Source organism: Neobacillus pocheonensis (assembly GCF_050477905.1).
GTDB lineage: Bacteria > Bacillota > Bacilli > Bacillales > Cytobacillaceae > Neobacillus > Neobacillus pocheonensis_A.
The window spans coordinates 1-45,477 of sequence record NZ_JBCNAD010000048.1; the positions used below are offsets into that span (position 1 = coordinate 1).

Sequence of the window (45,477 nt, forward strand, 5' to 3'; positions counted from 1 at the left end):
ATCAATAATCACAGGAGACCCTACACCTTCTGCTAGCAACTGCGCTTGGCAGGAACGTTCCATTGTTATAAACCACCAGGCCGCTTCATCCACAGATTTCCCTACGGTAAGTAACCCATGATTTCTAAGAATACAAGCCTTTCGGTCTCCGAGCGCTTTTCCGATCCTACGGCCTTCTTCAATGTCCAACACAACTCCGGTAAAATCATCAAATAATGAATGGTCATTATAGAAGGCACAGGCGTCTTGAGTTATTGGATCAAGGAGTCGGCCGAGAGATGACCATGATTTACCATAAACCGAATGAGCATGGGCAGCAGCAATGACATCAGGGCGTGCGGCATGAACTTGTGAATGGATGGCAAAGGCAGCGCGATTAACGGGATAATTGCCTTCAACGACCACACCATCATGGTTACAAAGAATTAAGTCGGAGGCTTTAATTTGGCTAAAGTGCATCCCAAACGGATTTACCCAAAAATGATCCTTCCGCTCAGGATCCCGCGCGGTAATATGGCCGGCGACTCCTTCATCAAAACCAAATTTAGAAAATAAGCGGAACGAGGCCGCTAACTTTTGTTTTAAATGCATCCTTTCCTCTTCAAATGAAGCGAAAACTGGCTGCTTATAGCTCAAAACCATTTTTGCAGACATATCATCACCCTTTTTTATCGATAGTAATAAACCCAGCATTAAGAAGAAATCCTTTTAATGCCGGGCTCTAATTTCAATTTTCAATTTCTGATTATCAAGTTAGTATTGGTGATACACTACTTCACCCTTTAATACATCGTTGCCTTGTTGATTCACCGCTTGGACGGTAAAACGGAGATTATCATCCTGTTTTTCCTTTAAGGTCGCCTTGAGGGTAACCACATCATTCAAAAATACCATGCCTTTAAAACGGATAGAATAATCTTTGATGAAGCCTTCTTCATAGTATTCCGTAAACAGCTTTGCCAGATTTCCCATCGTCCACATGCCATGAGCAATAATTCCAGGCAGTCCAGCCTTTTTTGCCTCATCGTCGATTGTATGAATCGGGTTAAAATCCCCAGAAGCACCCGAATATTTTATCAGGTCCATCCTTGATACAGGCTCTAACTGAATTTCTTTAACCGATTCGCCAATGTTTAATTCAGTAAGTGTACTCATCGGGTCAACACCTTCCTCACCGCTTCAGAAATGACAACCGTTGAGGTTGAACTGAAAATCGTATTCCCTGCTGCATCATCGCCATAGCTTTCGAGAACAAGGAAGCCCATTTCACCAAAGTTTCCTTTTTTCTCAAAGTAATTTTTTACTTTTGAATAGCAGTAAATTTCTTCCCCTACAAATAATGGACGGACGTAATGAAACGTTTGTTCACCATGAATTAAACCTTTATTTGGTAGGTTCAATCCATCAATCACACCGTAATCAAAAACCCTTGGAAAGGTTGGCGGGGCAATATTCTTTCCATATCTAGACTTTGCGCCAATTTCCTCATCAAAATAAATCGGATGAAGGTCGCCAATAGATTCCGCAAATTTCTTTACAGCTCCTCTTTCAACCACATTTTTTACCTTGTTCGATTGTTTGCCAATTTGATCTTTAAACAATTCATCCTCACCTCACCTAATTAACATTTTGGTCCGCCGGCTACATAGATGACTTGCCCACTTACGAACGATGATTTTTCATCTGCAAAGAAGGCAACAGCATTTGCGATATCTTCAGGCTTGCCGCTTCTACCCACTGGAATATTAGCAACACTTGCTTGAATTAATTGTTCAAAAGAAATACCGATTCTTGCAGCAGTTTCCTTTGTCATATCAGTTTCGATAAATCCAGGAGCCACAGAGTTGGCAGTGATTCCATATCTCCCCAACTCAATGGCCAGCGTTTTGGTGAAGCCCTGAAGTCCAGCTTTTGCTGCTGCATAATTGGCCTGCCCGCGATTTCCAAGTGCTGAGGTAGAGGAGATATTAATAATACGTCCATATTTTTGCTCTACCATATATTTTTGAGCAGCGCGCGCAGCATTGAATGAACCTTTCAAATGAACATCCATTACTGTTTGCCAATCAGTATCTGTCATTTTGAACAACAAATTATCACGAATAACACCAGCATTATTAACAAGGATATCAATAGATCCGAAGGTGTCATATACTTCTTTGGCAGCCGCTTCCACCTGCTCTGCTTCTACAACGTTGGCAACCTTGGTATAAACTTCATAGCCTTTTTCTCGTAATTCATTGGCTGTTTCGCTTAATGCCTCTTCATTTAAATCGATGATGGCAACCTTTGCTCCTTCACTGGCAAATAGCTCAACAATGCCTTTCCCAATTCCACGGCTTCCTCCTGTTACAAATGCAACTCTTCCTGTAAATCTTCCAGCCATTTTATTTCCTCCCAATAAAATTAATTTCTAATTAGATAACGCTTTCAAAAAGCTTTTAAACGTATTGACCTACTTTTGCATGACCTTTAAGTAAATTACGGGCTATAATCATCCGCTGAATTTCATCTGTCCCATCGTAGATTCTCCAAAGTCTTGCTTCACGGTACCAGCGTTCAATCGGCAATTCTTTTGTATAACCCATGCCGCCATGAATTTGCAGTACTCGGTCAACGACTCTGTTACCCATATTAGCACCATATAATTTAGCCATTGAAGCCAAGTGGCGATTATCTTCACCTTGATCAAGTGTAAATGCCGCATTTAAAACGAGCCAGCGGGCAGCTTCAATTTCAACCGCAGAATCCGCAATTTGCCATTGAATGGCTTGGCGTTCAGCAATTGGCTTACCAAAAGTAATCCGTTCCTTGGAATAATCAATCGCCATTTGCAATAAGCGTTCTGCAGCTCCTACAGCCCTTGCACCCACGATCCATCTTGCAAAACCAATCCATTCTAATCCAAGGTTATAGCCTTTGTGAAGTTCACCGAGAATATTTTCCTCTGGGACACGAACATTATCAAAAACCAAACCAGCTGGACCCCATTCACCCATAGTATGTATATACTCAGATTTCCAGCCCATATCACGATCAACAATAAAGCAGGTTACGCCTTCACGTCCGCGGGTCTCCTGATGTTTTTGTTTATCAGTAATGGCAATTGCCATAACGAAATCTGCTTCATTTCCACCTGTAATAAAAGTTTTTTCACCATTAAGGACCCATTCACTTCCATCTTTAATGGCCGTCATCTTGATATTTTGTGTGTCTGAGCCTGCGCCAGGTTCTGTCATCGCAAAACAAGACTTCTTTTCTCCATTGATAGTTGGAAGGAGGTATTTTTCCTTTTGCTCTTCATTCGCATAGTAAAGGATATTATCAGCAGAACCCCCGAAAGAAAACGGAACGAATGTTTTGGAAACTTCCATTAATACAATCGCCATCATCATCTGACCTAATTCGGCACCGCCATATTGCTCAGGTGTGTTAATTCCCCAGAATCCAGCCTCTTTAGCTTTTAGTTGCAGCTCTTTCAATTTCCCAGGCGGCAGACTTGGTTTGCCTTCACGTTCATTTCTAAGAACATCGTTTTCTAGTGGGATTAGTTCTTTTTCTACAAATCTTCTAATTGTTTTTTGCACCATTTTCTGTTCGTCTGTTAAACGCAAATGCATAGTTATCACTCCATCCTTATTCTTAGAATCTAGTTTTTTTTACCCTTAAAAATAATATGCAATGACAATTCAAAACATACCTACCGGTTGGTATGTTAATTTAATTTTATTGCGAAATTTCAGAAAATACAAGTTTTTATTTTTAAGAAATGTAAATTTTTCTATATTGACTATTTTTATTTACTTTTACAAATGATATATATGATATTCCAAAAAGAATATCCGTTTCAAATCCTAGGATGAGGTGATATTTGATGAGCTACAAAGATCATTTAGATTCACGCTCAGAGCGAATTTGCCACAACAACACGAGACCGAAGTTTGCCCGATCTCAGGTAAACGGAGAGACTCAATTGACGCAAAGTGCGATCATCTTAAGGAGCAATGCCAAGGCTCACCGCTGGTAAGAGTCGGGTATTCGAAACGAACCAGCGGCAGGACAACCAAAAGTTCTGCTGCTAAGAACCAAAGCCTTTTCTCAATTTAATAATTGGGAAAAGGTCTTTCTTTTTATTGATATTTTTTACTATGAACGATAACATAATCTCTAGTGAAACAAGAACTGGAGTGACAAATCATGTTGGAAAAATTAACAATCAGAGATGCAGAATTAAGCGATATGCCAATTATCGTTGATATTTACAATTCAACAATTCCTGGCAGAATGGTTACAGCCGATACGGAACCTGTGAGTGTCGAAAGCCGAATGCAATGGTTTGAAGAGCATTCTCCCTCATTCCGCCCCCTATGGGTTGTTGAAAGCAACGGCAGTATTTGCGCTTGGGTTAGTTTTCAATCGTTTTACGGCAGACCAGCCTATAATGGAACGGCTGAAATTAGTATATATATCCACCAAGACTTCAGAGGAAAAAAACTAGGAAAACATTTAATCCAAGCGGCGCTAGATGCCTGCCCTAAACTAAATATCAAAACATTGCTAGGATTTATTTTTGCTCACAATGAACCGAGTGTTAAGCTTTTTAACAGCTTCGGTTTTGAAAAATGGGCCCACCTTCCGAATATAGCTGAACTAGACGGGGTGGAACGTGATTTATTGATTCTTGGAAAAAGAATATAAAAGGAGGCTTTTCACATGAGTGTACATAAAGCTATATCAGAACATGTCAATAAACAAAACAAAAAAATAAATGATTTTCTTCTGCTAGACAATCAGAGAGAATTATACATAGAGGAAGCATTGGAATTATGCAAACAAGGCAAAGAATTCACGACCGATAAAATAAATTCTGTCACACAGCAGATAAATAACTTAGCTAAACAAGGAATTGTCCCAACTAGGAAATTCGTTACCGTCGATATGGTAAAGGAATTTGCTTCAAAATAAAGATTTCCATCATTGAAATATTCCAAAACCCTTTCATTTCTAGTACTATAGTATGTAAGAAAATTTTTCTTACATTTGAGGACATTCATTTACTTGAAGGAACTGGAGAATTTCATGAAGAAAAAACAACTAATTTTCCTCTATTGCCTTGTCAGTATTATATGGATATATGGTTCAAATTATCTAATCAATGTCTATGTACCCGTTAATTTAGTTGAATTTGTTGCCAGGTTTAAAGAAATCGTTTATATCTTTGTTACCGGAGGGTTTATTTACTTTTTAATCGTAAAAACACAGGAATTAAGTGCTTCAAAAGAAGATCAAAAACGGCTTTCCACATTAATCAATTCAATGGTTGATTTTGTTAATTTTAAAGACGGCGAAGGCAAATGGATTGAGGCCAATGATTTTGGTTTACAATTATTTCAGCTCGAAAATGTTGATTACCGTGGAAAAAAAGATTCTGAGCTAGCCGAATATACCGAATTCTATGGGGACGCACTCAGATATTGTGAAATTTCTGATGAAGAAGCCTGGAACAACAAACAGATTACAAGGATTGAAGAAGTTTTGCCCGTACCTGATGGCACGACAAGAACCTTTGATACCATTAAAGTCCCTCTTTTTCACCCTGATGGGACAAGAGAAGGCTTAGTGATAATTGGCCGGGATATTACGGAAAGAAAAAATATGGCCAGACAATTAGCCGAAAGTCAACAGCAATATCAATCATTGTTTGAGTACAGTCCAGATATCGTTTATATGATGGACCTAAATGGTACAATTACTAATCTAAACCCACAGTTTGATGGAATCACAGGCTTTAAGCGTGAAGAAATGATTGGAAACAATATTCGAACTTTATTACCGAAAAAATATAAAAGGTTCTTAAATAGATTCATTTCTACGTTAGTTAAAGAAATTAAGCCAATCATGTATGAGCTGCATATCCCTCATGCAAATGGAAATACGATTACATTACAATGCACTTCCCTTCCAATGGTTATTAATGGCACTATTACTGGAATCATTGGCTATGGCAGGGATGTCACTGCCTTAAGACAAACCGAAGAACGCCTCAGAAGAACAGAAAAACTGTCAGTTGTAGGTGAACTATCTGCAAGTGTGGCCCATGAAATACGTAATCCACTTACCTCTTTAAAAGGTTTTGTGCAGCTTTTACAAATGGAAGATGAAAAACATCAATTTTTTTATCAAATCATGTTAGATGAATTAAACCGTATTAATCACATAGTTGGTGAATTATTACTGTTAGCTAAGCCTCAGCTGCTAAAATATACAAACGCAGATCTTCATAAGCTATTAAATGATGTCATTTCACTTTTAAGTACTGAGGCGAGTTTATATAATGTTCAATTTGAATTCATTTATCCAGAAAAAGAGATCATTATTGAATGTGAGCCCAACCAACTTAAGCAATTGTTTATTAATATTATAAAAAATGCGATAGAAGCCTCCATTAATGGTGGAACCGTCTCGATTGTTCTTGAACAAATAGAATCCGAACAGGTAGTAATCGCTGTAAAAGACAATGGATGCGGCATTTCTAAAGAGCTATTAGAAAAAATTGGGGAGCCTTTCTACTCTTCTAAAGAAAAAGGAACGGGATTGGGCCTTACCGTCAGCTTTAAAATTGTTCAATCCCATAAAGGAACAATCCGGTTTGATAGCCAGAAGAATGAAGGTACTTCTGTAACAATGACATTGCCAATTAAACAGAAATACTCAAATAAATAAATCTAAGCCCGTCTAAGACGGGCTTGATTTTTTTTTCCTATTTCGAAAAAAAGCGATTATTAGTAAAATACTAGGAATGATGATTTGAAAGGGCCAGTGTAAGTATACAGTAACAACTTCCAAACCCTCTTTGATGTGTTCAGCATAATTGGAAGCAATAGTCATTGAAGAAAATAGCACGAGTACTCCTATTGGAAAGCCAAGCTTTCGTTGATTCTTAAAATTGAAAATATCTGCCGCGCCTGCCACAGCCACATAATAATACAGAGCTATTTTGAAAAATCCCCCTATTACTAGATATAGCATGAATAATACATCTAACCGCTCGATAAAATTGGCCAATTGAATTTTACCAATTGTTGTTAATAATGGAAAATTGGAACGAGTAAATAAATCTGTTCCTAATGCTGCTATATTAATGACAGCTGTTATGGTAATATTTACCCCGCTAAGGATCATTCCTCCTATACATGCTATTTTCACTTTTTTCTGGTCATTTATGAACGGGAGCAGCATCGTAAAGACAATCATTTCCCCAAATGGGAACGTAATGGTTTCTCGCAGGAAAGTTTTGATAACAGGCTTCCACCCATTATCAAGAATGGGTAATAGATTTTCCATATGGATTAATCCAGAAAAGAGAATTAGCGAGAAACCAATTATCGCCATTACATAGACAACTGCAAAATAAATTTCGCCAACTCTCGCAATTACTTCAAAACCCTTATGTATCGCATAAATAATGGTTAAGATCATCAGGGTATTAATGACAAATAAAGGTGTACTCGAATAGATGGTTGTCGATAACAGTTCCCCAAAATCCCGTAGTACCCTGGAAGCGCAGTACATAAAATATACAACATACAGAATGGCAATGACGCGTCCAATCCATTTACCGGCAATTTTTTGAATATAACTGGAAAGTGGAAGATTAGGATAATACAGAAACAACCGGTAGTAAACTAAGAAAAGAAGTATCCCCGAAGACATTCCCAGCAAAATAGATATCCAAGCATCTTGTGCTGCTCCGGCCCCCATCCCTACAAGAATGGCGCTGCCCATTTCATATAGCACCACCAAAACAAACAATTGCGATGCATTAATTTTTGCCTTTTCCATTTACTACACTTCCCTGCCCACAAAGGCTTACTTTTTCATAGTAGACCAGAACGGTTTTGTCCGAATTCCTTCCCTGCGGGTGTATGAGTCTACCTTCACTTGTACTTCAAGCTCAGCAAATCGGTCGTTCCAATTCCCTTGTATTTTCTTCCAAAGTTTTGGGTTAGCGCGATGAACTCTTTCACCAAACCCAAAAATATCGGTCTTCATTTTTTGAACAGCCTTTACAGAGGCTGATATTTGTTTTTGTATTTCTTTTTCAACCAGTTTATCAATTTTATCAATTTCTTTTGGATCCGTTAAATCAATCGCTGTATTGGCTTCGCTAATCCATCCTTCATCCTCAATGGAAATGTGAATGACCGGTTTTTCATTTTTAAACTTAACCGAAATTTTGGTTTTAGAGCGAATGGGTGCCATCGTGATGGCATCTTTTTTTCCATTCCAATCGATATTGATATCCGTGCTTTTCACTTTATTTAAGATCCAGACAATTCCTCGAGCTTTGTTATTTTCAATCCATCCCGTTAATTTTCCGTCTTTAAAAATGGCTATTCCATTAGCTTCAAGATAGGCAGCAGCTTCGGAAGTTTGGAAATTACTGGCTTTTCCACCTTCCTCGGCTTTTCCCGATATTTTATATCCATTAACGATTGGTTCTTTTCCATTACTAATAATTCCGCTTATAAAATCATCTACATTAACCATCATATTTTCACCCAACATACTTTCAGTCGATTTTAGCTCTTTCGTTATTTTATTGACTGGAAGTTTGTCCAGTACGGTAATTGTCGAAACTAATTCCTCAGCAGTTATGCCCCTTGCAATCACGAATTCGGTTGTAGTTCTAAATTCCGGGTCTCTGTCTAATGCATCAATCAACTCGAGTACATCTTCCCGAGCCACCTCTTCACTTACAACAAATAAATTAGTGTGAGCATAGTATAATCGGCGAGAAACTTTTTTGGTAGCCTTTCTGGCAGCTTCCGTAATAGTGTTTCCTGAACTCTTATAAACGGCAATCGGAAGCCCCTGACCACCACCACTCTGTCCTGATGAAACATTTCCAGGATTAACGAGCTGAAATGAAACATCAAACTTTTTGTCTTCCCCCTTATCCACACCTATCGCCATCACAAAAGCTAAATCGGTTAATTCCTTTTGATTCCAACAAGCTGTTAACAAAGGTACAAGAATAAGTATACATATACTTAGCAAAGAATACTTTTTCATCATGACTCATCCTTTGATGATTGGTCGTCACTTTGCTCAGGAGGACCCGGTTTTTGATTTTCACCTGCTCGGACGACATTTTCCTTGCTTATAAACATGGGCCTATTTTTCATTGCCCAAATTGGAAATCGAATAAACACATCCTGTTGGTTCCTAGCATTAAAAGGAGCTATTGGCATCATATAGGGAACCCCAAAAGAGCGCAATGAACATAAATGGATGGACATGAACATAAGACCCAGCATTATTCCATAAAAACCTAGAATAGTGGCAAGTCCCATCATAACGAAGCGAATCAATCTTGCAGCAATCGCCATGGTAAATACAGGTGTCGAAAAATTGGCAATCGCTGTAATGGATACGACAATGACCATTACAGGCGAAACAAAACCTGCCTGAACAGCCGCTTGCCCGATAACTAATGCACCAACAATGGAAACCGCTTGACCCACCGCACGCGGAAGTCTTAACCCTGCCTCCCTCAATATTTCAAAGGTAACCTCCATGATTAATGCTTCAAAAAATGCCGGAAAAGGGACATTTTCTCTTTGAGCTGCAATAGCTATTGCCATGGTTGTCGGAATCATTTCCTGATGAAAGGTGGTTCCAGCAATATAAGCAGCTGGTCCAACTAAGGCGATAAAAAATGCTAAAATCCTTAAGAGCCGGATACTCGTCGAAATATCAAAGCGAGCATAATAATCATCAGGTGCTTGGAAAAATTGAATAAACAAAGCCGGAACCGTAATCACAAATGGGGTTCCATCTACAACAATGGCAATTCTTCCTTCAAGCAAATGTGAAGTAATGACATCTGGTCTTTCTGAATGATGGGTGGTGGGAAAAGGGGTCCAGGTTTGGTCCTCAAATAATTGCTCAATATATCCAGAAGCTTGAACAGCATCAATATTAATGCGATTTAGTCGTTCCTTTACTTCGCCAATTATTTTTTCGTTGGCAATTCCCTTTATATACATAATTCCAATATCGGTTTGTGTAACGGTGCCGAGCTTCATTGATTCAATCCATAAATTTGGGCTTTTTATCCGGCGCCGTATTAAGGCTGTGTTAGTTCGAAGTGTTTCTGTAAACGAATCCTTCGGCCCTTGAATCGCTAACTGGGTTGATGGTTCGGTGATGGAACGCTTTTCCCAGCCTTTTGTTTCTACACTAATTGCTTTATGGTATCCATCTAAGAAAAATACGGTATTCCCAACTAAAATGGCTTCATGGACCTGATTCCAATTTGTAATCGTTTCAACATTACCAAGTCCAGCGGCGAAATCAACCATTTGCTGGAAACAGTCGGCAACTAGTTCTCTCACTTCTTCAGAAACTGTTTCCAGAAAAAAATCATTGATCATTTGATTACTGGCAAGGCCATCAATATAAACGGCGATTCCTCTGCTGCCGCAAAATTTAAATTCTCGATACGAAACATCGGTACTGTTACCATATTCTTCTTTTATTCTTGCGATATTATCTTTGTAATCCCTTAGGATAGGCAATTCATCTGGTTTTCCAGGATCCTGCATTTGCCTAAAATTATCGTTCTGTCTTTTTTTTTGCTTTTTTTTCAAAATATTAGACAAAATCGACACGTAATCTCCGCCTCACTCAAAGAAGTTTCAACTTTATTATTACCAATACTGGATAGATTCCCCAAAGTGATATATTTTATCCAAGGATAATAACTTTTCTAAAACAGACAATAAGTGTTAACACATTAATGGTACCGTACACTAACAGATTTAAATTTGAGGGTGACATTTTGAAAATATTGTTGGTAAGTTGTTTATTGGCAGGGATTTTATTAACATTAATTATTTCATTGGATTTGGCCATGGGAGTAAGTATCAAGGGCATCATTTTGAAAGCGATAAATCCTTTTAAGGTTATGGAGTCGGCGGAATACATCATTCTATCTCTATTTATTCTCTTTTTTTTCATTGATTCTATAGGAGCTTACTTAAATAAGAAAAAGCAAAACAATCCTCCTTCAAATTAAATAAAAAAGAGCTCAAATCAAAGTGAGCTCTTTTCATTATTGTTTTCATGAATATCAGTATTGGTCTTTCTCTTAAAAAATCGAACGAACGCATTATATCTTTTTTTCCATCTGTTCTGGCTTTCAAAATTTGGTCCGTATACATAACGATTCCATAAATAATAGATTAATTCCTCAATAATGAGAAATAGGCAGCAAAGTAAAGCGAAGATACTAGCCCAATACCACATTCAATGGACCCCCTTCTCGAATAGACTGTCATTCTATTCGAAAAATTCTATCTACACTTTATTTTAGCAAAATAATGGAAAAATGTGGAGAAAAAAAGTTAGTACAAGTCTTTTTGCCTATATTAAACCGTTTTTTCCGTTGTGATTATTTTTGTTTTCAAATAGGACCTGTTTCCTGCCGTGAAGAAAATAATACTACCAAGTGATAGAATGGCGATGACCCAAAACATTATTTGCCCTTGATAATGGCTAAGGAGGAATCCACCTAAAATTGGGCCAAGAAAATTACCTATTTTTCTAAACTGCCCCGCTCCAAAATATGTTCCACGCAAATGATCAGGAGCAAGTTTATCCATCATCATACTGTTGGACGGAAATATTAAGATTTCTCCTAAAGTTAATAAAACCATCGCGAAAATAGCCATTACCCACCCATTGATAATACTAAAGCCTAATAATCCTGCCGCAATAAAAATTGAACCTGCTGCCATAGCCTGCATTAAGCTGAATTTTTCCGCAAGATGACTTATCGGCATTTGCAAAAAAACAACCATCACTGCATTTATGGTCAACAATACTGAAAAAATCGCTATCCCATTTTCCACTGATCCCTCTAAGAATTGTGGCAAATTGGAATCCATTTGCACATAGCCAATGTTGATTAGAATGATGCCAAAGAGCAGGTACCTTAAAGCCTTATCGGTCTTAATAATGCCAAAGGCATCCACAACCGATACCACTTTTTTCGTTTGCTCTCCCTTTGTTATGACAAACTTTTTCAATAAGAATATAAGAATAATCCCGTAAAATAAATAGGTTGAACCCGTAATAGCGAATGATAGTTTTGCTTGTGAATTAGCCAAATAAGCACCGACAAGCGGACCTACTGAGGCTCCTATATTCATAGCCGTATACCTTAATGAATACACTTTCATCCGTATTTTCTTGTCTGTTACATCAGCCATAAGTGCTTGTGAGGTTGGTTCAAAGAAAGAAGTACATAAACCGTTAATTGCATTTAAAAGAATAAACCAGCCCTGGCTGTTTGCAACTGTAAAACCATAATAAACAATAGCTAACGTAAATAAGGCGGATAGCATGATCGGCTTCCGTCCATACCGGTCTGACAAGTGACCGCCAATAAATCCCCCCACCGTCGCCATTAATGAACTCATACCAACGGTCAATCCGATAATGATGGGTGATAGATCGATATGCCTTGCTAAATATATTGATAGGAAAGGAAGCGTCATAAAGGCAGAGCCTCGTGATAACACTGTTCCTATTAATAAGACCCAAACAATGGGATGGAATTGCAGAATATATGATCTTATTTTGTTCATATGTATTCCTCACCTATTTTTTTCGTTACTTATCTAGTAAACAATGCTAAGTGATAAAAGTAAAGAATTTTCCTATTTTTCTTTATTTGAATAAAATTAGTTAAAGGGTAACTAAAAAAAGTCAGGTCCGTTTATCTTACCGGACCTGACTTTTTTATTAATTTGGATCCTTATAATTCATGGCCCTTTCACTGTCGCCAAATCCTTTGGTGGTTGGATCCTGTACCAGCCCAAGCATTGATAAGATGACAAAGACAGCATTAACTAATGTTAAGATTGAATTTTGAATTGCATGTGAGAGCTGAAAATCTGTTACCCCTAATGAATTTAAACCCGCCAATACTAATTGGGCAATTATCATCAGCTGTGAAATAAATGCGATCACCCAATTTTTATTGCGAAAACGGACTTTCCAGTTAATCATCGTACCATCCCTTCCCCTATGTTAGATAGCCTTTCTACTAACATATGCTTGGTGTGGAAATGGTTGTCCGCTAATATCACATGAATCTTATTTTATACTTCTCTTCGCATCGCTCTTAACACGTCTACTCTTGTTGCCCTTTGGGCAGGTCGCATCCCGGATAGAATCGTTACCCCATAACAAATAACTACACAAATAATCGGTAAAACTATAGGAATCTCACTAAAGATTAGGTTGGAAGGTGTTTCTTCCCCAAACACCTGTTTGATAATTAATGGAACTGCAAAATTAACCGCATAACTGATCCCATAGGATACAATCGTTCCGATAAAAGCGCCAATTAACCCTATATAACTGCTTTCAAGCAGAAATATTCTTTTAATTGTTTTAGGATTTGCCCCAATGGCCTTCATGATCCCAATATCAGGTGCACGTTCTGTCACAGCCATTGTCATTGTATTATAGATGCCAATCGAAGCAATCAGGATGGCGATCGTTCCAATGAAAATGAGTCCAACCTTCGCGATCATAAACACCATATTTACTTCCTTAAGTTCATTCACAACAGAGTATGTAGCATACTTTTTTTCGTTTAATGTGTCCGAGATTCCTTGAACAGCTTCCATGTTTTTTGCGTATACCTTTACTTCATCATAGGCAGCTTTATTTACATCCAAGTCCTTTGGCTTTTGATTATTTGGTTCTAGCATCATTCCTTTAGGCGTTCCTGTAAACGCTTCAATTTCCTTTAACATTCCATCTGAAATAAACACACTGCTATCCTCAGCCCAATCCTTTGTGGGCTTTTTAGAGATCCCAACCACTTTTAATGGAATGGTTTTTTCGATTTGTTTTCCATCCTTAAACTGTCTAACCGTTAGTTCAAGCTTTTCACCTAACAAATTACCTGCGAATCGATATTTTTCTTTTAATTGTCCCTTGTTATCATACAAATCGTCAGGGGCATCTTTTAAAGCAAGATTAAGAGGAAAGTTATAACCTGCCACCACTTCATCTTTACTTTTTGGTAATCTCCCTTCTGAGAGTTCAAAGCCTGCCTTAAATTCAGCTGGAAAGTACGTTACAAAAGTTGGAGCCGATTCTTGATATTTTCCAAATGAATAGGTGCTTTCTTGTTGTAACATTTTTCGCCTAGTTACTGCTTTTACATCCTTAACCTTCTCAAATTGTTGAACATCTTTGTCGGTTAATGGACGAAACCAGCCCTCATCGTTTAATTCTTTTCCATGAACGTCAATTTGAGTGATGACACGGCGCTCAGTAATTTCCTTCACTACCGATTTCTGTAATCCAAAACCTACAGAGGCAAGGACAATTAAAAACGCACACCCCATTGCTGTTGCCAGGATAGTCATGAAAACTCGTGTTTTATTTTTCTTCATGTTCTGTCGTACAAAGCGGAACTGATCTCTTAGTTTCATACTACTAACGCCTCCTGAACGATGCGGCCATCCTTTATTACAATCGTCCGGTGACCTATTTCTGCAACTTTTTCATCGTGGGTGATAATTAAAAACGTGATCCCTAAATCTCGATTCAATTCCTGAATGAATTTGAGTAAGTCTTCTTCTGTTTCACTATCAAGGCTTCCAGTGGGTTCATCTGCTAGAATAATAGGCGGATTAACAATGAGTGCACGGGCAATACTTACACGCTGCTGCTGACCACCGGATAACTCCCCGGGATAATGCTCCTTGTAATCTTGGAGACCCACTTTTCGCAGCATTTCTTCCGTTTGACTTTTTCGATCTTTCTCGCTAACACCTTTTAAAATTAGTGGAAGTTCGATATTTTGAAACGCCGTCATACTTGGTATTAATTGAAAGCTTTGAAAAATGAAACCAAGATTTTTGATACGGAAATCAGCAAATTTTGTTTCATTCAAAGAGGACTCCTTTTCTCCACCTATCCAAATTTCTCCCTGTTTTGGATGAATAAACCCACTTATTTAATTAAGAAGCGTTGATTTTCCAGAACCGCTTCTTCCAACGATAGTGACAATTTCCCCTTTCTCCACTGAAAACGATATATCCCTAAGCACAGGAATAATCGTTTGTCTTCCTTTTTTTCCAATTACAAAGTCATGGCTTACATTTTTTATTTTTATCATATTCTCCTCCTGCTTCCTAAACACTTCACCCTAATAGACGAGTGATACTGCTTTTATCCCTACACCAATTCAAAAATTTTTTAGTAAAAGTTGTCATTGAAGGAGATAATAGGTTCTAAAAATGCTTTTGTTGGTCTTTTTACATAAGAAAATTTATAATAGATAAAATCAATAATCCCTAAAAAAAGGAGTTATTATGGAAAAGTTACATCCGTTTCGGGAAATGATCGTTCGTTTCTGGAAAAAGAAGCATCTTACACAAATTTTCTTATTAATCATTCTGGTTGTCGTTCTCGTGACCATTTGTTATTTTGGCTGGTTGGCGATGCGGGCAAATGTTCAATCGCTAAAAGAAGGATTAAGTGAACCGACTGTAATTTACGACAAAAACGGTAAGGTTGCAAGTAATGTTGCCACCAATCGAACTAAGGGTGTAAAAGTCGCGGAACTGCCAAAATATGTCCCAAATGCAGTGGTTGCTATTGAAGATGAACGCTTTTATGAACATGGCGGCTTTGATATTCAAGGAATCGCGCGCGCCTTTTTCAGCAACTTGTTCGCTGGAAGGATTACCGGCGGAGGCAGTACGCTTACCCAGCAGCTAACGAAAAATGCTCTGCTCTCCCCCGAACGAACCTATAAGCGAAAGGCTGAGGAACTATTTTTAGCGGTTAAAATCGAAAAGGTTTATACAAAACAAGAAATCCTACAGATGTATCTCAACCAAGTTTATTTCGGCAGTGGTGCTTGGGGCATCGGCAATGCATCAAAGAAATATTTTGATAAAAATATTAACGACGTCACTGTCAGTGAAGCAGCCATGTTAGCAGGTCTACTACATGCACCGAATTACCTAGACCCATATAAAAACTATGACCTGGCCATGAAACGTCGAAATGTCGTCTTGGCAAAAATGAAAGAATTAGGATTTATCAACACTGCTCAGTACAATCAAGCTAAAAAAGAAAAAATCCATCTTCATGATGGTGGTGGCAGCTTTGTTGAACGGAAATATCCCTATTATGTTGATGCTGTTTTAAATGAAGCCATCTCAAAATATGGATTAACCCAAGATGAGATTTTAACAAGAGGCTACCGAATCTATACCGAAATGGATCAGAACCTTCAGGCAGGACTTCAGAGAGTTTATAGTAATAATGCACTGTTTCCAAGGGGAAAAGCCGGAAATTTGGTCCAAAGTGGATCGGTGTTAATGGATCCTGCCTCAGGCGGTGTCCGCGCACTAGTTGGCGGTCGAGGCGAACATGTTTTCCGTGGCTTTAACAGGGCCACCCAATTAAGAGCACAGCCGGGATCATCGATAAAACCGCTGGCCGTTTACACACCGGCCCTTGAAGAAGGCTATAACTATTCTTCCGAACTTGAGGATAAATCGATGACCTTTGGTAATTACAAGCCGGAGAATTTTTCAAAAACGTACCAAGGAAAAGTTCAAATGTATAAGGCACTGGAAGAATCCTTGAATATTCCAGCCGTTTGGCTGCTGGATCAAGTGGGATTAAATAAAGGAATAGATTCTTTAAAACAATTTGGGATTCCGATTGAAAAGGAAGATAGAAACCTTGCCATAGCACTCGGAGGGATGAGTAAAGGAGTTTCACCGCTGCAAATGGCTAATGCATACACTGTATTTCCAAATGGCGGAAAACGGCACGATAGTCATCTGATTACAAAAATTGTGGGGCCAACCGGGAACATCATCGCGGAACGGGAAGCGAAAACGACAAAAGTAACTTCAAAAGCCGTCGCGAATGAAATGACTTCGATGTTATTAAATGTAGTCGAATCTGGAACTGGCAAACGTGCCCATATCCCAGGAATGCAAATTGCCGGAAAAACTGGGTCCACACAGCTTCCCTTTGCCAATGTGAGTGGAACAAAGGATCAATGGATGGTTGGATACACCCCAAACCTTGTGGGTGCGATTTGGCTAGGCTATGACCAAACAGACCGGCAGCATTACCTGCCGAGCGCAAGTTCTGCAAATGTGGTCCCTATTTTCAAAGAAATGATGAGGGAGTCTGGTCGCTATCTTCCAAAAGAAAGCTTTGAAGTCGTTTCAATCAACTCAAAGCTTGCAGGACAGGAAAATACAGAGAAAAGCATCAATGAACAGGCAAAAAAAATTGGCAAGGAATTAAATGAAAATGCCCAAAAAATTGGTACTACAATAAAACAGCATGCTCCAGCTTGGAAAAAGAGTATGGAAAAGGCCTTTTACACAATAGGAGAAGCCGTAAATTCACTGGTTGAAAAACTTCAAACTATAGGGAAATAGCACGCTGCAAGCAGCGTGCTATTTTTTTACCATCTCTATTTGTAAGCGTAGGAAAAAATCCCCCGTACTGTTTTTTACTTTTTCTTCATCATCAGCATGATAAACAACGATAAAGCACGTGGCCGGGCCAGAGGATTTTAAAATATCCACATCTGCACTGACCATATCCAGTGAAAACGTAACATCCTGGAACATTTGATTCAGCTCAAATAAAATTCCTTTAGAACCTACCGGCCAAATCATTACCTCCTGGAGTTTAGCTACTTTTTGAAATAATGATAGTGGCACAATTTGTTCTGCTTGTTCAACCACTTCTGGTCCTACCAAGGGTTGCCCAATAACAGCAAATTTTAATTGGGGTGAATAATGAAGGTCCACCCATTTTGAATCTGTTCTTTTTCCAAGAATTATTAAACCAATCGCAGATTGATGTAACGAAAAATTACTTTCTGAACTGCCGGTGATGGGAATATCCTTCAAACCCAATTCCTTTAGCCCTTTTTGAATTCCCATCACAAGCTCATCCCATGGTTCATTTCCGCAAAAATTATGGAGAACGACACACATCGGCTGCCCGCCGGCTGCTATACATTCCATAGCCGCAACTCGAAATGAAAAATATGCAACGGTTTCGTATGGAACATGAACATGATCCTGTTCCTTCATTCCGATGGCACCGCTATTATCACAGGCAACAATTAAGGTATCTTCGTTGCCAAAGGGAACCGAAATAATATCCCTCATGATCTTCCATCTCGCTTTGATAAAGTTTTTGTGACTAAAAAGGCTAGACGTGGAATCGCAAACAACGCGATTCCAGTATTGATAATGGATCCGATTAGCAATGACGGGACTATCGCCAAGTAAAAGCCCTTATTTAACAAAAAAATAAACGGAATTGGTGCAATCAATGAATTTCCAATGATGAATAGACCAGCAGCCAAAACCTTTTTATTATTTTTATACAAGGCCGAAAATATCCAAACAAGAATCGCCATTTCAACCGCAATTAAAAAATGAAACGGTCCCAATGGAAATCCCCCAAGCATGGCTGATAACAAATGGCCTGCCGCTGCAACAATGGCTCCAGCCCAGCCGCTAAATAGGGCAGCAGCGAGCAGCGCGGGGAAAACATCCAAGGCAACACTCCCTACAACTGCGGGTATTTTTATAGCAGCACCGACGGCAGATAAAGCGGTAAGCATGGCCAACCAGCTAATTAGTTTACCTGTACGATTACTTTTCATCTTTCCGTTTTCCATCCCTGAACACCTTTGCACTGCGAATATATTCCACGTCGTTAACCTTCATGCGATAATTGATCACTCTTGCTAGTGCAAAGAAATAATCAGAGAGACGATTTAAATATTGGAGCGCTACTTCTGGTGTCTTTGCATCAGACTTTAATAGTTTTACCACCAATCTCTCGGCTCTTCTTGTTGTCGTTCTAGCAATATGAATCGATGCAGCAGGCTTCGTTCCACCAGGTAAAATAAACCTTTCCAACTCAGGTGCCTCTTCAATGTACTCATCTATTTTCTTTTCCAAATAATCGATTGAATCCTTCTGAAGCTTTAATTCCCGCTTCTCCGATACATTTGCAAGATCCCCGCCACAATCGAATAATTCATGCTGGATTTTTTCCAAATCCTCCAGAACATCGCTAAATACATTCGCATCAAGTTCTGTTATAGCTTGGCCGACGAAACAATTCACTTCATCAACGGTTCCGTATGCTTCTACCCGATTATCGTCTTTGTCTACTCTTCCACCTATAATACTGGTTTTCCCTTTGTCACCTGTTCTGGTATAAATTCTCATGGACTCCTACCCCTTTACTTTATTTGTTGGTTTATTCCATACCAAATAATATCCACTTCTTCAGCCCTTGATGCTGTATCTTGAAAGGCCCATCCTGTTACGTCACGCCATGCTCTATCATGAGTTTCTATCGGTACAATTCCTTTTGTGATATCCGTGCCGATTATTACAACTTTACGAGTTAATTTTTCTTTTTCCCATTTCAGCCAACTGTCTAGGCACTGATTCCAGATTATACGGCATTGATTCAAATCGAAATTGCCGACTAGCTTTTTCAACCATGTTTCTGCCCCTTCTAGGATAACCACATTTTGGTCGATATCCCCTAAATCTCTTGGGAGACGACAATTATGGTATGCTGACAGCCAAAGTCCGTCCTCATTTGATACCTTATATGCTTCCATTACCCAAGCGCGTTTGCCGTTAAAGGCACCTCCTGTAACAAAGTGCACCTATTTTCCCTCCCGAATGCCTCTTTTTCGAATACCAGTTCAAAACCGCGATCATGTCTTACTTCCCATTCCCAAAATGGCTTCTGTTCCGGGGCAAACCGTGACAATAATGTTCGAATGACCCCACCATGTGTAATGACTGCACAACTGCTAAGATTCTGAGTGATAACTGCGTCTGCTATTTCATCCCAGCCAACTTGAATCCGGCTGGTAAAATGCTGAAACGATTCTCCTTCTGGCGGAGAATGGTTTATGTGATCTGTTATCCAGCTTTGATATAGCGGATCGTCTTTCAAATCGCTGAAGGTCTTCCCTTCCCATTTGCCAAAATTCATTTCTCTTAAATTCTTTAATCTAATAAATTCTCTATTTGGAAACAAATTTCCCCCGGTTGTGATGCATCTTTGTATATCACTAGAAAAATAACATTCATATCTTTTCGAAGTCGATAGATGCATTGCTTCTGGACATAAAGGAGAATCATTCCAACCAAGATAGGCTTTTCTTTTATTTTCTTCGGTTAGGCCATGACGAAATAATGCAATAACCACACGGTCATCCATAGAATTAACTCAGTCCCTTCTACAGAAGCGCCTAATATATCCCCTGTAATCCCGCCAAACCATTTCATTGATTTCTGGCAGCAATAAATGAAACATCCCGCTGCGCCTAAAAACAATAAGCCAATTGGGAGAATGGTTTGTGTCCATATACCGACTAGTAAAAAATAGCCAGCCCCATATAATGGATAAATCCATAACCCTTTTAGTGTAGTCGCACTTTGAAATAATGCCCCCAAACCCTTATTATGAGCAGACTTCACTGTTAACAAAAGAACGCCCATTACAGTTTTACTTAGAAATGGGATTGTTGCGATATAGACAAAGGTTAGCCATTGTTCGTCCAGCGTGATTTCATAAATAAAAAGAAACCGGCTGCTCAATAAAATGAAAAGAGATATAACCCCAAATGCCCCTGTTCGTGGATCTTTCATAATTTCAAGTCGTTTTGCTTGATCCTGATATGAAAAATAAGCATCGCTTGCATCCATCCAGCCATCTAAATGAATCCCGCCAGTTAGTATAATGGTTGCCAGCCAAAGGAAAAAAGCCACAGCCAGATGGGAAAAAGGCGTAAATTCCATACAAACATAAAAGAGGAGGGCATAAATACACCCCTGAAATAGCCCTAACAGTGGAAAGGTTTGAACCGATCTTTTCAGATTTTCCTTTTCCATTGATATTTCTAAGGTAATTGGGATCGCTGTAAAAAATTGAAGGTTAATCAAGAACCCTTTCAAGAATCTCATCGTCCCATACTCCCCTTCAGGACCATCTCTTTAATTAAATCCCACCTTAAATGTCTTTTCATTTGCGCTGCAAGGAAATCATACCGTTTATCTTTATCGTCATGACTATTTCTGATTTCCTGTAAGGGAAGCCCTGCTCTATTCCGAATCATGTTTAGCCATAGGGTGCGCCACTCATCATTATGAAACAAATGATGCAAATAGGTTCCAATTATTTGTCCATTCTTACCATAATAGCCTTCAGATTCCCCATTCTCTAGTTTTAAAAAAGAACATCCCTTTTCCATTAAGCTCGTTTTGCCTAAGTGAATCTCGTAACCATCTAACACCTGCCCTGAACTCAAACCGGTATCTTGATGATACTCCCCTCTTAATCTAGTAGTCTCTTTTCCTTTACGAAAAGTGGTTTTGGCTGGAATCCATCCTAATCCCTTTATTGAAAAATTAGGTTTCCCCGTATCTGAACCTGCTTCATCCAAAATTTCCTCACCGAGTATTTGGTAACCCCCACATAATCCAATCGTATAACCGCCACTTTCAATATGTATCTGGATTAAATCCGCTAACCCATTTTCTTTTATTTTTCTCAAATCATGAATTGTACTTTTTGTACCTGGAATGATAATCGCGTCTGGATGTCCAAAAACTTCCTTGTCTTTGACCCAGCGAATAGAAACATCCTCTTCATAAAGAAATGGCTCCAAATCACTGTAATTTGAGATATACGGGAGTTGAATAACGGCAATGTCAAGAACACCGACTTTAGGTCGAGAAAATTGCTGTTGAATGGACAATGAATCCTCCCCATCAATCCGATGATTCTCGACAAATGGCAAGACACCTAATACGGGGATACCTGTTTTTGCTTCAAGCCACTGTATTCCCTCTTCAAATAGAGTGATATCCCCGCGGAATTTATTAATAATTACCCCTGCCACTCTTTGCCTTTCCTCCGGTTCCATAAGTTCAAGTGTGCCGACGATACTGGCAAAAACCCCGCCGCGATCGATATCGGCTACAAGGACTACAGGAACATCGGCTAGTTCTGCTGCTTTCATATTAACAAGGTCCCGCGACTTTAAGTTAATTTCTACCGGACTGCCTGCTCCTTCAATCACGACGGTCCCGTATTGTTTCTCGAGCTGGTCAAGCGCATCTTTAATGACTTCTAGGCCTTTTTCGTAAAATTGTTCCCGATAACTGCTGCCTGATAAGGTATCATAGACCGTTCCTAATAGCACAACCTCAGAATCCTGAGCCGAACGCGGTTTTAACAAAATCGGATTCATCCACTCTGTTGCATCTATTTTTGCTGCTTCCGCTTGTATCCCCTGCGCTCGTCCAATCTCTTTTCCGTCCCGGGTTACATAGGAATTGTTCGACATATTTTGCGCTTTAAACGGAGCAACCTTGATTCCCTCATTGATAAGCATACGGCATAGTGCTGTAGCAATTAAACTTTTTCCGACATCTGAGGCAGTGCCCTGAATCATGATCCCTCTCATCATCTCACTCCTTTCATCACCCTCGGAATCCCTGCTTCAACAAGATAAGCGGTATCGGCTTCCTGCACAAGTTTCTGATGAATTTGACCTAACAATTTCCCATAGGAAAAAACAAGATCATTTCTAGGAACGCAATCATATGAAACTTCATTACTGACGACAATCAGTGTCCCTGCCTGATTTCTAATCTTGGTTATCCCGGTTAGGATATTTTCTTTAACTCTATGTAAAACCGATTCATCCCAATCACTGTTTGTCGAGAATAACTCATTATTTAGTAGTGTTGTCAGGCAATCTAACACGATAATATCCGTTTCAGCAAAACGGTTGGAGAGAGTTCCAATTTGCACAGGCTGTTCTATTGTTTTCCAGCCGTATCCAGCTTCTAACCGATTGCACTTATGAATATGGATTCTCTCCTTCATCTCTTGGTCTGACGGAACTCCTGTTGCCAGGTAATGAAGCTGTCCTCCTGTTTTGCAACTCATGTCCACCGCCAATTTTTCTGCAAAACTGCTTTTTCCGCTTCTAACCCCGCCAGTTATAAAAATTAAGGATGAGTGGCCCGCCATTCGCTCAACACCTCTATTAGCCGATTGTTTTCCTCTTGACTTCTAATCGCAAAGCGAAGCCATTTACCATCTAAACCGAGAAAATTATAAGTATGACGTGGAATGATTCCTCTTTTTAAGAGAAATTGAAATAATGGAAATTGATCTTGGCTAAAAGGATCTTTTAATAAATAATAATTTACTTTCGAGGATGAAAAGGTAAATTCCTGTTGTTTAAAGAAAGTAAATAACCGCTGCCGTTCATGCTGAATGTAGCTTTGTGTCTGTTTAATAAAGGAATCATCTTGCAGACAGATTTCACCTGCAATTAAAGCAATGGCATTCGTACTCCAATGGGATTGGAGGCTGCTTAGTCGTGCAACCATATTTGGCTGGGCTGCCAAATACCCTAGACGAATCCCCGGGATTGCGTACATTTTGGTCAAAGACCGAATAATTATGAAATTTGAAAACCTGTTTATGTAAGGAAGAACAGAATCGTACTCAATCAAAAAATCATAAAAGGCTTCATCTAGAAGTACAAGGCAATCATGCTTTTCACTTTCTTCCAAGATTGATAGGATGGTAGCTGCCGAAAACTGGATTCCAGTGGGATTGCTGGGACTACACAAAAATAGGGCATCTGCATTCACAAGTTGTCCTCGTAGTTCATCTAGATTTAACTCAAAGTCATGCTCGATTAATTGATAATGAGATACCTCACAATTATTGGCACGACAAGCGGTTTCATATTCCGAGAATGCCGGCTGTACCAATAATACTTTTTTACCAGCTAGCATTCTAGCAACGATTGTGATGAGCTCCGAACCGCCATTTCCAATTAATATAGAGTTAACGCTGATTTGTTCTTTTCTGGCAATAATCGTCTTTAGTTTTATTGCATAGGGATCAGGGTAAACCATTACTTCCTGATAGATTTCAGGCCACTTATCTTTTAGCTGTTGAGGAGGTCCAAGCGGGTTGATATTGGCACTAAAATCAATATATTGCTGAGGGAGGGAGAGTCCCAGCGATTCATAAAGGTACTGTGGATTGGATCCATGTGAAGGCAACATCAAAAGCCATTCCTCCTATCCATAAAAATAGTAAAAAGAAAAAAACGGTTTTGCCTAGAATGGCATTAGCCTTGATAATATGTTCGGCTTGAATTGGCTCAATCAGGTCGCCCATTTTTGCCCTGTTGGAAACAATTCCCTTATAATAGTTGATTCCGCCAAGTTGTATCCCTAAAATGGCCGCAACAGCTGCTTCTCCCCAGCCGCTGTTCGGACTGGGATGCTTATTGGCATCACGAAACATAATCGTCCAAGTTTGATGATAGCTTTTATTAATAGGACGGTTTCCTAGCAGCATGATCATTCCAGTTAACCGGCTCGGAAGCCAATTCATCACATCATCCCATTTTGCTGAAGCCCAGCCAAACTCTTTATACCGCTCACTCATATGCCCTACCATCGAATCGCAAGTATTCGTTGCTCTATAAACCATTGCCAATGGTGCACCGCCAATCAGTGCCCACATCATAGGGGCCGTTACCCCATCACTCGTATTTTCTGCCACTGTTTCGATAGCACCGCGTGCAAGTTCTCCTTCACATAAGGAATCAGTGTCCCGGCCAACGATATAGGACAGTTTCTTTCTTGCTTCTTCCAAATTGCCTTTATTTAAAGGATGGTAAACATCAAGAGATGCTTCCTTTAAGCTCTTTTGGGCAATGGTAGAAGTGATCATCACACTTTCTACAAAGATTCCCACATAAGGGTGAATCTTGTATCCTATTATGACCAGTGCCAACGCAACTAAAAAGACAAGAAATAGAATGAAAAGGAGCATCACTACCCCTTTTAATTTTTTATGCTCCCCTGTATTCCATCGTTTTTCTAAAAAGGCAATCATTCGGCCAATCCATCTAACTGGATGCGGCCAATTCGGAGGATCCCCTATAAGCAAGTCGAGCATATAAGCAATCGTGATCGACACTAAATGATAAATAATCATGTTTTTTTCCTCATACGAGATTTTTGAATCGCATCTGTCGTACACTGATAAACCGCTTTGCTGAGAAGCTTTCCTAACGGAGTGATCGTTCCCGCATATTCTAAAACTTTACCGGTTTGGGTAGCCGCAATTAAGATACTATCTGTCGAGGTACCTGTCGCAATCGTTCCCGTGACTTGATCCAATATTTCTAAATCATGCAAAGTCTTTACTTTCGCTTCCGTTGCCGTCATGATAGATTGGATAAAGGCCTCCTCAGTCAGCTCAGCATTTATAAAAATCCAGGTATTAATGGTGCCTGGCACCAATTCGGAAGAATGCATTTCACTTTTGGAGGCGTCAATAGCATTGCCAACTCCAGCCGTCACAACTACAAAAAGGGAAAAATCGTCATGTTCGAACGATTTCCATTCCACATCATCTAGCACAACAGCCGTCATCATTCCTACTGTTTCCGATGGTTCAAATCCCTTTGATTTTAAGAATGCAGCCATTTCCAAAAGATGATCACTGCAGTCATAATTTTTATTAACATGGCGGTTCACAAATGTTTGATGCCAGCCCGTGCCTGAACCAATGACTCCTGAAGACATGGTTCTCAAGGGGATCGGTGACGTTAATCTAATTAGTTCATCTGAAACATCCAACATCGTTTCATTAATAACTGTTTTTCCCGGCTTACGATATTTTTCCGGTAAAAGCACCATTTGCGGCGCGGCCACTTTTGGATGGGGATGCTTTTGTATATTTGTATGATAGACAAGCTTGATTCTATCTTCCCTAAGGACCTCATTCGGAATATGGTCAATATTGATGGTCCCATTTTCAAGAAGAAGCAAACGGTCGCAATAGAGTCCCGCAAGGTTCAAATCATGGAAAATAGAAATAACGGTTAATCCATTTTCAGTTGTCCATTTTTTTAACAGGTCCAGTAACTCCTTTTGATAAGATAAATCCAAATGGTTTGTCGGTTCATCTAAAAGAAGGATTTCAGGCTCCTGGGCAAGTGCTTGGGCAAGAAATACCCTTTGTTTTTCCCCACCAGATAGCTGCTGAATATTCTTATCTTGAAAAGCATCAACACCGACCTGCTTCATGACTTTCTGTACGACCTCTTCATCCTGATGACTCCAAGTTTGAAACAATCCATGCTGATGGGCATAACGACCTAGAGAAACGGTGTCTTTAACGGTGTACGAAAACGATTGTGAAGAATGCTGAGACAGGACGGCAATCATTTGGGCTAGCTGTTTTGCCTTATATTCTTGAAGCCGCTTTCCACCGATGACAATCTCACCTTTTTGGATTGGCAAAATTCCACTCAGCATTTTTAAAAGGGTCGTTTTCCCACTTCCATTAGGGCCTAGTACTCCGAACAACTCCCCTTTCTTCACTTCAAAAGAAATGTCCTTCAGAACTGCTTCTCCAGTGTATCCACCAGAAAGCTGATGAACTGTTAGCATTTATTCACCACTTCTTTCCATTCTTTTTCTATGTAACAAGATCATTGCAAACCCTGGTGCTCCAATTAACGCAGTTATCACTCCTATAGGTAATTCGCTAGGGGATATGATTGTTCGTGAAATCAGGTCAGCGAGAATTAAAAATGCACTTCCGGTTAGGATGGAAAGTGGGAGTAGAAACTTATGGTCAGGTCCCCATAACAATCTAGTTAAATGTGGGATTACGAGGCCTACAAAACCTATCGTCCCAGATACAGCAACCGCTGATCCTGTTAGAATCGAACCGGCAGTCAGAATAACCAGCTTTCTCTTCTGAACATTAACCCCTAAATGCTGTGCTCTTTCCTCTCCAAAAGACATAGCATTTAATTCTTTGGCATTCATCATTAGGATTGCCGACCCAAGAATGAAAAACGGCAGGATGATTTTTATGTAAGCCCAGCCCCTCATCGAAACACTACCTAGAAGCCAGCCGATGATTTGTCTTAATTCATCGCCCGTCAGCGCAATCATTAAAGAAATGAGCGCTCCTAAAAATGAGCTAAAAATGATTCCCGTTAAAATAATCGTTTCTACTCGCATAGAGGGTTCCATTTTACGGGCGAATGTAAGGACTAATATTATGGTAAAAAAGGAGAATAGGATACTAAGGACTGGCAAAGTAAAGAAACCAATTAAAGGTATGGATAAGTGAAAGAATAATGTCATTACTGCGCCCAACGATGCCCCTGATGATACACCTAATGTATAAGGGTCCGCTAATGGATTTTTTAGCAATCCTTGAAAGGCTGCTCCTGCAATCGCAAGAGCAGCTCCAACTAGACCAGATAAGATGACTCTGGGTAAACGAATATTGAAGACTATACTAGTAAACATCGGATCAATTTCCATATGTAAACCTGTCAGCTTAACCGTGATTATTTTCGCAATGGTTAAAATCGGCACCGAAACAGATCCAATGGAGATGCCTAACAAAATCGAGATTAGAAGGAAAACTCCTGACACACAAAAGGCAAAATACTTATTATTTAAAAATTTCCGGATAGATAGCCTTTGCAAGTTCCTCTACTCCTTCAACTATCCTTGGACCTGAGCGGGTCACACGGTCCGAATCGACTTCGATTACTTGCTTGTTTTTAATTGCATTGACACTTTCCCAGCCTTTTCGGCTTAATACCTGATCTGAGGCATTTTTCACATAGTATCCATATGTAGTAATAATCGTATCTGGATTTCGTTTAATCATCGCTTCCTGATCAATTTTAATCCAGCCTTCTTGATCATTTACGATATTTTCTGCATGAATCGTACTAAGCATATCATTCATAAATGTATTGTTCCCAGGTGAATAAATTTCCGGTGCTGGTGAAACTTCAACAAGGACTTTTTTCTTTTCTTTAATTTTCTCTGCTTTTGCTTTGATTTCGGCCAATTTATCCTTCATGCCTTTAATCATTTCATCCGCTTTCTTTTTCTCGCCAGAAGCAATTCCGATCATTTCAATGGAATCATACACCTGTTCAAAATTTTGGGCATCATTGACAACTACCACCTGGATTCCAGCATCTTTCAATTGTTTAATCCCATCCTGGGAATTATGGGCTGTCGAAGCATGGGCTAGAACTAAATCTGGCTGTAGGGAGATAATTTTTTCTAAATTAATTTCCTGTCCGCCAATTTTCTCCTTTTTTGTGGCTTCTTCTGGGTAATTGTCGAAGTCAGAAACACCGACCACTTCTTTACCAAGACCTAAAGCAAAAGCAATTTCCGTATTACTTGGCATTAATGAGACAATCTTTTCGGGTTTCTTTTCGATAATAACTTTATTTTTTAATGCATCTGTTACGGTTACTGGAAATGCGACTTCCTCTGATTTCTTCACTACATCCGTTTTGTTTTCCTCTTTGCCCTGTTCCTTCTGTTCAGCACAGCCAGCTAGAACCCCTAACGATAATAATATTACGACCAAAATCGAATACAGTTTTTTCATATTCATTCCCCTTAAACTTATTATAATGAATTCTTTTAACAAAAAATAACTTTCGCTTACGCCTAAGCTTTGCTTCCTCTGATACACAAAAAAACATCCCCAGTCATTGAGGATGTTGGTATGATTAGTATAATTACTTCCATTAAGTAACAGAGACTAGTCGTCCACACCTCCCTATCCTCGTAGGTTTATTGGCGTATGAAAAGATAGGCAGGTTTCCTGGCTCATGGTTCAAGCGCTCCCTATGTCTTCCCATCGATTGACAGTGACTTTCTATAGGTTGCTCCCATTTACAGTGGCGGGACCGCGTTGGCTTTTAACCAACTTCCCTTTTAAGTTATCATCTTAAAAAAAGATTGTAACACCTAAATTTATGAATATTTTTTGTTAGTTATGATTATAAGGAAAGATTAATAAAATGTATATGTTTTTTTGCAATAACTTTAATTAATCACCATGAAAATGGTAATTTATGCTTCAATTGTTCTGCATAAATTAGCCATCTCAATAGCTCCAGCAGCCGCTTCCCAGCCTTTATTGCCAGCCTTTGTACCAGCTCGTTCAATAGCTTGTTCAATCGAATCGGTTGTTAATACGCCAAAAATAACTGGAATGCCGCTATCTAAAGTTATACGCGAAACACCCTTTGCCACTTCATTACAAACATAGTCAAAATGTGGAGTAGAACCGCGAATAACGGTACCTAGTGTGATAACCGCATCATATTTTTTGCTTGCCGCCATTTTTTTAGCAATTAACGGAATCTCGAATGCTCCTGGGACCCAAGCTACGTCTACATCAGATTCGCTGACACCATGACGTTTTAATGCATCTTGTGCTCCACTTAATAATTTACTGGTAATAAACTCATTAAACCGTCCGACAACGATTCCAATTTTCAATCCTGATCCGACTAAATTTCCTTCAAACATATGTCCCATGCTAATTCCTCCAATGATTTATTTTTATTTCTGCTCTTTAAAAATGAAAAAGATGCCCCAGTTTATCATGCTTTGTTTTTAAATACTGAGCATTTTCTTTTCTCATTTCCATTTGCAGTGGAACTCTTTCAACAACCTCAAGGTCATAACCTTTTAGCCCTTTTATTTTACGGGGGTTATTCGTTAACAGCTTCATTTTTCTAATTCCGAGATCTCTTAAAATTTGTGCCCCGATGCCATATTCACGTAAATCAGCGTCAAAGCCTAGTTTTTCATTTGCCTCAACTGTATCATAGCCTTCTTCTTGAAGTTTATAGGCTTTAAGTTTATTAAGTAAGCCAATTCCTCGGCCTTCCTGACGCATGTACAAAAGAACCCCATTTCCAGCTTGTTCAATTTGACTTAATGCCGCATGCAACTGTGGTCCGCAGTCACAGCGGTAGGATCCGAAAACATCCCCAGTCAAGCACTCTGAATGCACTCGAACTAGGACAGGTTTTTCAGGGTCAATTTGACCCTTGACTAACGCAATATGCTCTCTATGATCGATGACATTTGTGTAACCGACCGCCCTAAAGTCACCATATTCCGTAGGCAAACTAATTTCAACTTCACGGTTAATTAGATTATCTTTTTTGTTTCGGTATTCAATTAAGTCTTTGATTGTAATCATTTTCACGTTAAGTTGATCGGCAATTTTCCGAAGCTGCGGCACGCGCGCCATCGTTCCGTCCTCATTCATAATTTCGCAAATGACTCCGGCCGGTTTTGCGCCGCAAAGTCTCGCAAGATCAACTGCCGCTTCTGTATGGCCTGTTCTCCTGAGGACTCCGCCCTTTTTAGCGATGAGTGGAAAAATATGTCCCGGCCGTTTAAAATCAGCAGGTTTTGATTCTGGATCCAGCATACTAAGGACAGTTGCTGAACGCTCAAATGCCGAAATACCAGTAGTTGAAAATTTGTGATCAACGCTTACCGTAAAGGCGGTGCCATGTGGGTCCGTGTTTTTTGAAACCATCGGAAATAACTCTAGCTTTTGCGCTATCTCTTCTTCGATTGGAACGCAGATGAGTCCTCTACCATGAGTAGCCATAAGATTAATGACGTCCGGTGTTGCGTATTCAGCGAGAGAAATAAAATCCCCTTCATTTTCCCGATCCTCGTCATCACAAACAATAATAACCTTACCTTCTTTTAAATCGGATAAAGCTGCTTCTATCGTATCAAACACGGCAAATCCCTCCTAGAAAAACCCGTTTTCTTCCAAATATTTTGCAGTGATTCCCTCACTACTTTTTTGCTGCTTATTATTTTTCATTCCATTAATAAAGTGTCCCACATACTTCCCAATCATGTCGCATTCCAAGTTAACAATATCCCCTGACCCTTTTTGCCCCAAAATGGATTCACCTAGAGTATGAGGGATTAAGGATAATGTAAAACCATTCTCGGAAACTGCAAAGACGGTAAGACTTGTCCCGTCAATGGCTATTGACCCTTTTACAATCACGTATCTCATTAATTCATGGTCAGCCTCAATTTCATAATAAACAGCATTTTCAATGGCTTTCTTGCTCTTGATAATCCCCGTTCCATCGATATGACCTGAAACAAAATGACCTCCAAACCTTCCTCCCGCGGCCATTGCCCTTTCAAGGTTGACCTTTGAACCACGTTTTACCATATTTAAACTCGATGCCTTAACGGTTTCTGGCATCACGTCAACAGTAAAGCGATTGCCAGTAAAAGAGGTTACAGTAAGGCACACCCCGTTAACCGCAATACTGTCACCAAGATGGACGTCCTCAAGGATTCTTCTCGACTCAATGGTAAGAACAAAGGACTCACCCGTCCGCTGGATATTCGAAATTGTCCCTATTTCTTCAACGATTCCGGTAAACATAACGACTTCTCCTTTATAAAGGAATAAAAAAGACCCTGAAGTTAATCGCTTCAGGGTCACTTTAATGACAATAGGAAAGTAAGGCTTAGAATTAGGCAGATTTCACCCTATTCATAATCCTGTTTTTTCCTTCTCCCATCCAGACTTTAACTGTCGGCCCTGGAATTTCACCAGATCCACCGCTTAACTTAACGTTAATCGGGTCACGGACTAAGAAGCATTGCTTCATCACCGCCGGTTAGGAATTTCACCTTACCCCGAAGGAATTATTAAAATATACCTTTAATAGTAGTATACTTTAATCCAAGAGTAAAGGAAAAGCACTCCTATTATCAGAAATATTCTGGATTGGCCTTTTATTTTCAAAAGGTCTTTACAGGTAAATAGATATCAAAATGTAGATTTCCAATACCATTCTGCTGTTTATGCTCTTCTTTGTAGACTTCCAAACTTAACGCATGATGATCCAGTTCATACCCGTACTCTTCCATCCATAAAAACAGTTGATGGTATGTATTTTCGACTTCCTCAGGTTTGCCCTTATGAGTCCCGACCACATAATTTTTCCTTGGAATCGTAAATCCAACCATACCTTCAGGAATTTCATCAATCTTTTCGACAGGTTTTGTTACATAGTAGGTAATCTCTGTTTCCCTGCTATGAAACGGAGCAATGAATACTGGCTCCTCTGTCTGATGGGATATCTCACTTAATCGATTCTCCATTACCTTAAAAAGATTTGGAATGTTATGTGTTTCAGAGTATGTGCCATTCCAAGAAATCCCAACCACTTTCAGTTCCTCTTTTTCTACGACTTGGATACCCAAGCTTATCCCCCCTTTAAAACATCATATTACTAATATTCTAAATTTATCACTCAAATTCCTTCTGAAATAATTCGACTAATATAATATTTTTTAAAAATTACCAATTAAAAAACAACCAAAATAATAGGTTGTTTTAACAATAAATTATTTCAATATATCTTGAGAAATATTAAAAACATTCCATAGGAACGTAGCATAGATAGCCGAAAGAATCCATGCCAGCCAGGGTTTCCAATAATGAACGGCTAAAACAGAGAACATAACAAAGCTAAAAAAAGTAGACCAGCCTAAATTCCAGCCATTTTTATGAACCATCGCTCCCAATTTCAAATCAGTGAATTCGTTAATGGTATAAACAAGCGTCCACACTGATATATGAAGAATTTTTTTCCAAGCCGCCTTAGGCATATGACCTAGAAAAATGCTAATGGTCACAGGATATTTTATTAACATAACTAAAAAAGCGATATGAGTGTGTTTTGCCCATAATTTATCGCTTCCAATTGGCACGTATTCCCACATGCTATGCTTAAAGAATAAAAACTGATACACTAAATCCCCAACCATCAGGAAAAGAAATGTAGGGTAATAAGCACTCCAATTTTTCCAATCCCCCCATTTAATCGCTGAAAAAATAAAAATGGCTCCATACATCACATTCAGATTCACATGGTTGCTCCTTCTCTCGCTAATTATCCATATTTTTTCCAATCTATTGGAAAATATTAAATAAAAAAAAACAGAGGAACACAAATTCCTCTGATCATTAATTTCCAACTTCAACCACAAAAATTGTAAAGTTGAATTTTTAATATATGAAAAAATAGATTATACTGTATTTATCACCATTAATAGGAGGCAATTATGTCTGAATCCAATCAAGAAACACCAAAAAAGAAAATTAGCTTACAGGAAGCCATGAAACAACAGTTGGAGAACAAAAAGAACAAAGCAGCCGCCGGAAATACGAATATGAATGGCTCTCAAGCAACGAAAAAACTAAGTAGCCAGCAAACGAAAAAAGTTAGCAATTCACGCAGGAAAATGGGCGTCTAATAAAAGACAAATTGGTAAAAGAAAAACAGACCCAGGAATAACCTGGGTCTGTTTTTTCATGTCACTTATGATTTACGGACGTTTACCGCTTGTGGTCCACGTTGTCCATTTTCGATTTCAAACGTAACCTCTTGACCTTCATCTAAGGTTTTGTAACCCTCACCTTGAATCGCTGAGAAATGAACGAATACATCATCTCCGCCATCGCGCTCAATGAATCCAAAACCTTTTTCACCGTTAAACCATTTAACTTTACCTGTTTCCATTTCTTTGTAGCCTCCTAGCATGTAGCCATAACATAATTTTGCAAAATATACTTGCTTGATTATTTTTACCAAACCTTTTTCTTCCTATACCAGCCTTTTAGAAATTTTTTTAAATTTTAATGGACCCATTTACGTATAGCTTTGGCCACTCCATCTTCTTGGTTTGTAGCGGTAATCCAGTCGGCAGCCTCCTTCAATGTATCCTGGGCATTTCCCATTGCCACACCAAGACCCGCCTCGGTAATCATCGCTAAATCATTAAGACTATCTCCAACTGCCATGACTTGTTTCATTTTAATGCCTAAACGCTCACAAACAATTTTAAGCCCTTTAGCTTTATTTATTCCTACTGCATTTACTTCGATATTCTTTAAGGTTGAATTACTCAATTCAAATTCGCCTTTTGCCTGTAATTCTTTTTTAATGAGCTCTCTTGTATCATCATCATCAATATTAAAGCCAAATTTAAGCCATTCTTTCGTATGTAGATCCTCAGGCAATTCATCGTGCCAATTGCGTTCCGTGCTGATTGCCCAAAATTTTGTCTTATGTTGTTTTGAAAGCTCCCACATCCACTCGATGAGCTCCGATTTCACAAGATTTCTTTCCACTAATTCCCGATTTTCGTCCCATATTTCACTTCCATTTACGGTAACTAAATAAGATGTGAGTTCAAGTGAATCTGCATGTTCACGGCTGGTTAGTAGTGATCGTCCAGTGCTTAACACAACAATTACACCTTTTTCTTGCGCTTCTTTAATTGCCTCTCGGTTTTCATCTGATATTTTTCCTTTATCATTTAAAAGGGTTCCGTCCATATCGAGTGCAATCAGTTTAATATCAATATCCATTGTAAAGTAAGTATCTCCTTTCAATTGGGTTTATTTTTAAGTAAACACTTTTTAGGAAAAAAAATCAAAAAACTGCGACTACATCGCAGCTTTTGTTTATTGCTGGTATTGGACACGATGGAGATTGGCAAAAATACCGCCTTGCTCAATCAGTTCATCATGACGGCCATCTTCAGCAATTCCTTCTTCTGTAACGACGATAATTCGGTCAGAATTCCGAATGGTGGCCAGCCTGTGAGCAATAATAAGAGTGGTTCGATTCCGGGCAAGTTCAGTCAAGGCTTCTTGAATGACCAATTCAGTCTCGGTATCAAGCGCGGAGGTTGCTTCATCCAATATTAAAATGGGTGGATTTTTCAAAAACATCCTGGCAATTGCAATACGTTGTTTTTGACCGCCGGAAAGCTTAAGACCTCTTTCACCAATTTGTGTTTCATAACCATCCGGTAATGAGGCAATAAACTTTTCAAGATGGGCACGGCGGGCTGCTTCGGCAATTTCATCATTCGAAGCATCTTGTTTCCCATAGGCTATATTCTCACGAAGTGTTCCTGTAAATAAGAACACATCCTGTTGAACCATTCCAATTTGCGCACGTAATGACTTTTTCGTCATATCACGAATATTAATCCCATCGATGAAAATTCCGCCTTCGTTTACATCATAGAACCGAGGAATCAATGAGCAAATCGTCGTCTTCCCAGCACCCGACGGGCCGACAAACGCTACTGTTTCACCAGCATGAATATCGAGGTTAATTTTTTCTAGCACCGATTTATGCTTGTCATAGCGAAAAGTCACGTCATTAAAAATAATATTTCCTTTAAGGGAAGCAACTTCCACGGCTTGTTCCGTATCCTTGACATCCGGCTCCGCATCGATTAACTCGATAAACCGTTTAAATCCAGCCATCCCTTTTGGATACAATTCCATAATGGCACTGATTTTATCGATTGGTTTGAAAAGTACATTCACATAAAGGACAAATCCAACTAATTCCCCATATGAAAGTTGACCTGAAAAACTAAGCCACGCACCGTACACTAAAACGATGATTGTAATAAGTCTTGTCATCATGTAAATGCCGGAAATACTGAAGGACATAACACGGTATCCACCAAGCTTCGCTTCACGGAATTTGTGGTTATTTTTTCTAAATCTAGCAATCTCAAATTCTTCATTTGTAAAGGATTGGACCACTCGGCTCCCAGAAACACTATCCTCAACTCGGGCGTTAACATCCGCAATGCTCGAATACATTTGTCCCCATGCTTTATTCATTTTTAAATTACAAACAACTACCAAGACAATTAATAATGGTAGTACCAAAATTGCAACTAGCGCCAGTTTTACGTTTATGGTAAGCATGATCCAAAATGCTCCGATGAATGTCATCACCGCAATAAAGACATCTTCAGGCCCATGATGGGCAAGTTCCCCAAGATCAAATAAATCGTTCGTAATCCGGCTCATAATATGACCGGTTTTCGTATTGTCAAAAAAGCGAAACGACTGTTTTTGCACATGCTCAAACAGTTCTTGTCTCATATCGGTTTCAATATTGATCCCAAGCTTATGTCCCCAATAATTGACTACAAATTGCAGAAAAGTGCTTAATAAATATACAAGGAACAGTCCAATGCTTACAGAAACAATAGCTGGCCATTCACCTCCTGGCAAAAGAACATCAATAAACCACTTCACCGCCAGTGGAAAAGCTAATTCAAGCATGGCAACCACCACTGCACTGCTGAAGTCTAAGATAAATAGCTTTTTGTGAGGTAAATAATAAGAAAAGAACCGCCGAATCATATCATTCTCCTTTTATCTAGGCTCAGTTAAATGACATTGTTGATTTTTAACACTGTTGATTGGAGCGGAAGGCGCGAAGACTCCTGCGGGAGTACGGGGCAGGGGAGACCCCGCAGGAGCGAAGTGACGAGGAGGCTCCCCTGCACGCCCGCGAACCGCTCGCGCCTGGAGCGCAAATCAACAACCAAGTTTCACAGAGCCTTTATATAAAGTAGCAATAATAGGATTATATGAAAAATATATGCACAATTTCAAGTTTTTTGAAAATAAGCATAATAAAAAAAACACCTGGATACATCCAAGTGTTCTTCAATTTTAGTGATGATGGTGATGACTGCCTTTAGAAGGGTTGGTAATAACCCATTCCTCTTTCGGGACTTGGAAGTATTGAATCCATATTCCATCCAAGTTCTCATCGTTTTTATCAAGAATAAAATCAATATCCTTGTCGGTTTTAACCACTTCATCATTATCGGTCGGTGTATCCATCATCAAATCATAATGTGCGTGGTCCCCATGAATACTGGTGACGTAAATACGAAACATTTTACCCTCTGCATTTTCCTCGGCTAACATTTTTTTCAAAGCTTTTGCGGCAATTCGATTAATTTTGACTTTCATTCAATGCTCTCCTCTTTCTATGTAGTCATTTACATTATCCCATTAATATACTAAAATAGACAATTTTCAAGTGAAAATCCCACGAAATTATCGTGTCCAATGGCTTGTGACAATTAAATTCCAAGCAATTCCCTATTTAGTATTTTAAATCCTTAACAAATTTGTCACAACTTTTTTCAAAAACCTATATAAACCTTATAGACGAATTGTTAATATTGTGGAGAAGTAGTGAACACCACAAATTAATATTAGATGATAATAAATTTAATTTGAGGTAATACTTGTATTTTTGAAAAAATCGCGTTATCCTATTGAAGTTTGTGAATGAATTCACGAAGACATTGTGGAAAAATGAACAATTTGCCTGAGAGGAGCTTTAAAATGTTTAAAAAGGGTTATTTAATCCCACTTCTAGCATTCCTGCCTGTATTACTTTTAAGCGGCTGTAACAGCAAAATGGTTGTCTTTGACCCAAAAGGTCCTGCTGCTAGAGACATTCTTGACTTGATTAACTGGTCACTCGTATTTATGCTGATTGTTGTCGTCGTGGTTTTTGGTTTATTTGGGTATATCATTTGGAAATACCGTGCAACACCAAAGAATAAAGACTATGTCCCGCCTGAAGAACACGGCAGCACAAAGTTAGAAATTGTTTGGACAGTGATCCCGATTTTGATTGTAATTGCCTTAACTATCCCCACTGTAAAGACGATTTATAAACTTGAAAAAGTGCCTCAAGGCTATGAAGATAAAAAACCAATTACTATCAATGTCACTTCCGCAGACTGGAAATGGATTTTCAGCTATCCTGAACAAGGCATTGAAACCGTGAACTATGTCAACATTCCTGCCGGTACACCGGTAAAGTTTAAATTAACTTCTGCCGGAACTATGCAGTCTTTCTGGGTACCAGCACTTGGCGGACAAAAATACACGATGAATAAGATGGAAACAGAGCTTTACCTCACTGCTGATCAACCTGGCGAATTTTTAGGAAGAAATACCAACTTTAACGGTAGAGGCTATGCTGATATGGAATTTACCGTGGAAGCAAAATCCTCCAAAGAATTTGAAAAATGGGTTAAAGACGTAAAGGCAAGTGCTCCAAAGTTAACAGAGAAAAAATATAATGAGCTATTAAAGCCAACTCATTTAGGTAGAGAAACATTTATCGGAACTCACTTAGCATGGGTTGACCATGGAAAGATGAATTCAAAAACGTATACGAATCCGGAGCTATACAAAGTACACGGAGTCCAAGGTAAGATTTTTGAAGAAAAACAGACCGACAAAAACTCTATGGACATGAAAGGCATGGACATGACTGAATCTAACGGAGGTGAGCAGCATGGGAATTAATTGGCATGACTTTTTCATTGTTGGGAATCCATTAATCCTAGGTTCTCAGATTGCTATAGTTCTAACGATGGTTGGTATTGTAGCTGGAATAACCTATTTAAAGAAATGGCAATGGCTATGGCGCGAATGGCTGACAACGGTTGACCATAAACGAATTGGGATTATGTACATTCTTTCAGGAGTTTTGATGTTCTTCCGTGGCGGCGTTGACGGACTATTAATGAAGGCCCAAACATCTCGTCCTGAAATGAAATTTTTAGATGCACAGCACTATAATGAAATTTTCACCACTCATGGTGTTATCATGATTTTGTTTGCGGCGATGCCATTATTAATTGGATTAATGAACGTGGTAATTCCACTGCAAATTGGTGCACGTGACGTTGCCTTTCCTCAATTAAATGCCCTTAGCTTTTGGTTATTCTTTAGCGGAGCAATGCTCTTTAATATTTCGTTTGTTATTGGTGGTTCTCCAGACGCTGGCTGGACGGTTTACTTCCCTCTTGCTGGTAAAGAATTTACTCCTGGGATTGGGAATAACTATTATGCGATTGCCCTGCAAATTGCCGGGATTGGTACTTTGATGACGGGAATAAACTTCATCGTCACGATTTTAAAGATGCGTACAAAAGGCATGACCTTAATGAGAATGCCAATGTTTACATGGACTTCTTTCATTGCGTCAGTCATTATTGTGGCATCGTTCCCTATTTTCACAGTTGCTCTTGCGTTGATGACATTTGACCGTATTTTTGGTACCCACTTCTTTACGCTTAGCGGCGGAGGAATGGATATGATGTGGGCGAACTTGTTCTGGCTATGGGGTCATCCTGAAGTATATATTGTTGTACTCCCTGCTTTCGGGATGTTCTCTGAGGTTATTTCAACCTTTTCCCGTAAAAGGTTGTTTGGATATAATTCCATGGTATTTTCCATCGTCGGAATTGCGTTTTTAAGTATGCTGGTTTGGGTGCACCACTTCTTTACAATGGGTGCGGGACCTGCTGTTAACTCCGTTTTCTCGATTACAACGATGATGATTGCGATTCCCACTGGTGTTAAAATGTTTAACTGGCTGTTCACCATGCGAAAAGGCCGAATTGAGTTAACGACGGCAATGCTATGGGCACTTGCATTCATACCATGTTTTGTCATCGGTGGTGTTACCGGTGTTATGCTGGCAATGGGTGCCGCCGATTATCAATACCATAACACCCTATTCCTTGTGGCCCACTTCCACTATGTGTTAATACCTGGCGTTGTATTTGCCGTATTTGCGGGTCTTTACTACTGGTGGCCAAAAATGTTTGGTCACATGCTAAATGAAAAAATTGGAAAAGTTCATTTCTGGTTCTTTACGATTGGCTTTAACTTAACGTTTATGCCAATGTTCTTCTTGGGATTAGATGGAGCTGTTAGACGTTCTTATACCTATTCCGCTGAATCTGGTTATGCTCCACTATTCTTATTGTCAGCGATTGGTGCAGTTATTTTAGCGATTGGCTTTGGAGCCCTTTGCTATAACATTTACTGGAGTGCAAGATATGCAGACCGTAATATCTCGAACGATCCATGGGATGCAAGAACACTTGAGTGGGCTACTGCTTCACCTGTTCAATTCTATAACTTTGCAAAACTTCCAGAAGTGAAATCGATTGATGCTTTCTGGTATATGAAAAAACACAATGAAGGGCTAACCTTAAAAGATGAAGAAGTAGAAGAAATTCATATGCCAAGCAATTCAGGTCTTCCGTTTTATATGGGTGTTGTTTTTGGAATTACTGGATTCCTCTTGGTTTTCGAATGGAAGCTTGCCGCTCTAGTAGCGACTATCGGTATTCTTGTTGGTTTGATTATCCGTTCATTTGATTACAATGATGGATTCCATGTACATGTCGATGAGATCAAGAAAACAGAAAAGGCATGGAGAAGTGTGAATAAAGGGGTGAAAAACCATGTCAGCTAACGTCAATACTGCACTGCCACTTGAATATCAAACAGAACAAAACAGAATGAATATTTTGGGCTTCTGGATTTTCTTAGGGGCCGAAATCATCCTATTTGGAACACTATTCGCTGTCTTTTCAGTACTGAATGCCCGCTATGCTGGCGGGCCTACTCCTAAGGATCTTTTTGAAATTAAGGATGTCATGGTAGAAACCATCCTTCTGTTAACGAGCAGTTTCACTTGTGGTCTTGCAATCTATGAAATGCGCCGCGGAAACCGTAATGGTTTACTACTTTGGTTCATCATCACACTCTTACTTGGAGCAGGATTTGTCTTCATGGAAGTAACAGAATTCATTCATTATGTCCACGAAGGTGCAACGATGCAGACTAGTGCTTTCTTATCAAGCTTCTTTGTTCTGCTTGGTACACATGGTCTTCACGTTTCCATGGGGATTGGCTGGGCAACGATGGTTATCATCCAAATTTTCCAACGCGGATTAACACCTGTAACAGCACGTAAAACATTTATAATCGGTTTATACTGGCACTTCTTAGACGTAGTATGGATCTTCATTTTTACATTTGTGTATTTAGCAAGGATGGTGGCGTAGAATGGCGAAAAATACAAAAGGATTCCCTATCACACATGTAGTAGGTTTTATCATGTCGTTGGTGCTTACTTTTGCAGCCCTTGGCGTTGCCATAAAAACTAACCTTCCCTTTAAAACAATCCTTTGGATTATTGGGTCACTTGCTGTTATCCAAGCAGGTCTTCAACTATACATGTTCATGCATATGAACGAAGGCGAAGACGGAAAGTCTCAAGTAATCAACGTTGCTTACGGCTTCTTCATCGCAATTGTAACCGTTGCTGGATCTATCTGGGTTATGTCTTTCGGGATGTAAATAGAAAAGCTCCAGCGCCTTGACCAGCCCCGACAAGCATAAGACGCTCCCAAAAGGAAGGCGTTTTTTGCCTTCATTTTGGGAGTGGCTTAGACCTCGAGGGGCTTGGCGCTGGAGATGGACAAAAATATAGGGTGTCAGGCACCATGTGAAAATTTCACAATGGTGCCTGACACCCTCTTTTTATTTAGGCGTTCGTTTTCTTTTGGTTCTAACAAGCTGGTAGCTGATAAAGGCGACATATAAGGGAATCGCGACATAGATGAAATACGGAAAACGGTGCTGTTCCTTTTTAAAAACTAAATAAATAGCGTATCCCAAGAAAAGAGTGATGATGATCCCGTATTTTGGCAGCGGAATATCTTTTAGACTTGGGATTTTTATCGTACTTACCATTAAATAACAAAGGAGAAAAAAGGCGATTGGAAGAATGATTTCGGGCATCTTCCAATGAAATAGCGTTAACAAAGTCAGCACGCCGCCGGCAGCGGTAATTGGAACTCCTGTAAAGTATTTGAGAGAAGATTTGACTGCATTGATATTGAATCTGGCCAATCGATATGCACCGAATAAGGGGAAAAGCCCGGCAATCGCCATACCAGGAATCCCGAAATAAGTAAAATAGGAATAGTAAGCCATCATTGCAGGTGCCACACCAAAGGTCACAATATCTGCCAAAGAATCTAGTTCTTTCCCTAAATCACTTTCGACCCGCAGCATTCTCGCAATCCGCCCGTCCATACTATCGAGCATCATCCCAATTAAGATGAGTATCGCCGCATTTTTGTAATCATCCTGTGCTGAATACATCACCGACAAGAAGCCGCAAAATAAATTTAACAGTGTAAATAAGTTAGGAATACTATTTCTAATAATAGGTATCACTCCAATTTTTAACCGCGAAGCTTTCCGTTCTGAACATCATATTTCGCTTTTATATTTCTTATTATACCGTTTTTCCTTATAAAATTGGAAAAACCAAATTAAAGTTGCCAGCCAAAATCCACTGGCGAAATAACCGCCAATAATATCACTCGGATAATGTACCCCTAAATAAATTCGGCTAATCCCGATGGAAAGAATCATCACGATACTAAATAAAATCAGTATACTTCTTCCCCATTTGGTGGGGATATGCCGCCAAAGTAAAAAGGTGATAATCCCATAAACAGTAAAAGCATTCATTGCATGACCACTTGGAAAACTGTACCCACTAATATCTATTAAGCGATGTAAGTCGGGTCTGACACGCTGGAAAATATTCTTTAATAGACCATTTAGGCAGGCTGAACCGAGGATTGCCGTTACAAATAAAATGAGCTCAATCCCATGATGGAGCACTTTAAAAAGAAAAAACATTAGCAGAATACTAAGAATAATAACAAATGGTGCCGAGCCAATGAACGTAAACGTCTTCATCATACTCGTTAATCCTGGAGATTCAAGCCCTTGGATTAATTGAATAACCCAACTGTCAAATTTAATGATCTTCTGATCACTAATCAATAACGAGATGAAACTAAAGCCTATAACACATACGGAGCTAATAATAAAAGCCATTATCAAATAGGCTCTTAACTGCATAAGCAAATTCCTTTCATGTTCACTTATCAACAACCTTACCAAAAAATAGCGAAATTGTAAAAAAGCAATCCCTCACAGCATAGGAATTGCTTTAACTGTTTTAGGATGCTTTTGGTTCTTTTCTCATTGGATCTGTGTCCTTATTTTTCGAGAAAAACCAGCCGGCTGCGGCAATCCCAGCTAATACCGCATAAAAACTGATCTTCCATGTACTTGAATGAGCAAACTCCTCATTTAAAATCGCTAACGCTGGATGTGATAGTGTGTAGACGGCTAGCTTTACACCCACCCAGCCCACGATAGTGAAGGCGGCAATTTCAAGACCTGGCCTTCTCTCTAATAATTTCACAAACTGATTGGCTGCAAAGCGCATAATAATTAATCCAATAATACCACCGGCAAAAATAACTAAGAATTTTCCGCCATCAAGCCCGCCAATTTTCGGGAGCGGTGTGTCTGGAAGGACAACTGCCATTGCTACAGCAGCAAGGATCGAGTCAACCGCAAAAGCAATATCTGCCAATTCTACCTTAAGGACTGTGCTCCAAAAATTGCCGCCTTTCCGTACTTTGCTGCCTTCACCTTTTTCCCCCGCTTTTCCGTTTACAACCTTTCGGAAAATATGATTTCCTGCCATGAATAACAAATAAAGCGCCCCGATTGCTTGCAGCTGCCACACATCGACCAGGTAGGAAATGATAAAGAGTGAGGCAAAACGAAACACAAACGCTCCTGCTAATCCATAGAATAACGCTTTTTTTCTTTCCTCCTCAGGTAAGTGCTTCACCATAATCGCAAGTACCAATGCATTATCAGCTGCCAAGAGTCCTTCTAACAAAACCAGAATTAATAATACCCAGCCATACTCAACAAGAATAGCTAAATCCATGAAAATTCCTCCTCTAAAGTAAGATCTTTTTTTTAAATACTTCCTGATGCCAATAAAATAGGCCTTTACTGTTTACAGTAAAGGCCTAAAAATGCATACAAAAAGACCTCTACAGTAATGTAAAGGTCTTGCTAACAACGTAAATGTTGCCAATAAAGCCGAAGAATTTTATTCTCGGAATGACGACTTTATTGTAGCAGCTACTCCCCTTTAAAAAGGAAATATTTAATTACTATCAATATATTATAATTTATTCAGGATGTCAATGTTTGCTTATTTCTACATTCTATATACCCTAGCGTATTTTTTCTCAAGATATTCCACAAGGTAGTCTGCGTTTAGTTCTTCGCCTGTCACCTTGACAATTAATTCATTCGGTGTATAAAGCTTTCCGTACTGATGAATATGTTCTTTTAGCCAAGTTTGTATCAAGTCAAAATTTCCATTTTCAATATAGTTGTAAAAATCAGGCAGTTCTTTTTGGATGGTGCGAAGAATTTGTGCCGCATAGAGATTTCCTAACGAATAGGAAGGGAAATATCCAATCCCGCCGAATGACCAATGGACATCTTGAAGCACGCCTTCTGTATCAGTACTTGGAGTAATACCAAGGTAATCCTGCATCTTCTTGTTCCAAATTACTGGAAGATCTTTAGCTTCTATCTCCCCAGCAATTAACGCTTTTTCGATTTCATAGCGCAGCATAATATGCAGATTATACGTTAATTCATCCGCTTCAACGCGGATAAATGAAGGCTGAATGGTGTTTACCGCACGATAAAATTCTTCAACTGAAACATCCTTCAGTTGAGTTGGAAAATACTCCTGAAGCTTAGGGAAGAAGAATTTCCAAAACTCTTCACTTCGTCCGACCATATTTTCCAAAAATCTTGATTGTGACTCATGAATTCCAAATGATGCTCCACTTTGAAGAATCGATTCCTCAAATTCAGGGTTTACATGCTGTTCATAAATTCCATGTCCTGCTTCATGAATCGTTCCGAAAAGTGCTGAGCGGACATTTTTTTCTAAATATCGAGTGGTTAATCGTACATCTCCTGTATTGACAGTTTGGGCGAAAGGATGTACAGTTTCGTCCAGACGGCCGCCGTCAAGATCAAAACCGATGATTGGCAGGATATAGCGATTAAATTCCTTTTGTTTATCAATTTCAAATGACTGGTTAAACACTTCAACCTGTGTCCGCTGCCCATTCTCTCTAATTCGTTCTAACAGTTTCACACTGGATTCTCTTAACTTAGCAAACAATGGATCTAGTTTTTTGACTGTTAAGCCTGGTTCAAATTCATCCAATAAAGCATCATAAGGATGCTCCTCATAGCCATATATCTCAGCAAATTTTCGCTTATACGCTACAATTTTTTCTAAATATGGTAAAAATCGTGCAAAATCATTGTTTGCTCTCGCTTCTTCCCAAGCATCATTCGCTTGTGCAGTTAATACACTATATTCTTGAAAAAGATCGGCAGGAATGCTCTTCGACTTCTGATAGTAATCTTTATATTCACGGATCTTTGCTTTTGCATAAGGAGCTAATTCCTTCAAGTTTTCCGGTTTTGATAAGGTTTCCAGCAGTTCACCCATTTCACTTGAAACCATTAGCTTAAAAATTTCAGTCCTTAACGAGCCGGTAGCCTTAGCAAAAATGGATCTACCTTTTTTCGGCGCCATGACCTTTTGATCCCAATCAGCTAACCCGATGATACTTGAAAAATGGGTTATTTTTTCATCTAAAGCTGAAAATTGCTCCAATGCTTCTTGTATAGTTGGATCAAGTACTTTTTGTTCCATTATGTAGACCCCCTATTTTCTTTTTTTATATTGGCTCTGTTAAATTTGGCTGTTGATTTCCGCTCCAGGCGCTCGCTTTC

At 39.2% G+C, this 45,477-nt stretch carries 48 protein-coding genes, 1 pseudogene and 2 riboswitches; of the genes and pseudogenes, 10 read left to right on the forward strand and 39 right to left on the reverse strand.

What is annotated here, in order from left to right; all coding sequences use genetic code 11:
- The 5 genes from ABES02_RS24620 to ABES02_RS24640 all read right to left on the reverse strand — a co-directional run.
- Nucleotides 1-693 (reverse strand): class II aldolase/adducin family protein (locus ABES02_RS24620; protein WP_430140412.1); only part of this gene is annotated, 693 nt, incomplete at its 3' end.
- 60 nt (nt 694-753) lie between these two features.
- The gene (locus ABES02_RS24625; RefSeq protein WP_430140413.1) at nt 754-1,155 is read right to left on the reverse strand and encodes a MaoC/PaaZ C-terminal domain-containing protein; all 402 of its coding nucleotides are present in this window, start codon (nt 1,153-1,155) and stop codon (nt 754-756) included.
- Nucleotides 1,152-1,601: a MaoC family dehydratase N-terminal domain-containing protein gene (locus ABES02_RS24630; RefSeq protein WP_430140414.1), complete on the reverse strand. Its 450-nt coding sequence runs from the start codon at nt 1,599-1,601 to the stop codon at nt 1,152-1,154. Before ABES02_RS24630 ends, ABES02_RS24625 begins: the two co-directional genes overlap by 4 nt.
- 20 nt (nt 1,602-1,621) lie before the next feature.
- Nucleotides 1,622-2,386 carry a 3-oxoacyl-ACP reductase FabG gene (fabG, locus tag ABES02_RS24635; protein ID WP_430140415.1) on the reverse strand — a complete coding sequence of 255 codons (765 nt, stop codon included), beginning with the start codon at nt 2,384-2,386 and terminating at the stop codon, nt 1,622-1,624.
- 55 nt (nt 2,387-2,441) lie between these two features.
- Nucleotides 2,442-3,620 (reverse strand): acyl-CoA dehydrogenase family protein, encoded by a 1,179-nt coding sequence (locus tag ABES02_RS24640; RefSeq protein ID WP_430140416.1) that lies wholly within the window; start codon nt 3,618-3,620, stop codon nt 2,442-2,444.
- Between the two features lie 254 nt (nt 3,621-3,874).
- Here ABES02_RS24640 and ABES02_RS24645 point away from each other — a divergent pair, with 254 nt between their 5' ends.
- The 4 genes from ABES02_RS24645 to ABES02_RS24660 all read left to right on the forward strand — a co-directional run bounded on the left by ABES02_RS24645 (nt 3,875) and on the right by ABES02_RS24660 (nt 6,723).
- Nucleotides 3,875-4,027, forward strand: a complete 153-nt coding sequence (locus ABES02_RS24645) for a YpzG family protein (RefSeq protein ID WP_223587800.1) — start codon at nt 3,875-3,877, stop codon at nt 4,025-4,027.
- A 170-nt stretch (nt 4,028-4,197) separates the two neighbouring features.
- Nucleotides 4,198-4,698: an N-acetyltransferase family protein gene (locus tag ABES02_RS24650; protein WP_430140417.1), complete on the forward strand. Its 501-nt coding sequence runs from the start codon at nt 4,198-4,200 to the stop codon at nt 4,696-4,698.
- Nucleotides 4,699-4,713: 15 nt separating this feature from the next.
- On the forward strand, nt 4,714-4,965 hold the full coding sequence (locus tag ABES02_RS24655) for a YpbS family protein (RefSeq protein ID WP_430140418.1): 252 nt from the start codon (nt 4,714-4,716) through the stop codon (nt 4,963-4,965).
- 114 nt (nt 4,966-5,079) lie between these two features.
- Nucleotides 5,080-6,723, forward strand: coding sequence for a PAS domain S-box protein (locus ABES02_RS24660; protein ID WP_430140419.1), 1,644 nt, complete (start codon nt 5,080-5,082; stop codon nt 6,721-6,723).
- 12 nt (nt 6,724-6,735) lie between these two features.
- Here the strand turns inward: ABES02_RS24660 and ABES02_RS24665 are convergent, their stop codons facing one another.
- The 8 genes and pseudogenes from ABES02_RS24665 to ABES02_RS24700 form a co-directional block, all read right to left on the reverse strand.
- A complete protein-coding gene (locus ABES02_RS24665) occupies nt 6,736-7,842 on the reverse strand; it encodes a GerAB/ArcD/ProY family transporter (RefSeq protein WP_430140420.1) in 1,107 nt (368 codons plus the stop codon).
- A gap of 27 nt (nt 7,843-7,869) precedes the next feature.
- Nucleotides 7,870-9,075 carry a Ger(x)C family spore germination protein gene (locus ABES02_RS24670; protein WP_430140421.1) on the reverse strand — a complete coding sequence of 402 codons (1,206 nt, stop codon included), beginning with the start codon at nt 9,073-9,075 and terminating at the stop codon, nt 7,870-7,872.
- On the reverse strand, nt 9,075-10,610 hold the full coding sequence (locus ABES02_RS24675; RefSeq protein ID WP_430140456.1) for a spore germination protein: 1,536 nt from the start codon (nt 10,608-10,610) through the stop codon (nt 9,075-9,077). The genes ABES02_RS24670 and ABES02_RS24675 overlap by 1 nt, the downstream gene beginning before the upstream one ends.
- Before the next feature lie 490 nt (nt 10,611-11,100).
- Complete coding sequence (locus ABES02_RS24680) at nt 11,101-11,313, reverse strand: hypothetical protein (protein WP_430140422.1); 213 nt, start codon at nt 11,311-11,313, stop codon at nt 11,101-11,103.
- 122 nt (nt 11,314-11,435) lie between these two features.
- Nucleotides 11,436-12,656, reverse strand: a complete 1,221-nt coding sequence (locus ABES02_RS24685) for an MDR family MFS transporter (protein ID WP_430140423.1) — start codon at nt 12,654-12,656, stop codon at nt 11,436-11,438.
- 157 nt (nt 12,657-12,813) lie between these two features.
- Nucleotides 12,814-13,080 (reverse strand): phage holin, encoded by a 267-nt coding sequence (locus ABES02_RS24690; RefSeq protein WP_430140424.1) that lies wholly within the window; start codon nt 13,078-13,080, stop codon nt 12,814-12,816.
- A 92-nt stretch (nt 13,081-13,172) separates the two neighbouring features.
- Nucleotides 13,173-14,522 carry an ABC transporter permease gene (locus ABES02_RS24695; RefSeq protein WP_430140425.1) on the reverse strand — a complete coding sequence of 450 codons (1,350 nt, stop codon included), beginning with the start codon at nt 14,520-14,522 and terminating at the stop codon, nt 13,173-13,175.
- Nucleotides 14,519-15,211 (reverse strand): annotated as a pseudogene (locus tag ABES02_RS24700) (ABC transporter ATP-binding protein). The gene ABES02_RS24695 and the pseudogene ABES02_RS24700 overlap by 4 nt, the downstream one beginning before the upstream one ends.
- Nucleotides 15,212-15,407: 196 nt before the next feature.
- Between ABES02_RS24700 and ABES02_RS24705 the strand changes: the two are divergent.
- On the forward strand, nt 15,408-17,510 hold the full coding sequence (locus ABES02_RS24705) for a transglycosylase domain-containing protein (RefSeq protein WP_430140426.1): 2,103 nt from the start codon (nt 15,408-15,410) through the stop codon (nt 17,508-17,510).
- Between the two features lie 18 nt (nt 17,511-17,528).
- Here ABES02_RS24705 and ABES02_RS24710 read toward each other — a convergent pair whose 3' ends face one another.
- The 18 genes from ABES02_RS24710 to ABES02_RS24795 all read right to left on the reverse strand — a co-directional run bounded on the left by ABES02_RS24710 (nt 17,529) and on the right by ABES02_RS24795 (nt 32,960).
- The gene (locus tag ABES02_RS24710; protein ID WP_430140427.1) at nt 17,529-18,254 is read right to left on the reverse strand and encodes an ATP-binding protein; all 726 of its coding nucleotides are present in this window, start codon (nt 18,252-18,254) and stop codon (nt 17,529-17,531) included.
- Nucleotides 18,251-18,772 (reverse strand): ECF transporter S component, encoded by a 522-nt coding sequence (locus ABES02_RS24715; protein ID WP_430140428.1) that lies wholly within the window; start codon nt 18,770-18,772, stop codon nt 18,251-18,253. Before ABES02_RS24715 ends, ABES02_RS24710 begins: the two co-directional genes overlap by 4 nt.
- Nucleotides 18,747-19,331 (reverse strand): cob(I)yrinic acid a,c-diamide adenosyltransferase, encoded by a 585-nt coding sequence (locus tag ABES02_RS24720; protein ID WP_430140429.1) that lies wholly within the window; start codon nt 19,329-19,331, stop codon nt 18,747-18,749. Before ABES02_RS24720 ends, ABES02_RS24715 begins: the two co-directional genes overlap by 26 nt.
- 14 nt (nt 19,332-19,345) lie before the next feature.
- Nucleotides 19,346-19,783 (reverse strand): bifunctional adenosylcobinamide kinase/adenosylcobinamide-phosphate guanylyltransferase, encoded by a 438-nt coding sequence (locus ABES02_RS24725; RefSeq protein WP_430140430.1) that lies wholly within the window; start codon nt 19,781-19,783, stop codon nt 19,346-19,348.
- Nucleotides 19,735-20,334, reverse strand: coding sequence for a histidine phosphatase family protein (locus ABES02_RS24730; RefSeq protein ID WP_430140431.1), 600 nt, complete (start codon nt 20,332-20,334; stop codon nt 19,735-19,737). Before ABES02_RS24730 ends, ABES02_RS24725 begins: the two co-directional genes overlap by 49 nt.
- The gene (gene cobS, locus ABES02_RS24735) at nt 20,304-21,092 is read right to left on the reverse strand and encodes an adenosylcobinamide-GDP ribazoletransferase (protein ID WP_430140432.1); all 789 of its coding nucleotides are present in this window, start codon (nt 21,090-21,092) and stop codon (nt 20,304-20,306) included. Before cobS ends, ABES02_RS24730 begins: the two co-directional genes overlap by 31 nt.
- Nucleotides 21,089-22,597, reverse strand: coding sequence for a cobyric acid synthase (locus tag ABES02_RS24740; protein WP_430140433.1), 1,509 nt, complete (start codon nt 22,595-22,597; stop codon nt 21,089-21,091). Before ABES02_RS24740 ends, cobS begins: the two co-directional genes overlap by 4 nt.
- Complete coding sequence (locus ABES02_RS24745; RefSeq protein ID WP_430140434.1) at nt 22,597-23,169, reverse strand: bifunctional adenosylcobinamide kinase/adenosylcobinamide-phosphate guanylyltransferase; 573 nt, start codon at nt 23,167-23,169, stop codon at nt 22,597-22,599. Before ABES02_RS24745 ends, ABES02_RS24740 begins: the two co-directional genes overlap by 1 nt.
- Nucleotides 23,148-24,224: a threonine-phosphate decarboxylase CobD gene (cobD, locus tag ABES02_RS24750; RefSeq protein WP_430140457.1), complete on the reverse strand. Its 1,077-nt coding sequence runs from the start codon at nt 24,222-24,224 to the stop codon at nt 23,148-23,150. The genes ABES02_RS24745 and cobD overlap by 22 nt, the downstream gene beginning before the upstream one ends.
- Nucleotides 24,184-25,167, reverse strand: a complete 984-nt coding sequence (cbiB, locus tag ABES02_RS24755; protein WP_430140435.1) for an adenosylcobinamide-phosphate synthase CbiB — start codon at nt 25,165-25,167, stop codon at nt 24,184-24,186. Before cbiB ends, cobD begins: the two co-directional genes overlap by 41 nt.
- The gene (locus ABES02_RS24760) at nt 25,164-26,630 is read right to left on the reverse strand and encodes an adenosylcobinamide amidohydrolase (RefSeq protein WP_430140436.1); all 1,467 of its coding nucleotides are present in this window, start codon (nt 26,628-26,630) and stop codon (nt 25,164-25,166) included. Before ABES02_RS24760 ends, cbiB begins: the two co-directional genes overlap by 4 nt.
- Nucleotides 26,631-27,689: a FecCD family ABC transporter permease gene (locus ABES02_RS24765; RefSeq protein WP_430140437.1), complete on the reverse strand. Its 1,059-nt coding sequence runs from the start codon at nt 27,687-27,689 to the stop codon at nt 26,631-26,633.
- Nucleotides 27,655-28,620 carry an ABC transporter substrate-binding protein gene (locus ABES02_RS24770; RefSeq protein ID WP_430140438.1) on the reverse strand — a complete coding sequence of 322 codons (966 nt, stop codon included), beginning with the start codon at nt 28,618-28,620 and terminating at the stop codon, nt 27,655-27,657. Before ABES02_RS24770 ends, ABES02_RS24765 begins: the two co-directional genes overlap by 35 nt.
- A 192-nt stretch (nt 28,621-28,812) precedes the next feature.
- Nucleotides 28,813-29,004, reverse strand: a riboswitch (cobalamin riboswitch).
- Nucleotides 29,005-29,090: 86 nt separating this feature from the next.
- A complete protein-coding gene (gene ribH / locus ABES02_RS24775; protein WP_430140439.1) occupies nt 29,091-29,561 on the reverse strand; it encodes a 6,7-dimethyl-8-ribityllumazine synthase in 471 nt (156 codons plus the stop codon).
- Between the two features lie 37 nt (nt 29,562-29,598).
- Complete coding sequence (locus ABES02_RS24780; protein ID WP_430140440.1) at nt 29,599-30,792, reverse strand: bifunctional 3,4-dihydroxy-2-butanone-4-phosphate synthase/GTP cyclohydrolase II; 1,194 nt, start codon at nt 30,790-30,792, stop codon at nt 29,599-29,601.
- Nucleotides 30,793-30,804: 12 nt separating this feature from the next.
- Complete coding sequence (gene ribE, locus ABES02_RS24785) at nt 30,805-31,464, reverse strand: riboflavin synthase (RefSeq protein WP_430140441.1); 660 nt, start codon at nt 31,462-31,464, stop codon at nt 30,805-30,807.
- Nucleotides 31,465-31,587: 123 nt separating this feature from the next.
- Nucleotides 31,588-31,733: riboswitch (FMN riboswitch) on the reverse strand.
- Between the two features lie 93 nt (nt 31,734-31,826).
- Nucleotides 31,827-32,291, reverse strand: coding sequence for a GyrI-like domain-containing protein (locus ABES02_RS24790; protein WP_430140442.1), 465 nt, complete (start codon nt 32,289-32,291; stop codon nt 31,827-31,829).
- 144 nt (nt 32,292-32,435) lie between these two features.
- Nucleotides 32,436-32,960, reverse strand: coding sequence for a CBO0543 family protein (locus tag ABES02_RS24795; protein WP_430140443.1), 525 nt, complete (start codon nt 32,958-32,960; stop codon nt 32,436-32,438).
- 195 nt (nt 32,961-33,155) lie between these two features.
- On the opposite strand from ABES02_RS24795, the gene ABES02_RS24800 reads away from it, so the two are divergent.
- Nucleotides 33,156-33,347, forward strand: coding sequence for a hypothetical protein (locus tag ABES02_RS24800; protein ID WP_430140444.1), 192 nt, complete (start codon nt 33,156-33,158; stop codon nt 33,345-33,347).
- A 65-nt stretch (nt 33,348-33,412) separates the two neighbouring features.
- Here the strand turns inward: ABES02_RS24800 and ABES02_RS24805 are convergent, their stop codons facing one another.
- The 4 genes from ABES02_RS24805 to ABES02_RS24820 form a co-directional block, all read right to left on the reverse strand.
- The gene (locus tag ABES02_RS24805; protein WP_430140445.1) at nt 33,413-33,613 is read right to left on the reverse strand and encodes a cold-shock protein; all 201 of its coding nucleotides are present in this window, start codon (nt 33,611-33,613) and stop codon (nt 33,413-33,415) included.
- A gap of 116 nt (nt 33,614-33,729) precedes the next feature.
- Nucleotides 33,730-34,464: a Cof-type HAD-IIB family hydrolase gene (locus ABES02_RS24810; protein ID WP_430140446.1), complete on the reverse strand. Its 735-nt coding sequence runs from the start codon at nt 34,462-34,464 to the stop codon at nt 33,730-33,732.
- Nucleotides 34,465-34,560: 96 nt separating this feature from the next.
- On the reverse strand, nt 34,561-36,276 hold the full coding sequence (locus ABES02_RS24815) for an ABC transporter ATP-binding protein (RefSeq protein ID WP_430140447.1): 1,716 nt from the start codon (nt 36,274-36,276) through the stop codon (nt 34,561-34,563).
- A 315-nt stretch (nt 36,277-36,591) separates the two neighbouring features.
- Nucleotides 36,592-36,897 carry an iron-sulfur cluster assembly accessory protein gene (locus ABES02_RS24820; protein WP_430140448.1) on the reverse strand — a complete coding sequence of 102 codons (306 nt, stop codon included), beginning with the start codon at nt 36,895-36,897 and terminating at the stop codon, nt 36,592-36,594.
- Between the two features lie 381 nt (nt 36,898-37,278).
- Here ABES02_RS24820 and qoxA point away from each other — a divergent pair, with 381 nt between their 5' ends.
- Genes qoxA through qoxD form a run of 4 tightly spaced genes read left to right on the forward strand, consistent with a single transcriptional unit; the run spans nt 37,279 to nt 41,112 of the window.
- The gene (qoxA, locus tag ABES02_RS24825; RefSeq protein WP_430140449.1) at nt 37,279-38,256 is read left to right on the forward strand and encodes a cytochrome aa3 quinol oxidase subunit II; all 978 of its coding nucleotides are present in this window, start codon (nt 37,279-37,281) and stop codon (nt 38,254-38,256) included.
- Nucleotides 38,246-40,222, forward strand: coding sequence for a cytochrome aa3 quinol oxidase subunit I (qoxB, locus tag ABES02_RS24830; protein WP_430140450.1), 1,977 nt, complete (start codon nt 38,246-38,248; stop codon nt 40,220-40,222). Before qoxA ends, qoxB begins: the two co-directional genes overlap by 11 nt.
- Nucleotides 40,212-40,817 (forward strand): cytochrome aa3 quinol oxidase subunit III, encoded by a 606-nt coding sequence (gene qoxC / locus ABES02_RS24835; RefSeq protein WP_223587825.1) that lies wholly within the window; start codon nt 40,212-40,214, stop codon nt 40,815-40,817. Before qoxB ends, qoxC begins: the two co-directional genes overlap by 11 nt.
- A gap of 1 nt (nt 40,818) precedes the next feature.
- Nucleotides 40,819-41,112 (forward strand): cytochrome aa3 quinol oxidase subunit IV, encoded by a 294-nt coding sequence (gene qoxD, locus ABES02_RS24840; protein WP_430140451.1) that lies wholly within the window; start codon nt 40,819-40,821, stop codon nt 41,110-41,112.
- Between the two features lie 183 nt (nt 41,113-41,295).
- Here the strand turns inward: qoxD and pssA are convergent, their stop codons facing one another.
- The 4 genes from pssA to ABES02_RS24860 all read right to left on the reverse strand — a co-directional run bounded on the left by pssA (nt 41,296) and on the right by ABES02_RS24860 (nt 45,397).
- A complete protein-coding gene (pssA, locus tag ABES02_RS24845; protein WP_430140452.1) occupies nt 41,296-41,997 on the reverse strand; it encodes a CDP-diacylglycerol--serine O-phosphatidyltransferase in 702 nt (233 codons plus the stop codon).
- 36 nt (nt 41,998-42,033) lie between these two features.
- Nucleotides 42,034-42,696, reverse strand: coding sequence for a phosphatase PAP2 family protein (locus ABES02_RS24850; RefSeq protein ID WP_430140453.1), 663 nt, complete (start codon nt 42,694-42,696; stop codon nt 42,034-42,036).
- A gap of 100 nt (nt 42,697-42,796) precedes the next feature.
- A complete protein-coding gene (locus tag ABES02_RS24855; protein WP_430140454.1) occupies nt 42,797-43,585 on the reverse strand; it encodes a TerC family protein in 789 nt (262 codons plus the stop codon).
- Between the two features lie 279 nt (nt 43,586-43,864).
- Nucleotides 43,865-45,397: a carboxypeptidase M32 gene (locus ABES02_RS24860; RefSeq protein ID WP_430140455.1), complete on the reverse strand. Its 1,533-nt coding sequence runs from the start codon at nt 45,395-45,397 to the stop codon at nt 43,865-43,867.
- Between the last annotated feature and the right edge of the window lie 80 nt (nt 45,398-45,477).

Coding starts and splice junctions, on each gene's coding strand:
- ABES02_RS24625 (WP_430140413.1), bottom strand. CDS start 1,155: ATGAGTACACTTACTGAATTAAACATTGGCGAATCGGTTAAAGAAATT.
- fabG (WP_430140415.1), bottom strand. CDS start 2,386: ATGGCTGGAAGATTTACAGGAAGAGTTGCATTTGTAACAGGAGGAAGC.
- ABES02_RS24640 (WP_430140416.1), bottom strand. CDS start 3,620: ATGCATTTGCGTTTAACAGACGAACAGAAAATGGTGCAAAAAACAATT.
- ABES02_RS24645 (WP_223587800.1), top strand. CDS start 3,875: ATGAGCTACAAAGATCATTTAGATTCACGCTCAGAGCGAATTTGCCAC.
- ABES02_RS24650 (WP_430140417.1), top strand. CDS start 4,198: ATGTTGGAAAAATTAACAATCAGAGATGCAGAATTAAGCGATATGCCA.
- ABES02_RS24655 (WP_430140418.1), top strand. CDS start 4,714: ATGAGTGTACATAAAGCTATATCAGAACATGTCAATAAACAAAACAAA.
- ABES02_RS24660 (WP_430140419.1), top strand. CDS start 5,080: ATGAAGAAAAAACAACTAATTTTCCTCTATTGCCTTGTCAGTATTATA.
- ABES02_RS24665 (WP_430140420.1), bottom strand. CDS start 7,842: ATGGAAAAGGCAAAAATTAATGCATCGCAATTGTTTGTTTTGGTGGTG.
- ABES02_RS24670 (WP_430140421.1), bottom strand. CDS start 9,075: ATGAAAAAGTATTCTTTGCTAAGTATATGTATACTTATTCTTGTACCT.
- ABES02_RS24675 (WP_430140456.1), bottom strand. CDS start 10,610: ATGCAGGATCCTGGAAAACCAGATGAATTGCCTATCCTAAGGGATTAC.
- ABES02_RS24680 (WP_430140422.1), bottom strand. CDS start 11,313: ATGTGGTATTGGGCTAGTATCTTCGCTTTACTTTGCTGCCTATTTCTC.
- ABES02_RS24685 (WP_430140423.1), bottom strand. CDS start 12,656: ATGAACAAAATAAGATCATATATTCTGCAATTCCATCCCATTGTTTGG.
- ABES02_RS24690 (WP_430140424.1), bottom strand. CDS start 13,080: ATGATTAACTGGAAAGTCCGTTTTCGCAATAAAAATTGGGTGATCGCA.
- ABES02_RS24695 (WP_430140425.1), bottom strand. CDS start 14,522: ATGAAACTAAGAGATCAGTTCCGCTTTGTACGACAGAACATGAAGAAA.
- ABES02_RS24705 (WP_430140426.1), top strand. CDS start 15,408: ATGGAAAAGTTACATCCGTTTCGGGAAATGATCGTTCGTTTCTGGAAA.
- ABES02_RS24710 (WP_430140427.1), bottom strand. CDS start 18,254: ATGAGGGATATTATTTCGGTTCCCTTTGGCAACGAAGATACCTTAATT.
- ABES02_RS24715 (WP_430140428.1), bottom strand. CDS start 18,772: ATGGAAAACGGAAAGATGAAAAGTAATCGTACAGGTAAACTAATTAGC.
- ABES02_RS24720 (WP_430140429.1), bottom strand. CDS start 19,331: ATGAGAATTTATACCAGAACAGGTGACAAAGGGAAAACCAGTATTATA.
- cobS (WP_430140432.1), bottom strand. CDS start 21,092: ATGAGATTCTTGAAAGGGTTCTTGATTAACCTTCAATTTTTTACAGCG.
- ABES02_RS24740 (WP_430140433.1), bottom strand. CDS start 22,597: ATGAGAGGGATCATGATTCAGGGCACTGCCTCAGATGTCGGAAAAAGT.
- ABES02_RS24745 (WP_430140434.1), bottom strand. CDS start 23,169: ATGGCGGGCCACTCATCCTTAATTTTTATAACTGGCGGGGTTAGAAGC.
- cobD (WP_430140457.1), bottom strand. CDS start 24,224: ATGTTGCCTTCACATGGATCCAATCCACAGTACCTTTATGAATCGCTG.
- cbiB (WP_430140435.1), bottom strand. CDS start 25,167: ATGATTATTTATCATTTAGTGTCGATCACGATTGCTTATATGCTCGAC.
- ABES02_RS24760 (WP_430140436.1), bottom strand. CDS start 26,630: ATGCTAACAGTTCATCAGCTTTCTGGTGGATACACTGGAGAAGCAGTT.
- ABES02_RS24770 (WP_430140438.1), bottom strand. CDS start 28,620: ATGAAAAAACTGTATTCGATTTTGGTCGTAATATTATTATCGTTAGGG.
- ribH (WP_430140439.1), bottom strand. CDS start 29,561: ATGGGACATATGTTTGAAGGAAATTTAGTCGGATCAGGATTGAAAATT.
- ribE (WP_430140441.1), bottom strand. CDS start 31,464: ATGTTTACCGGAATCGTTGAAGAAATAGGGACAATTTCGAATATCCAG.
- ABES02_RS24800 (WP_430140444.1), top strand. CDS start 33,156: ATGTCTGAATCCAATCAAGAAACACCAAAAAAGAAAATTAGCTTACAG.
- ABES02_RS24805 (WP_430140445.1), bottom strand. CDS start 33,613: ATGGAAACAGGTAAAGTTAAATGGTTTAACGGTGAAAAAGGTTTTGGA.
- ABES02_RS24810 (WP_430140446.1), bottom strand. CDS start 34,464: ATGGATATTGATATTAAACTGATTGCACTCGATATGGACGGAACCCTT.
- ABES02_RS24815 (WP_430140447.1), bottom strand. CDS start 36,276: ATGATTCGGCGGTTCTTTTCTTATTATTTACCTCACAAAAAGCTATTT.
- ABES02_RS24820 (WP_430140448.1), bottom strand. CDS start 36,897: ATGAAAGTCAAAATTAATCGAATTGCCGCAAAAGCTTTGAAAAAAATG.
- qoxA (WP_430140449.1), top strand. CDS start 37,279: ATGTTTAAAAAGGGTTATTTAATCCCACTTCTAGCATTCCTGCCTGTA.
- qoxB (WP_430140450.1), top strand. CDS start 38,246: ATGGGAATTAATTGGCATGACTTTTTCATTGTTGGGAATCCATTAATC.
- qoxC (WP_223587825.1), top strand. CDS start 40,212: ATGTCAGCTAACGTCAATACTGCACTGCCACTTGAATATCAAACAGAA.
- qoxD (WP_430140451.1), top strand. CDS start 40,819: ATGGCGAAAAATACAAAAGGATTCCCTATCACACATGTAGTAGGTTTT.
- ABES02_RS24850 (WP_430140453.1), bottom strand. CDS start 42,696: ATGCAGTTAAGAGCCTATTTGATAATGGCTTTTATTATTAGCTCCGTA.
- ABES02_RS24855 (WP_430140454.1), bottom strand. CDS start 43,585: ATGGATTTAGCTATTCTTGTTGAGTATGGCTGGGTATTATTAATTCTG.
- ABES02_RS24860 (WP_430140455.1), bottom strand. CDS start 45,397: ATGGAACAAAAAGTACTTGATCCAACTATACAAGAAGCATTGGAGCAA.